The following is a 55,283-nucleotide window of genomic DNA, read 5'->3' as shown; positions in this document are numbered from 1 at the left end:
GTGCAGATCTGCGGGCCGAGCCCCTGGTGCTGACCGTGCCGCCGATCGAGCGCGGCCGCTACTACTCGTTGCAGTTCGTCGATGGCTACACCTACAACTTCGCCTACGTGGGCAGCCGCACCACCGGCAACGGCGGCGGCAAGTACCTGCTGGCGGGGCCGGGCTGGACCGGTGACAAGCCCGCGGGCATCGACGAAGTGATCCGGTCGGACACCGATTTCGCGCTGGTCATCTACCGCACCCAGTTGTTCAACCCCGCCGACATCACCAATGTCAAGAAGATCCAGGACGGCTACACCGTCGAGCCGCTTTCGGCGCTGCTGGGGCAGGCCGCGGCGACCGCCGCGCCGGTCGATTTCTACCCTCCGCTGTCACCGGGGGATCAAAAGACCTCGCCGGACTTCTTCAAGGTGCTCAACTTCGTCTTGAAGTACGTCCCGGTGCTGCCCGACGAGACCCAGCTGCGCGAGAAGTTCGCCACCATCGGCATCGGCCCCGACCGCGACTTCGACCCCGACGCCATGAGCTCCGAAACCGTGCAGGCGATCAAGGACGGGATGGCCGATGCGTGGGCTGAGTTGACCGCATTCCAGAAGGACAAGCTCGACACCGGCGCAGCGACCTCGGCTGATCTGTTCGGCACCCGCCAGGATCTGAAGAACAACTACCTGTACCGGATGGCCGGCGCGGTTCTTGGCATTTACGGCAACACCGCGGCTGAGGCGATCTACCCGGTGATAGCTACCGACTCCACCGGGGCTGCGCTAACTGGCGCGGACGGAAACCGCTACACGGTGCGGTTCGGCCCCGGGCAGCTGCCGCCGGTCCACTCGTTCTGGTCGATGACGATGTACAAGATGCCGCAAAGTCTGCTGGTGGAAAATCCGATCAACCGGTATCTGATCAACTCGCCGATGGAGCCTAGCTTGATCAAAGATCCCGACGGCGGCATCACCATCTACGTGCAGAACCAATCGCCCGGACCTGACAAGGAGGCCAACTGGCTACCCGCGCCTGGTGGCCCGTTCTCGATCATCCTGCGGCTGTACTGGCCGAAACAAGAAGCCCTTGACGGCACCTGGAAAGCACCCAAGGCCGTCAAGAGCTAGCCGATCCGAAACCCGCTGTGCCCCTGCTCAATCTGGGCAGGGGCACGGGGTCGGCCCAAGCCGCCGTCCACGACGGATCGATCGTCAACCAAATACCAAGGTCCGGATCCACCGTTAATCAGACAGTCCCCGTCAGCGGGATCGTTGTTGTGCTCGACGTAGGAGGTCGGTGACGTGGTAGTCGATGGAGTATGCCTCGCGGAGTCTGACTCCGAGTGCGACCCGGCGGCGCGAACGGTCAGCGCCTTGGCGAGTCGCGGTGTGTCGCCGGTCGCGACGGGCGTCACGGGCGATCCGCCGGTCGAGGACGCGCGCGTCGTGCTTGGTCAGGGACTGGCTCTTGCGCACGAGGAGATCGAGCTGTTGCCAACTCAGGCCGTCGAGGTCGCCGTCGGCGTCATGGGTGGCGACGACGACGCAGCCCCGCAGCAGCGGCACCGACTTCGCCGTGAAAGTGGTTGTCGCCAGGAGTAACTCGGTGGCGCGCCGGTTGGCCCGGTGCTGGCACCCGCGGGTGGCCGGGCTGAACCAGAAGTCGAACTGGCGGTCGGTGCTCGTCAAGCACTGGAGGCCTTGATCCTCGACGAGCTTGTCGATGTCGGCGGTCGTGTAGGCGCGGGTCTCATATACGGCGCCGTCGGCGCTGAAGTACAGGACTGTGTTCATGGTGTTGTTCCATTCGACTCTTTCTTCGGTGTCAGATCGCGGGGGCGCCCCCGCTGTTACTAAAGTTACCCATGTGACGATTGAGATAAACCGTCATAACGATCCGATACCGAGAACGTCGCTATCTCTTGGCGGCGGCCACCCTGGCGCGCTCGCGCATCGACGCCACCACGCCACCGTCGTTGAGGATGTCGGTGCCGGTCAGGTACCCGGCCTTGGCACTGACGCAGAACGCGAACAATTCGGCCATCTCCTCGGGCTTGCCCCAACGCGGAACCGCGGCGTCGGCCACCATCGCACCGGCGCCGGCCTGCTCTTCGAGCCTGCCCATCTCGGTGTCGACAGAGCCGGGGGAGACTGACACGATGCGCAGGCCCCGGCCGTTGAACCGCTCAGCCTGTGAACTGCTGTACCAGCGAACGAAGGTCTTGCTGAGCGCGTAGGCGAAGCCGGAACGAGCCGCTTCGGGTGCCATGTCGCAGGTCGCGAGCAGGGTCTTCGCGAAGGCGTCGGGATCGTCGAGCGCCAGCGGGAAGTGCTCGGCCGGAACGATTTCGTCCGGCAGCATGTGCGAGGCCATCGACGCCACATTGACGATCGCCGACCCTTCGCCGGCATTCTCGTAGAACGCTTCGTTGACGTTGAGCGTGCCGAGCGCGTTGGTCCGCATGACGTAGGCGGCATCGCCCATGCTGGGACTCACGCCGGCGGCGTGGATCACCGCGGTGACCGGCCCGAGCTCGGCGGCCGTGCCGAAGAGCCGGTCGACCGCCTGCCGGTCGGTCACGTCACAGTTGACGGCCGTCGCGGAGATCCCGAGGTCGGCGAGGGTGGCGACGGCGGAGTCAAGCCGGTCCTGCCGCACGTCGCACAGGACGACCGCATGATCTCGTCCGACGATCTTCGCCGTGGCCACACCCATGCCACCTGCGCCACCGGTTATCAACGCCACAGAAGTCATGGCAGGACCGTATACCGGAGGCGCCCACAGTAAGCATTACGGGTCCAGGTGGCTCGAATCAGCCGAACTCCAGCAGTGTGTAGGCGCCCCGCGCGAACCGCTTCGGCAGGGTTTCGCCGTGCGGTCGCACGGAAACTCTCACGGCATGATCAGCCCTTTCCGTGCGGTTGCGGCCGCGGCTGCGTCGGCAGCGGCCGCGCTCGCCGTACGCGACGCCTTCCAACGTAAACACGCGATACTGCGCAACTTTCCTCTCGTCGGACATGGCCGCTACCTGATCGAAGCCATCGGCCCCGAGCTACGGCAGTACATCGTCGCGGCCAACAACGAGGAGCGGCCCTTCACCCGCGACCAGCGGCGGTGGGTGTACGCCTCGGCGAAGTTGGAGAACAACTATTTCGGCTTCGGCACCGACAACGACATCGAGTACACGGCCGGATATCCGATCATCAAACACCGGACGTTCGGGCGTGCGGTTCCGCCGTCGGCTCCGAAGGCCGGGCACGAGGTGAACCTGCCGTGCGCCAAGGTGATCGGCGCCGCCAGGGGCCGGCCGAAGGCATTCCGCCCGAAGTCGGTGGTGAACATCTCGGCGATGAGTTTCGGGTCGCTGTCGGGTAACGCGGTCGAGGCCCTCAACCGGGGCGCCGCGGCGGCCGACTGCCTGCACAACACCGGCGAAGGGGGCATATCGCGCTACCACCGACACGGTGGTGAGCTGATCTTCCAGATCGGCACCGCGTATTTCGGGTGCCGTGACGCCGAGGGGCGGTTCGATCTGGACCGGCTCAAAGAGATCGTGGCGGATGCGCCGGTGCGGGCTCTGGAGATCAAGCTCAGCCAGGGGGCGAAACCCAGCCTCGGCGGGCTGTTGCCGGCAGCCAAGGTGTCGAGTGAGATCGCCGCGGCCCGCGGTGTCCCCGCCGGGCGCGACTGTGTGAGCCCGTCACGGCACGCCGAGTTCTCCGACACCGACAGCCTGCTCGACTGGGTGGAACTACTGGCCGCCGAAACGGGTTTGCCGGTCGGTATCAAATCGGCAGTCGGTGATCTCGAATTCTGGTACGAGCTCACCGATCTCATGCGGGGCACGAACCGCGGGGTGGACTTCGTGACCATCGACGGCGGTGAAGGCGGTACCGGCGCCGCACCGTTGATCTTCACCGACACCGTCTCGCTGCCGTTCCAGCTCGGCTTCGCGCGTGTGTACCGCACGTTCGCCGAGCGGGGTCTGCACGAGCAGGTCACCTTCATCGGCGGCGGCAAGCTCGGCCTCCCCGACAATGCGGTGGTGGGATTCGCGCTCGGTTGCGACATGATCAACGTCGCTCGCGAGGCGATGCTCGCGGTGGGCTGCATTCAGGCACAGAAGTGTCATACCGACACGTGTCCTACCGGAGTCGCGACCCAGAACGCGTGGCTGGCCCGTGGCCTGGTACCGGACGAGAAGGCCGTGCGCGTCGCGAATTACATCAAGACGCTGCGGCGCGACCTGGTCAAGGTGGCCGAGGCGTGCGGTGTCGAGCATCCCGGCCTGATCGGGGCCGACTCGGTCGAAATCCTCGACGGCCGAACTGGTTCGACACCGTTGTACGAGGTCTACGGCTACACGCCGGACATGGGTCTGCCGTCAGCGGCCGACCGGCAGGAAATCGCGCGGTTGATGACGGCGCGCGAGCCGCAGGGCGGCTCGGCCGAACCCTCCCCGTCAGCCGTCGGCTGACATTCACCGGCAAGAGTTGTTGCGGGTGGATGCGAGTCGGGTACACCGCAAAGGTGAACTGAACCCGAATCGCAAAGGACGGCAATTTGTTTCGCAAGACGAACGAGCCTCGGCGGCGTTGCGGCTGGAGCGTGGCGCGGCGCACCGCACTCAAGCTGCCGCTGGCTGCGACGGCGACAGCGGCTCTGATCGAGGCACCCCGCGCGGGTGCCGAGCCGGGTCGATGGCCGGCCGAGCGGGCCAATCGCTGGTATCGGGCGCAGGGCTGGCTGGTCGGCTCCAACTACATCGCCGCCAACGCCGTCAACCAGCTCGAGATGTTTCAATCCGCCACGTATGACCCGCAACGCATCGACGGCGAGTTGCGTCTCGCCAGGCTCATGGGTTTCAACACCGTCCGGGTTTTCCTCCACGATCAGCTGTGGGCGCAGGACCGCTCGGGCTTTCAAGACCGGCTCGCGCAGTTCGTCGCCATCGCCGCCAGTCGAGGTATCAAACCACTGCTAGTGCTGTTCGATTCCTGCTGGGACCCATTGCCCAAGCCCGGCCGACAGCGCAGGCCGAGACCGGGTGTGCACAACTCCGGGTGGGTGCAGAGCCCGGGCGCCGAGCATCTCGACGGTCGCAGCCACACCGGACTACGTGACTACGTCGTCGGTGTGATGAGCCAGTTCCGCAACGACGACCGGATTCTGGGTTGGGACCTGTGGAACGAACCCGACAACCCCGCGCGCGTCTACCGTGCCGTCGAACTCAAGAACAAGCAGGAACTGGTCGCAGATCTGTTGCCCCAGGTGTTCCGGTGGGCCCGGACTGTCGACCCGGTGCAGCCGCTCACGAGCGGCGTGTGGCACGGGGAATGGCGGGATCCGCAGCGCCGCAGTGCTATTGCCAAAATCCAGTTGGACAACTCCGACGTGGTCACCTTCCACAGTTACGCCAAGCCGCCGGATTTCGAGAGGCGGATCGCCGAACTTGCGTCGCTCGGGCGGCCCGTCCTGTGCACCGAATACCTGGCCAGGGGCCTGGGCAGCACGATCGAAGGCATCTTGCCGATCGCCAAGCGACACAACGTCGGTGCGTACAGCTGGGGCCTGGTGGCCGGCAAGACGCAGACCTACCTACCGTGGGACTCTTGGGACCGGCCATACCCCGCCCCGCCCAAAGTGTGGTTCCACGACCTCTTCCACGCCGACGGCAGGCCCTATCGGGACCATGAGATTCAGACGGTGCGGGAACTGACCGGCCGTGAGCTTCTGCGGTGAGTCGTTTCGTTAGATTGGTTTGTGGGCTGTGCCCGCGCTGTGGAAGGAGTGCCGAAAGTGCCGGTCGGGATGCGAACCGTGGCTGCTGTCTCCGCATTCGCCGCCCTCACCGTCGCGGCCGCTCCGACGGCCGCCACCGAACCTCAGAGCCCGCTGGTCCCGTTGGTCGACGCGGCGGCCCAACGTCTGCAAACCGCGGACCAGGTGGCCGCCTACAAATTCAAGACGGGCGGTCCGATCGACGATCCCGCACGCGAGCAGCAAGTCATCGATTCCGTGACCGCGATGGCGCGGTCAGATCACATCGATCCCGCCTATGTCGGTGCGGTCTTCCGCAATCAGATCGATGCGACGGTGTCGGTCGAGCACACCCGGTTCGCGCAATGGAAGCTCGACCCTGGTGCGGCGCCCGCCACGGCGCCGGAGTTGGCCGATACGAGGAAAACGATCGACCGCCTGAATCAGGTCATGGTCCACGAGATGGCCGCCCAGTGGGACGTGCTGGGGTCACCGGCGTGTGAAGCCGACGTGGACAGCGCCATACGAAGTGTGGTGACCGCGCGGGCGCTGGACGCGGTCTATCAACCCGCGTTGGCCTACGCCACGCGCTCGTATTGCCGCTGACGGCGCACACGACGCGGCCGCATATGGTCGAGCGGTGACGATCACCTATGACGACGCGTTGCGGGCGCGCATCCGTACCCACCTGGACGGCCACGACCGCCGCGTCGTAACCGATCCCACCAAGCGGCATGCGGCGGTCGCGGTGGTACTGGTCGATTCGGACCTCGGCGAAGACCGGGTCGATCCCGCACCGGTCGACGATTGGATCGCGGGCCGCCCCATGCCGGAGCCCGGTCTGGACGGCCGCATGGTCGACGTGTCCGGTGGTGCGGCGTTCCTGCTGTGCCGTAGGGCGTCGCGGCTCAACTCGCACGCCGCGCAGTGGGCGCTGCCCGGTGGCCGGTTGGATCCAGGCGAAACCGCCGTCGACGCCGCGCTGCGCGAACTGGACGAGGAGTTGGGTGTCCGTCTTCCCGACTCGACGGTGCTGGGCCTGCTCGACGACTACCCGACCAGGTCGGGCTATGTCATCACGCCGGTGGTGGTCTGGGGCGGTGGCCGCCTCGAGCTGAGTCCGTCACCCGACGAAGTCGTCGCGGCCTACCGCGTCGGGCTCCATCAACTGCAGCGCGACGATTCGCCCAGGTTCATCGACATCCCCGAAAGCACGCGCCCGGTCGTGCAGATCCCGCTCGGCAACGACCTCATCCACGCACCGACGGGCGCGGTGCTGCTGCAGGTGCGGTGGCTGTGTCTGGAGGGCCGCAACGATGCGGTCGGTGACCTGGAGCAACCGGTCTTCGCCTGGAAGTAGTGGTAGGCCTACTGGCTGACTACTGGTTTTCAAGGGTTCGTTCTACGGGCGGAACCGCGAGTCTGGGTTTCACAAACATCGACTCGTGGAGGCTCATCGTGAAAGTTGTCCTGGCTCGTACCGTCGGGTGTATCGGCGTTGTTCTCGCGTCGAGCCTGTTGTTCGCCGGTGTCGTGGCCGCTCACGGACCGGACGAGGCCGGGGTGGTGCAGGTGGCGTTCGACCAACCCGTCACCAACATCCCCGGCAAATCCCTCGTAGCGCTGGAGGTCTCATACGGGCCGGGCGCGAAAGACCTGTCGCACCGGCACGCGGATTCGGCGTTCATCATGGCCTATGTCCTGTCCGGCGCGATCCGCAGCCAGGTCGCCGGGCAGCCGCCGCGGGTGTTCAAGGCCGGCGAGACGTGGCAAGAGGTTCCGGGGGACCACCACGTCGTCTCCGAGAACGCCAGTGCCACCGAACCGGCCCGGCTTCTCGCGGTATTCGTCGTCGACAGCAGCCAGTCACAGGCTCTCACCACGTTCGACGCCGATTCCGGGAATCGGTGAGCGGTGGGCTCAATCCATCCGGCCCGCGTCGACCACCCGCAGAATCGGCGTGCCTTCCTCATCTGAGGCTTCGAGATCGACTTCGACGTCGAAGCCCCAGTCGTGGTCGCCCGCGGGGTCGTCGAGAATCTGGCGTATCCGCCACCGGCCGGGCTCGCGGTCGATGATGAGGAGCGCGGGGCCGCGGGCGTCGGCTCCGGTGCCGACGTCGGAGTGCTCGTCGAAGTAGGCGTCGCCGGCCTGTTCCCACCGTTCGGCCGTCCACCCGGAGTCGGTGTCGAGTTCGCCGAGCTCGTGCCAGCGCCTCCGGGCGAACAGTTCGACGCGCCGGAACAGTGCATTGCGCACCATCGCGGTGAACGCGCGCTCGTTGCTGGTGAGCGGGCGAGTGGGGGCAGCTCGAATCTCCCCGCCGGGAATATCGACCGGCTGATCGGGGCTCGTGAGCTGTTCCCATTCGTCGAGCAGGCTCGAATCGACTTGGCGGACAAGCTCACCGAGCCACTCGACGATGTCGATGACTTCCTCGGTGCGCGCGGCGGCGGGCACGCCGGATCGCAGGGCCTTGAAGGCGTCGGACAGGTACCGCAGCACCGCTCCCTCTGAGCGGGTGAGCCCGTACGCGCTGACGAACTCCCGGAACGTCATTGCGCGCTCCCACATTTCACGCACGACAGACTTCGGGGACAGCCGCGCGTCGGCAGCCCATGGATTGGATTGCAGGTACACCTCGTAGGTGTGCTCGAGCAGTTCGGCGAGCGGTTTGGGGTAGGTGACCTCGTCGAGCAGTTCGATGCGCTCGTCGTACTCGATGCCGTCGGCCTTCATCTGCGCGACGGCCTCGCCGCGGGCCTTGTTCAGCTGTGCGGCCAAGATCTGTCGCGGGTCCTCGAGTGTCGCCTCGATGACCGACACGACGTCGAGCGCATAGGTGTCCGATGACGGGTCGAGCACGTCGACCGCGGCGAGCGCGAACGTCGAGAGTGGTTGGTAGAGAGCGAAATCGGGAGGTAGGTCCACGGTGAGCCGGTAACGCCTGCCATCGGGCTCCGGTTCGTCGAGACGCTCCAGCACACCGGCCTGCAGCAGTGACCGCGCGATGCCGACCGCGTCGCGGATGTGCTGAAGCTGGCGCTTGCGCGGCTCGTGATTGTCGGTCAGCAGGCGCCGCATCGATACGAACGGGTCACCGGGACGGTCGACCACGTCGAGGATCATCGACGTCGACACGCGCATATTGCTGGTCAGCGGCTCGGGTGCGGCCTCGATCAGACGGTTCATGGTCTGCTCGCTCCACGGCACCATGCCGGGAGGGGCCTTGCGTCGCACCAGTTTCCGGCGCTTCTTCGGATCGTCGGCGACCTTGGCGAACTGCTTGAGATTCTCCACCTCGTGCTCGGGCGCCTGAACGACGACCGTGCCCGCGGTGTCGTAACCGGCGCGCCCGGCCCGGCCGGCGATCTGGTGGAACTCGCGGGCGTTGAGCAGCCGCGTGCGGGTGCCGTCGTACTTCGACAGCGCCGAGAACACGACCGTGCGGATGGGCACATTGATGCCGACGCCGAGGGTGTCGGTGCCGCAGATGACCTTGAGCAGACCGGCCTGGGCCAGCTGTTCGACCAGCCGCCGGTACTTGGGCAGCATGCCGGCGTGGTGGACGCCGATGCCGTGCCGGACGATTCGTGACAGCGCCGAGCCGAAGGACGTGGAAAATCGGAAGCTGCCGATGTGGTCGCGGATCGCGGCCTTTTCCTCCTTGGTGCACACATTGATGCTCATGAGCGCCTGCGCGCGTTCCAATGCCGAGGCCTGGGTGAAGTGCACGACGTAGATCGGCGCCTGCTTGGTGTCGAGCAGGTCGGCGATCGTCTCGTGCATCGCCGTCGTCGCGTAGTTGTAGAAGAGCGGAACCGGGCGTTGTGCGCCCGCCACGTGCGCGGTCGGCCGTCCCGTGCGGCGGGTGAGGTCCGCGCGCAGGTACGTGACGTCGCCGAGCGTGGCCGACATCAACAGGAACTGCGCCTTCCGCAGTTCCAGCAGCGGCACCTGCCAGGCCCACCCGCGATCCGGGTCGCCGTAGAAGTGGAACTCGTCCATCACCACGAGGCCGATCTCGGCGTTCTCACCTTCGCGCAGCGAGATGTTGGCCAGCACCTCGGCGGTGCAGACGATGATCGGCGCGTCGGCGTTCACTGCGGCGTCGCCGGTGAGCATGCCGACGTTGACGGCCCCGAACACCTCGCACAGGGCGAAGAACTTTTCGCTCACCAGCGCCTTGATCGGTGCGGAGTAGTAGCTGCGGCGCCCGGTGGCCAAGGCCGCATACACCGCACCCGTGGCCACGAGCGACTTGCCCGAACCGGTGGGCGTCGCGAGGATCACGTTCGCGCCGCTGACCAGCTCGATCAGCGCTTCCTCCTGCGCGGGGTACAGCGTGGTGCCGTTGGCCTGCGCCCAGGCCGAGAACGACGCGAACAGTTCATCGGGGTCGGCCGCATTGGCCCGTAGGGCGGACAGGTCGTGGGGGTCGTCGAGGAGCGCGGGCATCGTGGACACCAGCCTGCCCGACGCGGCGTTCACCGCGTGCACCGCCATGGCCGTAATAATCAGCGGGTGCCGACACCGACTTTGACCGAGTCCGTCTTGTTGGTGATGGTCGTGCTGTTGTTCGCGGCTTTTGTCACGTTCCTGGTGCTGTTCATCGTCAGCCGGCGGCAGTTGACGAATGCCAGGCGCGAGATCGAGCGCATGCAGCTGGAGAACGACGACCGTCGCCGCCGCAAGCGTCGCGGCGTCGCGCCGTTGGCGATCAAGACGGTGTTCCAGACCGCGGACATGCTGATCAACAAGGGGCTCGGCGCCACCGTGCGCAACTCGATCGAAGATCTGGCGGGTTGGGCGCAGGTGGAACGTCCCGACCTGGCCCGGCTGACCGCCGACGGCCGGGTCGTCATCGTGTTCTCCGATATCGAGGGCTCGACGGAGTCGAACGCGGCGATGGGCGACCGGGCCTGGGTGAAGCTGCTGGACAGGCATAACCGGCTTGTCGAGAACTGCGTCGGCCAACACGGCGGCCACGTCGTCAAGACACAGGGCGACGGTTTCATGATCGCGTTCGCCGACCCGGAGAACGCGGTGCGGTTCGCCACCGCGGTGCAGCACGCGCTGGCCGAAAAACCCGAGCGCTGGCAGGGCATTCGGGTTCGGATGGGCATACACATGGGCACGTCGGTGCGGCGCGGGGACGACCTGTTCGGACTCGACGTCGCGATGGCGGCCCGGGTGGCCGATCAGGCGGACGGTGGCGAGATTCTGATCAGCGAGCCGGTCGCCGACACGGTCGCCGACCTCGACGACGTCATGCTGGCCGCACCCCGCGAGGCCGAGCTCAAGGGTCTGCCCGGCACCCACCGGTTGTTCCCGGTGATGATCGAGCAGGAGGCTTAGACGCGCGGCTTGATGTGGCGCGTCACCCACTGGGCGGCCAGCTTCACCAGGCCGGTCTTCGGGTAGCTGATGTGTGCGTCCCAGTTCCTGCCGAGTGAGCAGATGGGATCGGCCGGCGCGCACAGGTCGGCCGTGCGGGAGCCGAAGACGGGGCTCATCCGGGTCAGCGGCTGACCGATGCGCGCCGATGGATTACCGAAGACGACGATGGACGCGATGTGCGGTACGACGGCGGCCGGCAGCGGCGCGGTGTAACCGAGACCCGCGACGGGCGAGGTGGCGACGACGTCGACCACGGCCGCACCCTGCGAGTAGCCGCCGAGCACGATCTGCGTTCTCGGACATTTCGCGACGGTGCTCTGCACGCGCTTGCTCATGTCGGTGGCGCCCGCCGCGGCCTTCATGAAGTCCCACGACGCCGGGTACTTCACCGCGTAGCTGCCGACGGTGGAGCCCTTCACCATGGGTTTCAGGGTGTCGACGAAAGCCTGGCCGACAACTCCGATGCCGGCCGGTTCATCGGTGCCCCGCGCGAAGATGACCTCGATGTCGGGGCATTCTGGGGCGGCCGCCGCAACCGGGGGCACGATGAGGCCCGCCGCGGCGACAGTGCTGACCGCGGCGGCGGCCAAGCCCGCCCGGCTGCCCTTGTGCCCGCCCACAGGTCATGCCTCTCCTCGACTGGGCCCGTCCATACGGTTCCACCAATACCCAATAGTCACTTTTACCACTCTTTTAACAGCAGCGCCCAGGCATAGACGTCGTGGTGAGCGGGTATTGCCAGATCATGGTGGGCGCACGGGATTCGCTGTTCGACGAACTCCTCGACCTTGAGCGAGCGGGTTGGGACTCACTGTGCAAGGCGACCGGCGCCGAATTCTATGGCGAGCTCATGCTGCCCGACGCGGTCATGGTGCTCGCCAACGGCATGGTCATGGACCGCGACACCGTGGTCGGCGCACTCTCGGCCTCGCCGCCGTGGCGTACCTATGAGATCAGCGATGCCCGGTTGATCGCCGTCGACGACGACAACGCCGTTCTCGTCTACACCGGGACGGGATACCGCGACGGCGACGAGCCGGCGTTCGTCGGCGCGATGTCGAGCGTCTACCACCGCGCCGACGGCCGCTGGAAACTCGCCCTCTACCAACAGACCCGAATGCCGGACTGATGGCGAAATATGCCCTCAACGAGTCGGCCGTCGAGTTCGCCCGCGAGCTCATCGAATCCCGCCAGTACGTGCTCGACAGCGACTGGGGCGAGGTCCAACCGCGAGCCGACGTGCAGAACTCCTATCTCGAAAACCATGACTGGGATGCGTATGCGAACTGGCATCTGGGCTTGACCGAGGGCGCCAACGACGAGACCAAGGCTCGATATGCGTTCGCATACGGCGACTTTCGCCGCGTCCACCGGACCGGCTTGATCGCCTGCGTGTACCGAGCCTCGGAATGGCGGCACAAGGCCGTGGAACTCGCGGCCCACGACCTTCTGCAGCTCCTCGACAAAGCCGCCGGCATCGCCTAGCGGCCGATCCGTCAGATCGCTTGTTGCGTCGGCAGAATCGTGATCTCGGTGAGATTGATGTGGCGCGGGTTCGCCGCGATGAACGCGACCGTCTCCGCGACATCCGCCGGGCTCAGCACGTCGATCTCCTTGATGAGATCGGCCATCAGCCGGCTCGCGTCGGGATCGGTGACGTGGTCGGGCAGTTCGGTGTCCACCATGCCGGGTTCGATCGTGGCGACGCGCACCATCTTGCGACCGAGCTCGACTCGCAGCAGCCGGGTCAGCTGGCTGAGATACGCCTTGGTGCCCGAGTAGACCGAGAACTTCTCCAGAACCCGGGTCGCCGCGATCGACGACGTCGTGATCAGATCGGCCGCCCGGCCTGCCGCGGCGGCGTCGACGAGGTGCGGCATGAAGGCACCGATGGTGTTCATAACGCCGGTGATGTTCAGGTCGATCTGGCGCTGCCAGTCATCGATCTTCAGGTCGTCGATCGGCGATATCAGTTGAACCCCGGCGTTCGCGAACACCAGGTCCACCCGCCCGAGCTCCGCCGACACGTACTCGGCGGCGGCAGTCACGGCGTCGCGGTCGGTGACGTCGAGTGGCACGGCGAGGGCTCTCCCGCCGGCCGCGGTGATGCGCTCGACCAACGCGTCGAGATTGGATTTGCGCCGGGCCGCCACGGCGACGCCGGCACCCAGACCGGCCAGCCGCACGGCGGTCGCTTCCCCGATTCCGCTCGATGCGCCCGTCACGAAGGCGGTACGGCCGGCAAGGGCGGAGGCGGTGATGATCTTGGACATCTCGTCTTCCTCTCGTTGAGTGCTGTAGTTGGGTGCTGCAGTCGAATCAACCAGCCGGCCGCACCGAAAAGGCTGCTCAAACCTGCCCGGCTTATCGGGGGACAAAGTGGGCCACCCTTGGAGGTGCCGTGGCCGCCGAGGCCCGCAAGACTGATGTCGTGGACAGGAATCGTTCCGAGCTCGCTGACTTTCTCAGCACTCGTCGGGCCCGGCTCACTCCTGAGGACGTGGGTTTCGGTGGTGAGTTCGCCCGGCGGCGCGTGCCGGGGCTGCGACGTGAGGAGCTCGCACAGCTGGCCGGGGTGAGCGTCGACTACTACACGCGGCTGGAGCAGGGGCGCAGCCGCAGTGCGTCGGCCGACGTTCTCGACGCGCTCGCGACGGCACTGCAGCTCAACGACGCCGAGCGCGACCACCTGCACAAACTCGGCCGCCCGCAACCCGAGACGCGGCGTCATCGTTCGCGGCCTCAACACGTCCATCCCGCGACGCTGGATCTGTTGGACCGTCTGGACGGTGTGCTCTCGCCGGCGTTCATCCTCGGCAGGCGGTTGGATGTCCTCGCGCACAATCGACTGGCCGGTGCGCTGATCACCGAGTTCCGGCACCTGCCCGCGCCCCAGCGCAACCAGGCCCGGTTCGTCTTCCTGGACCCGCACGCGCGCGAGCTCTACACGGACTGGCGCCAGGTCGCCATGGACACCGTCGCGATGTTGCGCCACGACGCCGGCCGCTACCCGGACGACCCCAGGCTGTCGGCGCTCGTCGGTGAGCTGTCGATACATTCCGACGAGTTCCGCACCTGGTGGGCCCGCCACGATGTCCAGCGCCGGACCACCGGAACCAAGAGCTATCACCACCCCGTGGTCGGCGACCTCACCGTGCAATATCAGGCCCTCAATCCGAGTGGTGACGAGGACCAGGTGTTGATCGTCTACACTGCAGAACCCGATTCGGCCTCAGACACAGCGCTGCGACTGTTGGCCAATTGGCGTGAGCGCGAACATGATTCGGGCACCGACACGGTGTCCGTCCGGAAGGAGAGCCGATGACGCACACCGAGCGCGAAGAACAGGCCGTGGCAGTGGTGCGGCGCAACACCGAGGAGGTGCAGGGGAAAGGGAACTTCGAGTTGTTCGAAGAACTCTTCGCCGACGACTTCGTCGATCACACGCCGCAACCGGGGACGACACCCGACAAAGACGGCGTCCGGGTGTTGTACCGCCGCCTGCGCGAGGCTTTCCCGGACTTCCGCCCGGAGATCCACTGGCAGACGGTCGACGGTGATCTGGTGACGACCTACAAGACCTACCACGGGACGCACCACGGAGACTTCCTCGGGCTCGCGCCGACCGGGCGGCCGGTCCAATTCGAGACGGTCGACGCGATGCGGGTACGCGACGGCCGCATCGTCGAACACTGGGGAGTCGCCAATCTCTTCTCGGTGGTCGGCCAGTTGGGCGCGCGCATCGAGCAGTGATGACTGCCGTCACCGGCGAGCGTGGCTGTCCAATGCCATCGGCAGTCCGCGTTGGCGAACCCACTCGTGGTGGCGCCTGCCCAACTCCGTGACGGGCTCGGCGACGCCGTCCATGTCATCCATGAGGGCCTTCGCATACAGGGACGCGTTCATGCCGGCGCCGATGTGGGTCAACGCGAGCTGAACCCGGGGAAACATCGAAAAGTCCTCGGGCACAAGCATTCGATTGACGGGATTGTCGGCGCTGGGCGAGAACAAGGCGTGCATCAAGCGTGCCGTGGCGGCTGACGTGTAGGTGACGGGTTGAGGCATGTCCGTCATCTCGTGGAGTAACACGTCCCACCACGACCGCAGTTCGTCCAACGTGATGGGACGCCCTGTGGCGAAGAAGCCCAGTTCGGCCATCAGCCCGCGACAGTCGTCGTACCGGCCTTCGAGCGCCGCGCGGTTCATCGCGACCCACGGGTGCCGAAGCCGTTCGGGCAAGACCTTCACGCATCCGAAGTCGAGGAAGCCCACAGTGCCGTCGGCTCCGAAGCGATAGTTGCCGGGATGGGGATCGTTGTGCAGCAGATTCCCATGGCGGAAGTTCCCGTGCACGAACCGCGCGATGATCTCGGTCCACCGGTTCTTCAGCTCCTGATCGGCGTGCTGCGCTGTCTCCCAATCCATTCCGGGCAGCAGTGTCATCGTCAGTACTCGGTCGCCGGATGCCTCGGGGATGACTTCGGGGATACGGATGAACGGATGGCCGCGATAGAGAGCACCGAACCGGGTGATCATTTGTGCTTCGTGTCGATAGTCGACCTCCTCGGCGATGCGGGCTGCCGCTTCGCGTGCGAGGCTTCGGACATCCGCGGCGACTCCGGCGGCCGCGGTCGCGAACCTCATGACCGTCGCAAGCAGTTCGGTGTTGGCCAGGTCATCGCGGATTGCTTGTGCCACACCGGGGTACTGGATTTTGATTGCGACTTCTCGACCGTCCCGCAGGACAGCCCGATGAACCTGCCCGATCGACGCGGCCGCCATGGGTTCGTCGTCGAATTCGGCGAACAGGTCGACCGCGTCTCCGAGTTCGGCGCCGAGCACGTCACGTATGAGGGCAACGTCCATCGGCGGAGCGTCGGCGCGTAATCGGGTCAGCGCCTTCTGGTATGGCGAGAAGCCGCCGCTGCCGAACGCGTCGCCGTCGACCATCGACATCAGTTGGCCGACTTTCATCAGCACGCCGCGGGAATGTCCCAGCAGGTCGGTGTAGCGATCGGCGGTGCGCTCGTGGAAGCGAGCCACGGCATCGGTGTCGCCGGACCGTTGGCGGAACTCCGCGACGAAGCGGCCTCCGACGGCCCGGGCGGTGAACCCGGCCAAGGGCATCGTCCGGCGGATCCGCCCGCGCGGCACGGAATCGTCTTGCGGCATCGGGGCTCCCCACTGTCGGTATCCGCAGCCGTAAAGTAGAGTCTTGCATAAGGTAAGTGATCACTTTGGAGAGGTCAATGGCTGCATCTGCGTCGACGCGTGAACGCCTGGTCACCGAGGCGATGCGGTTGTTCAGCGACAAGGGTTTCGATGCGACGAGCGTTTCGCAGATCGAGGCCGCGGCGGGCCTGGCACCGGGATCGGGAGCCCTGTACCGCCACTTCAAGTCGAAGGACGCCCTGCTGGAAGCGGGTATCGATCGGCAGCTCGACCGCCGTCGCGCCATGCGAGACATCCGCGCGTTGTTCGCCGGGCTCGATGACCTGCGGGCCGAGCTCACGGTCCTCGGCCGTTACCTGCTCGGCGTCGTCGACGAGGAGATCGAGATGCTGCAGATCGCCGCGCGGACCCCGGCCGGGCGCTCAGCGCGCCTTGACACTGCCTACAGTGCGCTCATCGACGGGCTGAACGGCGAACTCGCCGAGTGGATCAGCGCGTGGAAACCGCAACTGCCGCAGAGCGATTGCGAGGCGCTGGCGGCGCTGGGAGTCAACGGAATCCTCGGCGTCCGCTTCATGAGCCATCTCGTACACCGGACGCGGTCCCACGTCCCGGACGACCGGTACCTCGCGGAGTGGACCGCTGTGCTCGCCGCCAGACTCGAATCCTGTTGATCGCCGGCACGTCAGGCTTCGTGGCCGGGTTCGAGATCTTTGACGTCGGTGAAGCTCACCCAGGTGTGCCGGCGCCCCGTCGCGTGCGCGGCAACAGGTTTCAGCAGATGCCCGACATGGTCGCCGAGGTCGAATCTCTCGGTGATCGCTCCCACGAACCATGCGCCTGCGGCATCGAGGATCGGGGTGCCTGCCGGACCTTCGTGCCAGCGGCAGCGTTCGAACTTGTCGACCGTATCGCCGGTTTGGGTGCCGAACCAGCGGGCGAGGTCGATCTCGTTACGTGACACCAGGTGTACGCCCAGGTGTGTCGCATCCTGCGCGATCGAGAACGTGTGGTTCTTGCGCGACAGACCGACAAGGAACATCGGCGGATTGATACTCGACTGCGTGGCGAACCCCACGAGGCAGCCGCCCAACCTGTCCCCGGCCCTGGCGGTGACGACGAACATCGGGTAGTCGAGCAGACCTACGAGATCCTCGAACGCTGCCACGCGGTCATCAGACATCGCATCGACCCCTCAATCGCATGACAGCAGTATGCCCGTGCCAGGTGTTTGGGGAACGGCCGCCGGGGTAGCCACACCGCAACATCGGCGATGGGAGTCTTGCTGTGAAAGCTGTTACCTGGCATGGGCGCCGCGATGTGCGGGTGGATACCGTGCCGGATCCCGAGATCCAGGAACCCACGGACGCCATCATCGAGGTGACGTCGACCAACATCTGCGGATCCGATCTGCACCTGTACGAGGTGCTGGGGGCCTTCATGCACGAGGGCGACATCCTGGGCCACGAACCGATGGGCATCGTGCGCGAGGTGGGTTCCGAAGTCGACGGGCTCGCCGTCGGTGACCGTGTGGTGATCCCGTTTCAGATCTCGTGTGGGCACTGCTTCATGTGCGACCAGCAGCTCTACACGCAGTGCGAGACGACGCAGGTGCGCGACCAGGGCATGGGGGCCGCACTGTTCGGCTATTCCGAGCTGTACGGTCAGGTCCCCGGCGGACAGGCCCAGTACCTGCGCGTGCCGCAGGCCCAGTTCACCCACATCAAGGTCCCCGAAGGGCCGCCGGACTCCCGGTTCGTCTACTTGTCGGACGTCTTGCCGACGGCGTGGCAGGCCGTCGCGTACGCCGAGATCCCGAAGGGCGGTTCGGTGACGGTCCTGGGGCTGGGGGCCATCGGTGACATGTCGGCCCGGATCGCCCAGCACCTCGGCTACGACGTCATCGCAGCCGATCTGGTGCCGGAACGCTTGGAACGGGCGAAGTCTCGCGGGATTCGTACCGTCGATCTGCGCTCGCTCGGCGTTCCGCTGGGCGACGTGATCCGCGACATGACCGAGGGGCGGGGAACCGACTCGGTGATCGACGCCGTCGGCATGGAGGCGCACGGTTCACCCGTCGCGTCGATGATGCACAAGGTGACCGCGTTGCTACCTGACGCGATCGCGAAACCCATGATGCAGAAGGCGGGGGTCGACCGGCTCGATGCGCTCTACTCGGCGATCGACATCGTGCGCCGCGGCGGCACCGTGTCGTTGATCGGTGTCTACGGCGGCATGGCGGACCCGATGCCGATGATGACGTTGTTCGACAAGCAGATCCAGCTGCGGATGGGCCAGGCCAATGTCAAGAAGTGGGCCGACGACATCATGCCGCTGCTCACCGACGACGATCCGCTCGGCGTCGACACATTCGCCACACACGTCCTGAGCCTCGACAAAGCCCCGCACGCCTACGAGATCTTCCAGAAGAAGGCGGACGGCGCGGTCAAGATCATGCTCAAGCCCTAATTCTGGTGGCGAAATAAGCTGATGAACATCCGACCCGCAGAGGAAGTGCATGTTCATCGTCGTTCTCGCCACGATTCTCGGGCTGATGCACTTCTACATCTGGGTCCGCGTCATCAAGAACACGACGTCGCCGGGTCGCGCGCGGTGGCTGCTCACCACGATCCTTCTCGCGCTCACCGTGCTGTTGTTCGCGACGCTGATCCTGCCGCGGGTCATCGGGCTGACCGAGTCGGCGTGGTTCGCGTGGCCCGGCTATGTCTGGTTCGCCCTGGCGGTCTACCTCTTCCTCACCTTGCTCGTGTTGGAGCCGGTTCGGCTGGCGCTGCGCGGCTGGGTGCGGCGCGCCCCTGAACCACCCGCCGTCGAGGACCCAGAGCCGGGCGTCAACCGACGGCTGTTCCTGGCCCGTGCGAGCGCCGTGGCCGCGGGTGTGGCGTCGGCCGGTTTGGTCGGGGCAGGCATGGCCAGCGCGCTCGGGCCGCCGGATCTGTTGCGTGTGCCGGTGCGGCTACGCCGACTCGATCCGGCGTTCAACGGGTTTCGGATCGCCGTGGTGTCGGACATTCACCTCGGCCCGTTGGCGGGGCGTGCGCACACCGAGCGGATCGTCGAGATGATCAACGAGACCGCGCCCGACCTCGTCGCGATCGTGGGCGACCTCGTGGACGGCACGGTCGAGGAACTCGGGGCGGCCGCAGAACCGTTGCGGGATCTGGTTTCTCGTGACGGAACCTTCTTCGTGACGGGCAATCACGAGTACTTCGTCGACGACACGACCGCATGGCTTCGCGAGTTGGACCGGCTGGGTATCCACACGTTGCGCAACGAGAACACGCTGATTCGGCGCGGGAGTGCCGGGTTCGATCTGGTCGGAGTCAATGACGTCGCCGGTGAGTCCATCGCCGAGCCCCCGGACTTCGACCGCGCGCTGGTCGGTACGGATCGGGCGCGGCCGACGGTGCTCCTCGCGCACCAGCCGGTCCAGGTGGCCGAGGCGGCCGACCGCGGGGTGGACCTGCAGCTGTCGGGACACACGCACGGCGGGCAGATGTGGCCGTTCCACTATGTGGTGCAGGCCGTGCAACCGTCGCTCGCCGGGTTGTCCAATTTCGGCGACACGCAGCTGTACGTCTCTCGCGGCGCGGGTTTCTGGGGTCCGCCCGTGCGCGTCGGCGCGCCACCCGACATCAGTGTGCTGACCCTGCAGACCGACTGATGCGGTGAACTGAGCTCGGGGCAGCGTCGTTCCACTACGGACTGTTGACCACGGATTTCCAAGGGTCCGGTCCGGCCGCACAACGGCCAGTCTTGGTTCGACGGACACGAAAGGTAAACCCCGATGTCGAAGATACTGCTGCAGACCACGATTGCGGAGAATCCCAACGACTGGGATGTCAGCCGGTTCTCGCTGCTGGCCGAGGAGCTGAGGGCGGCCGGGCATCAGGTGGTCGCGCGCAACCGCGTCGACAACACCGACGACCTGGTGCTCAGCCACATCGACAAACTGGGATTCGATCAGCTGTGGCTCATGTGCGTCGACGTCGGCGACGGTCTGACCGCCACCGAGGCGGCCGCGATCCTCCAATTCCGGGAGAACGGCGGCGGAGTTCTCACCGCCCGCGATCACCAAGATCTGGGATGTTGCCTGAACTGCCTCGGATCGCTCGGCGTCGTCAACGAGTTCCACGACAAGAGCATCGACCCGGCGACGATGTGCGACGACCCGGACAACCCGGACATCTCGTGGCCCAACTATCACTCCGGCGCGAACGGCGACTACCAGCCGGTGCTGACCGACGGTCCGGTGCACGAACTTCTGCGCACGGACAAGACCGCGAGCGGGCGGATCGAGTGGTTTCCGGCGCACCCGCACGAGGGGCTGGTGTCACCGACCGGTTCGTTCACGTCGGTCCTGGCGCAAGGACGCAGCAAGGCGACCGGACGGCGTTTCAATCTCGCCGTGCTGCTCGACGGCGAAGTCACCGCGGCCGGTCGCCCGATGGGCCGCGCCCTCGCCGAATCGACGTTCCACCACTTCGCCGATTACAACTGGGACACCGATCGCGGCGCGCCGTCCTTCGTCACCGAACTGCCGGGCACGCAGATCAAGGAGGACCCCTATCCGCTGGCGGTCTTCAAGGACTACGTGCGCAACGTCGCCACCTGGCTGCGGCCCGGTGCACCGCACATCCCGCTGATGTCGTCGGAGGCGTTGTCGCAGGCGTAAACGCCACCTCGTGCATGACATTGGCAAAGCCTGGGTACATACGGCAGGGGAGGAGTCGTATCGGAAGGACCCATGACAGCACCGCGATTGCAGTTTGACCAGCGTGACGTGGCCGAAGCCCAGCACATCGTCGGCGCGGTCGCGTCGGCGTTCTCGGCCAAGGTCGTGGGGCAGAACCATCTGCGGGAATCGATGCTCGTGGCGCTGCTCGCCGGCGGTCATCTGCTGGTCGAAAGCGTCCCGGGATTGGCCAAGACGACGGCCGCGCGGGTCGTGGCCGAATCCATCGACGGCAGCTTCCGCCGCATCCAGTGCACACCCGACCTGTTGCCGAGCGACATCATCGGCACGCAGATCTACGAGGCCGCCACCAACTCGTTCGCCACGCAACTCGGCCCGGTGCACGCCAACATCGTGCTGCTCGACGAGATCAACCGCTCGAGCGCCAAGACACAGAGCGCGATGCTCGAGGCGATGGAGGAACGCCAGACCACGATCGCGGGCGTCGAATATCCGATTCCCGAACCGTTCCTGGTGATGGCGACGCAGAACCCGGTCGATCAGGAAGGCACGTATCCGCTGTCGGAGGCCCAGACCGACCGGTTCATGCTCAAGGAACTCGTGCACTACCCGTCGACCGACGACGAGGTCGAGATCATCGAGCGGATGGACGCCGGACTGTACGACCGGGCGCACCGCGCCGCACCCGTCGTCAGCATCGACGATGTGCGCCGCGTCCAGGACATCGTCCGGTCCGTACACCTCGACCGTGCGTTGATCGAATACGCGAGCCGTCTGGTGGGCGTCACGAGGGAACCCGACAAGCACCTGCCCGCCAACCTCGCCCGGCTCATCGAATACGGGGCCAGCCCGCGCGCCACGATCGCGTTCTGCCGAACCGCCCGGGCGCTGGCGGTGCTGCGGGGCCGCGGTCACGTGGTGCCCGATGACATTGCCCGGCTTGCCCATCGCGTTTTGCGGCATCGCTTGATCCTGGGCTTCGAGGCCGCCAGCGCAAGGGTCACCCCCGACGTCGTCGTCGACGCGGTGCTGCGCGCGGTTCCCGTCCCGTGAGGTCGGTGGGACCACTGTGGGCAAGCATCTCGACTCTGCCAAGGCGTATTTCGGCCGCGACGCCGGCGGCCTGCTCGAAGGCGGCCGCTACGCGCTGATCCACACGCGCAGCCTCGAATTCGACGAACTACGTCCCTACGTCCCCGGAGACGACGTCCGCGACATCGACTGGAAGGCGTCGGCGCGCTCGGGCCACACTCTGATCAAACGGTTCGTCTCCGAGAAACACCACAAAATCCTCGTGGTGGCCGACGCGGGACGGAACACGTCGGCGCTGGCGCCGTCGGGTGAGCCGAAAAGGGATGTCGCAGAGAACATCATCGGTGCGATCGGTCTCATCACCCTGCCCCGTTCCGACGAGATCGGCATGGTGCTGGGCGACCGTCGCGGCTGTGTCGACATCCGGCTGCGTCGCGGCGAGACCCACATCGAGAGCATGCTGCACCGGTTCCACCACCACGCGACGACTAAACCCGGCCCGAGCGACATCCTCGTGCAACTGGAGTGGGTGGCCCGCCACTACCGGCACCCGCTGCTCGTGTTCGTCGTGTCCGACGAACCCGAGGTCAGCGATCGGCTGGCCGATGTCCTGCGCTCCCTGAGCGCGCGCCACGACGTGTTGTGGACCATGGTCGCCGACGCGTCCGCGGTGGCAGGCACCGATGACGACGGACGCGCGTTCGATGTCGCCGACGGCAGCTTCGTGCTCGACAAACTGGACAAGCACGTGATCGACGCGTATCAACGTGCTGAAGAGGCGCGGCGGGAACAGCTTTCGGAGTTCCTGACGACGCATCGCGTCCCGCACGCCCAGATCGGCAGCAGCCAGCGGATCCGGGCGGCCCTGACCGCGATGACGGGGGTGTACGCGCGTGCCGGATGACTTGTTGCGGTACGTGATCGGCCCGTCCCCGTACTCGTCGTCCTGGTGGTGGCTCGCCGGGGCGCTGATCGTGGTGCTGATCGTTTGGTACACAGCGGTGTTCGTCCTGACATCCTTGAATCAGCGCCTGCGTGATCTGCCGATCCTCGGGGCCGCCCGCGAGGAATTGATCAAGCGCCGTGCCACGCGTGCCGTCCGGTCGATCGGAAACCGTTATCGTGCGGGCGATCTGGCTGCTGGACCTGCCGGGGCTGCGCTGAGCCGTGAGTTACGGACGTTCCTGCACGCGACGACGGGGATTCGCGCGCAGTACATGCAGGTCGACGACATCGCGGCGAGCACGCTCGCCCCGGCCGCGCCGATCCTGTCGGAGTTGACCGACGTGCAATTCAACGATCGTTCGACGGTCGACGTCGGCGTGGCAAGCGAATCCGCCGAGGAGCTGATCCGCGCATGGAGCTGATCTGGTGGATCGTGGTCATCGTCGGTTGCGTTGCGCTGGCCGGCTGCGTGGTTCACGCGCTCCTGTGGCCGCACCGCGTCGACCGTCAACGGCTGTGTCCGCTGGCCAACACCCGGCGCCTGACACGATTGCCGGAATACCTACGCGCCGTGCGTGTGCGCACGATCACCGCCTGCGTGTCGATCGCGTTGCTCGTCACGGCGTTCGCGGCAGCCGTTCTCGTCACAGCCCGCCCGATGGGCCTGCCGTCGACCACGCAGACCAGCGAAGCCCTTGCGCCCGAGGACATCATGGTGTGTGTCGGCGCGCCGGTATCCGAACCCGCGGTCGCGGCGACGATGCGGTACTTCGCCCAGCGGGTCACCTCATTCGGCACCGAGCGGATCGGGCTCACCTCGGCAAATCGGCGGGTCATTCCACTGACCCGCGATTACCAGTACGCCGCAGGCCAATTCGGCGCATACGCGCAGCCGGTCGAACAGCAGGACGGTGAGCCCTTCGTCGCGCCGGTGTCCTACGTCGACTACGCCGAGAACGTCGAAGACGTCCTTGCACTGTGCCTGACCGGTTTCCCGACGTTCGACGAGAAGACCCCGCAGCGCCGGTCGCTGATCTATGTCGGCCCGCAATCGCTTCCGGGGCCGGGCGGAGCGCAGTTGTTCACCGACGAACGCGTCCGCGAGATGGCCGCCGCCGCGGGAGTCCAGGTCAACGTGCTCGCCACCGACACCGGTGGGGGACCACTCGACGAGCTCGCCCGCAGCACCGGCGGACGGTCCTTTGAGGCCGGTGCGGCGGTCGATGGGCAGCTCGACGACATCAGAGACCACCCGCCGAGTGCGGCGTCGAGGGGGGACAACGCCACCCGGTCCATCGAAACACCCGATGTCGGCCTCGTCGTGGCTCTGCTGGCAGTGGTCGCCCTGTCGCTGTGGCCGGTGGTGGTGCGCCGGTGACCCTGCAACCCGTACTCCCTCCGCTGCTGCTCGCGGCGGTGGCGGTGCTCGTGGTCGTCGCCCGAGTTGTGATGCTGCGTCGGCGACCCGACACCGAACGCACCCGCACGGTGATGTGGCGCTGGGCGGGGATGACCGCGGCCGGACTGTTGCTGCTGCTGGCCGCGGCCCGTCCGACGATCGGCAGCGATGACCAGGCGGCAGCCCGGGCTGCCGGTGACCGGGAGCCGAATGTCTTTGTGGTACTGGACCGGTCGGCTGACATGTCGGTGCGCGACGTCGACGGGCGAACGCGCATGGCGGCCGCGCACGACGACATCGCCGCGCTGATCGACCGCTACCCCGACGCGCGGTTCTCGGTTCTCGGATTCACGTCACGGCCCTCGGTGGATTGGCCACTGTCCGCCGACACCTGGAGTCTTCGGCCGCTGCTCGCTGCGATGACGCCGGAGGCCGCGCCCGACGAACTCACGAATGTCGGTGCGGCGGGCACCGTGCTGCGCTATCAGCTCATCAGCGCCAGGCAGCAGTTCCCGCGCGCACAGAACCTCGTGTTCTACCTCGGCGCCGGCGCGGTGGGATCCGAAGCGCCACAACGCCGATTCGAGCTGCAGGAGAATGCAGTCGACGGTGGCGCGGTGCTGAACTACGGCCGTACCGAGGTCGCCGCGTTACGTGGCGTCGCCGACCAGATCGGGGTGCCGTACGTGTTGCGCAGCGACACCGCGCCGCTCGCCGAGGTGCTTCCGGACGACGAGGGCACGACCCGGGCGGCCGATGCGACGACGGTGGCCGCGCGCCTGGAGCTCTACTGGATCTTCGCCGGCCTGGCCGCGATCCTCATCCTGATCGAGCTGTACCTGACGTTGCGCGAGTTTCGCCGCATCCGGCCCGTCGACGTAGGGGCGCTGCCATGACCCTGCGCCGCAAGCTGTTGGTGTTCTCCGCACCCGTCGCGCTGCTACTCGTCATCGCCGTGCTCAAGCTCGTGTCGGTCGGTGTCGCGGGCCAGTCCGCCGTCTCGAACTTCGCCGATCGCGACGCCGGGGCGATGGCCGGTGATGTGGCCGTGCTGCGGGTGCTGAATATCGTCGAGCCCGCCAGGGCGTACTACGCCGACGGTGCCCGCGCGGTTCTGGAGAACCGGCTGGAGGACGCCGACCGGCAGTTCTCGGAAGCGCTGGCCCGTACCGACCTTTCGCAATCCTGTCCGGTCCGGGTGAATCTCGTGCTCGTCCGCGAAACGCTCGGGGACCGTGCGGCAGGCGTCTTCGACAGTGAGTCCGCGGCCGCCCGCTACCTCGCCGCCAAGGCCGTCGTCGAACAGGCTCCGGACGGGTGCTTCGCCGGCAACAACGACCCCGACCCGCAGCGGCAGGCTGTGCGCGCCGACGCGCTCGCCCGGCTCGACCGCAAGATCGAGGCGGTGCGTGCGATACCTCCGCCGCCCCCGCCACCACCGCCTGCCGCAACCCCCGTCGCGCCGCCGCCCACGTCGGGTGGGGGAGCGCCGGACCAGTCGGAAAACCGGCTCGACCCCGAAACTGGTGATCCGCTGGAACGGCTGCAGGAGATCCTTCGCGACGCGGCCGCGTAACCGGCATTCGGTCGCCGGGATACTGTCGAGCCGGAAGCGGGTCGACGAGAAGGAACGGACATGGCGGTGGCGGACGGGCTGTCGGCGCGGGAGACCAAGCGCCTGCAGACACGGGAGCGTCTCATGGGCGCAGCGATCGCAGAATTCAAACGGGCCGGCATGGCCGATGCCGATGTAGGCGCGATCGTGGCCGCCGCCGGGGTCGCCCATGGCACGTTCTTCTTCCACTTCCCGACCAAGGAGCACGTGCTGCTCGAACTCGAACAGCGCGAAGAGGAGCGCATCGCCAAGCAGTTCGCGCAGTATCTGCGCAAGCCGCACGATCTGGCCTCGGCGCTGCGTGAGTCGATGCGCCTGGTGATCAACCTCGAACGCCGGCTCGGCGACTTGTTGTTCAAAGATTTTCTGGCGCTGCACTTTTCCCAGACCCGGCCCGCCGAGGACGGTCGGGACCACCCGATCATCGTCGGGGTCGCCCGCGAGATCGGGCTCGCTCAGGAACGCGGCGAGGTGGCCGCGGACGTCAACGCGATGAACAGTGCGGTTTTCTTCCTGCTCGGGTTCTACGCGCTGCTGGTCACCACCAACGACTGGCCGACGCGTGATGCGCTGCTCGACGACTACGTGCGCCGGACGCTGCGCAGCCTCGAGCCCTAGCCGCGAACGGCCGAGCGGTGTTCGAGAACCGACAGGGTGTGCTCGGCCCAGCGAATGTTCTCCTGCTCGAACGAGATTCCGCGCAACAACGTCAGGTACGGCCCCACCCGCGCGCTGTCGCGCAGGTATTCGGCTTCCGTGCGGCCGCCGAGCATCCGGTCCCGCATGCGCTCATAGCGGGCGAGTTTCTCGGTGGCCCAACGCAGTTGATCGGCGACCAACTCCCCGACGACGGCGGCGTCCCCCGCGTCGACGGCGTTGACCTTGATGAGCAGCTCGTCGCGGATCGTCGAGGGCTTGGGCGGCCTTGCGGTGAAGGCGCGGATTGCATCATGGCCGGCCTCGGTCAACGAGTACATCCGCTTGTTGGGCCTGCGCTCCTGCTGCACGATGCGCGACCGGATGAGGCCGTCGGCGGCCAAGCGGTCCAGTTCGCGATAGAGCTGTTGCGGCGTCGCGGTCCAGAAGTTGGCCACCGACGCGTCGAAGCTCTTGGCCAGGTCGTATCCGGAGGATTCACCTTCCAACAGGGCGGCCAGGACCGCGTCGCGTAACGCCACGCGCGCAGCGTACACCGAAGTGAATAGTCAACAAAGTGATTAATCGCATATGGACTTCGAACCCGGCGCGACCTAGCGTCAGCGGCACCTACTCAACAAAGTGACTATGCGAGGTGCCGGATGCATCCTTTCCGCCAGGCCGTCGAGGCTCGCGACGAGGCCGCGATCGCCGCGTTGCTGGCCGACGACGTCGTGTTCACCAGCCCGGTGGCGTTCAAGCCCTACGTCGGCAAGCCCATCACCGCAGCGATTCTGCGCGGCGTCATGCGAGTGTTCGAGGACTTCCAGTACCTCCGGGAGATCGGCGATGCGAACAGCCGCGACCACGCACTGGTCTTCGAGACCACGGTGGCGGGCAAGCGGATCACCGGATGCGACTTCATCCACACCGATGACGACGGTCTGATCGACGACTTCATGGTCATGGTGCGGCCGCTGTCGGGTGCGCAGGCCCTGGCCGAGGCGATGGGTGCGCAGTTCGAGCGCATCCAGCAGGAAGCGCTCGAGGGGCGATGAGCATGCGGATCGGCTTGGGCATCAACTATGCGGGCGGTTTCAAGGAAGTGGCCGCCGAGGTCGCCGACCTGGAGCGGGCCGGCCTCGACATCGTCTTCGTGCCGGAGGCGTACTCGTTCGACGCCGTGAGCGCACTCGGCTATCTGGCGGCCAGCACCGAACGCGTGCAGTTGGCGTCGGGAATCCTGCAGCTCTACACGCGCACTCCCACTCTGACCGCGATGACGGCCGCGGGCCTCGACTACGTCTCCGACGGCCGGTTCACCCTGGGGCTCGGGGCGTCCGGCCCGCAGGTCATCGAGGGCTTCCACGGCGTGCCATATGACGCGCCGATCGCCCGGACGCGCGAAGTGGTGGACATCTGCCGTCAGGTGTGGCGGCGCGAACGCCTGCAATACGAGGGCAAGCACTACACGATCCCGCTGCCCGCAGACCAGGGGACGGGGCTCGGGAAACCGCTCAAGCTCATCAACAAGCCGGTGCGCGAACGCATCCCGGTGCTGCTTGCGGCACTCGGCCCCAAGAACGTCGAACTCGCGGCCGAGATCGCCGAAGGCTGGCAGCCCATCTTCTACCTGCCCGAGAAGGCGAACGACGTGTGGGGTGACGCGCTGAAAGCGGGCCGGGCCAAACGAGATCCGGCATTGGGCGATCTCGACGTATACGCCGGCCCGGTGCTCGCGATCGGCGACGACGTGGAGCCGCTGCGCGAGTTCGTCAAACCGCATCTCGCGCTCTACATCGGCGGCATGGGCGCCAAGGGCAAGAACTTCTATCACGCGCTGGCCACGAGTTACGGCTACGGCGCCCAGGCCGACCGGATCCAGGAGCTGTATCTGGCCGGCGACAAGGAGGCCGCCGCCAAGGCCGTGCCCGATGAGCTCGTGCGCGACGTCTCCTTGATCGGCAGCGCGGGATTCGTCAAGGAACGGCTGGCCGCCTTCCGCGAATCCGGCGTCACGACGCTCAACGTCGTGCCGATCGGCGCGACACCGGCCGACCGGGTCAAGCTCATCGAGCAGCTGCGCAATCTGTTGTAGATCCCGGTATGTATCGGGCGGCTAACGATTCGGTAGTGCCTCGGCGCTGACGCCCCCGTCAACAGCAAAGCCGTGGTTCAGTGGAAACCGATGTTGGATTCGAAGTTCTCACTGCGACTTTCGGCCGTCGCCGCGGCGACGGGTCTCGCCCTGCTGGTTGCCGGGATACCCACGGCCGTTGCCGCGCCCGCCAGCGACGGCCAGGGCTACATCGATTCCACGGCGCGCTGCGAGAGTGCGGACGCGACGGTGCTCTTCGGCAGCACCGAGCAGTCGCGCGTCGCGATCTGCACGGTGTCGGGTGGCGACTACGAGTACCGCGGTGTCCGCGTGCGCGACGGCGCGCGGCTCGTCATCCCGGCAACCCGCTCCGACGACGGTTCGTTCCTCGCCGAGAACGCCGGCATCGAGTACCTCGTCACGGCGAAGTCGCTGGTCCTGAGCGCGGGTGAGCGGGTGATCCGCGAGGAACCGATGGTCGACTTCCATGGGCCGGGCGCATCGGCCTCCGAGGAGACCACCACTCCGTCGACACCGCTGCCGCCGCCGTTGCCTGCCGAAGTGGGTGGCAGCGGAGAGAGCTGAGCTGGCACATGTGCGGCGAGCACATGAAAATGATAATCATTAGTGACATGCCCGCTCGCTCGCTCACACTGCTGTCTGCCGACCTCGATCAGCTCCTCGCCGAGCTCGGCGCCGGAACGCTTCTGTTGACCGTTCCGGTGCTCGACGACGCCATCCAGGTCGGCATCGGCGGGGACTATCCGACGGGCACGATCGCCGTCACGACAACTGCCTGCGGAGTGCGGATCCGCCACCTCGACGGCAGGCCCATGCAGGTGCACATCGTGCGCGATTGGCAGGACGCGGACGCACCCGGCATTCGCAGCACGCTTTTCGGTGAACCGGTGCACGAGCTCGCGCTCGAGCGGCACGGTCGGTCGTGGGTGATCGGCACCGGGGTGCCGGTCGGCCGGGCCGAGGACCTCGCGACGTTCGTCAACACGGTCGCGAGATTCGCCGTGGCCAAGCAGCGCACGACCGGTCAGGTGGTCGCGGCGTAGGTCTGCAGGTACTGGGTCAGCGCACGTTCGCCCTCGGCGAGTACGGCGCGGTCGCCGGCCGGGCCCGCCCGATAGGCGAGCTCGAGCACGCGGTCACCCATCTCGACGGCCACGGTGGTGACCAGCGGATCGGTGCCGGGACGCAGCAGCCCCCACTGCAGCAGCGCGCCGTGCAGGGCGTCGGCGAACTCGGCGCGGCGCAGCCGCGGATCGGCGAGCAGACCCCGGGCGAGGCTCGTGTAATGCAGTGTGACCAGATGCGGGTGAGCCCGCAGATGCTCGTAGTGGAACTCGAAGATCCCGTGGATCACCTCGCCCAGGCTGCGCGGGTTGAGCGCGGCGAGAACCGCGGCACCGTCGGCGTCGCGGCGGTCGAGATGGTCGAGCACGATCTCCTGCAGGATCGCGTCCCGGTTCGGGAAGAACTGGTACACCGTGGCGACCGGCACATCGGCACGCTCGGCGATGGCGCGGGTCGTGACGGCGTCAGCGCCATCAGCCTCCAGTAGTTCCATCGCCGCGGCCCGAATCCGTTCGACGCGCCGTTTGCTGCGTTCCTGTACCGGCTGTCGACGACGCAATGGGCTGCGGGTGACCACCTATGCATCGTTCCATACGGCTATCATGAACACTATTCATGTTAATGTTCCGTTCTGAACGCTCGGGTTCCCCGCGCAACATCGCGCCCGGCGACCATCCCGACGATGCGCCGCTCATGGACCTCATCAAACGCGGCCAGGCCGAGGGCGTGTTCTCCTCCGAGCTCAGTGCCACCTGGATCGAGCACACGCTGTTCGCCTTGGTGCTCAAGGGATGTCAGGATGCCGCCGCCGGCGAGCTGGCGCGCCACGTCGTCGCGCCGACCATCATCCGCACGTTCGAACACGGTGTGCGCGCCTGAGCGATCGGTATCGTCGAATCCTGTGTCCATCCTCTCCAAGCCAGTGATCGCCGACGCATGGGCGCGGCTGTTTTCCGCCACCGTCAACCCGGCACCCAAGCCGGGTGTCCGATTCCCCGAAATCCCCGGGCGCACAACGTCGGCCGTCATCGCGACCCGTCACGGTGACGTCACGGCCACGATCTATCACCCGGATCCGGGTGAGACGAAACCCGGCGTGTACGTCAACGTGCACGGCGGCGGCTTCGTCGTCGGCCATCCCGAACAGGACGACCCGTGGTGTCGCTACCTTGCCGCGCATGCCAATGTCGTTGTGGTGAACCCCGATTACGTGCTGGCGCCCCGTCGCCGGTTCCCGGCCCCGGTCGAGCAGATCTACGACGTGGTCTGCTGGGCGGCAGCGCCCGAGCGGGACTGGGACGGCAGCCGGTTGTGTGTCGGTGGGCAGAGCGCCGGCGGCAGCTTGTCGGCCGCCGCATCGCGGCTCGCGATGGAGAACGGCGGCCCGGCGATCAGCCTGCAGGTATTGCACTACCCGCCGCTGGACCTGGTGACCGCAACCAAGGACAAACATTCCGCCTTGGGCGCCAAGGCCGTACTCAAACCGTGGATGGGCGAAGTCTTCGACACCGCCTACATACCCGACCCGGCCCAGCGCCGCGACCGCCTCGCCTCACCCGCGTGGGGAACCAACGCCGATGACATCGAGGGCATCGCGCCCGCACTGATCGTCACCGCTGAATACGACCGGTTGCGCGACGAGGCCCGGCGGTATGCCGAGAAGCTGGAGGCCGCAGGCGCTTTGGCCGAGTACCACGAGGTCCGCGGGGTCGACCACGGCTACAACATCATGAGCGACAACGCCGACGTCACCCGCCGCATGTACGACCTCATGGCCGGGCACGTGCGCCGGGCCGTCGGCTCAGTGACCCAGTGACGCGTGCAGATCGAGCGTCGCGGCGACGGCGTTGGCGGCTTCGGCGCCCTTCTTGACGAAGTGCTCGGTGAAATAGCCGACATGCTCGTCGTGCTCGTGGAAGTGGTGCGGCGTCAGCACCACGGAGAACACCGGCACGTCGGTGTCGAGTTGCACCCGCATCAACCCGTCGATCACCGCGGTGGCCACGAACTCGTGCCGGTAAATGCCGCCGTCGACGACGAGGGCTGACGCGACGACGGCACGGTAGCGTCCGGTGTTGGCGAGACGCTTTGCCGTGAGCGGGATTTCGAATGCCCCGGGGACTTCGAAGAACTCCAGCGCGTCCTCGGCGAAGCCCAGGGTGCGGATTTGATCGGTGAAACCCTCGCGGGCGCGGTCGACTATGTTGCGGTGCCAAGTGGCCTGTACGAACGCGATCTGGGTGGCTGCGTCAGACATGTAGCGAAGTTATCGCACGGGCCGCGTATCCGATGACGGCGGCGTGACGCGAATCTCCCCGGGTAAACCTTGCGGCATCGGCGAACATATTTAGGCTTGCCTTACCTAATTACGTGAGGCGGTTATGAGGCATATTCGAGTAGCGGTTATCGGTGCAGGTCCGGCGGGCATCTACGCCGCAGACATCCTGACCAAGGAGTACGAGCACGCCCGCGTCGACGTGTTCGACCGTCTGCCCGCACCGTACGGACTGGTCCGCTACGGCGTCGCCCCGGACCACCCGCGCATCAAGGAGATCATCAAGGCGCTGCGCCGAGTGCTCTCCCGCGACGAGATTCGCTTCATCGGCAACGTCCACTACGGCACCGACATCCGGCTGGCAGACCTGCGCCGCCACTATGACGCGGTGATCTTCTCCACGGGCGCCCGCGGAGACCGCGCGCTCGACATCCCCGGCATCGAACTGCCCGGCAGCTACGGCGCCGCCGACTTCGTCTCCTGGTATGACGGTCACCCCGACGTGCCGCGGACCTGGCCGCTCACCGCGAAGAACGTGGCGGTGCTCGGTGCGGGCAATGTCGCACTCGACATCGCCAGGATGCTGGCCAAGCCGGCCGACGAACAGCTCACCACCGAGATCCCCGGCAACGTCTATCAGGGCCTTGCGGCCAACGCGGCCACCGATGTGCACGTGTTCGCGCGCCGCGGTCCGGCTCAGATCAAGTTCAGCCCCATGGAATTCCGCGAGCTCTCCCACTCGCCGAGCGTCGACGTGATCGTGCACCCCGAGGGCTTCGAGATCGACGAGGCCAGCCAGCAGGCGATCAACACGAGCAAGTCGACCAAGCTCGTCGTGGACACCATGATGAAGTACCTGGAGCGGGAACCCACGGGCGCACCGCACCGTATCCACATCCATTTGTGCCAGGCGCCGGTCGCGGTGCTCGGCACCGACCGGGTCGAGGGGCTGCGCACCGAACGAACCGAGCTCAAGGGTGACGGAAACGTCCGCGGCACAGGCGAATTCACCGACTGGCCGGTGGAGGCGGTGTACCGGGCGGTGGGGTACCTGTCCTCGCACCTGGCCGAACTGCCGTTCGACCACCATGCCGGTGTGGTGCCGCACGACGCGGGCCGCGTGATCGACATCGACGGTGGGCTTGTCGACGCGACCTACGTCACCGGTTGGATCAAACGCGGTCCGATCGGGCTCATCGGCCACACCAAGTCCGACGCCGCCGAGACCGTCAACAGTCTGCTGACCGACCTGCCGGGCCTGCGGGTACCCGAGGTGGGTGACCCCGACGCGATTTTGTCGCACCTGTCCGACAACGGTGTCGACTACACGACGTGGGCGGAGTGGGAACGGCTCGACTCACACGAGATGTCGTTGGGCGAGGTGCAGGGCCGCGAACGCGTGAAGGTGGTCGCCAGGGAAGAGATGATCCAGGCCGGCCGCGATGCGCTGGTGCGCGACTAACGCTCGCCGAGATAGGCGTCGGCCCAGGCGCCGATGATGCGGCCGGCCCGGTGCGCCTGCCCGGGCCCGGTGAGCAGATGCTCGGAGCCCTCCAGCGACACGAAGCTGCGGGGGTGGCGCGCGGTGCGGAAGATCGCGCTCGCGTTCTCGATGCCGACGGTGTTGTCGGTCGGCGAGTGCAGGATCAGCAGCGGCATCTTCAAGGCCTTGATCTTGTCGTGGAGATGCGCGGCGCGGACATCCTCGACGAACGCCCGTTTGAGCGTCAGGGTGCGCCCGCCGACCATCCACTGGCCGCTGCCCTCGGCGAACACCTGCTCAAGGCACGCGTCGTACTGGTGCTCGACGTGCACCGGGTCGATCGGCGCGCCCACGGTCACGACGGCCCGCACACCGGGGGCCTGCCGGGCCGCGGCCAAGACCGCGGCGCCGCCGAACGAGTGCCCGATCAGGATGTCGGCGGGCGTGCCGCGCTCGGTCATGAACTTGCAGGCCTCGATGATGTCGTCGACCTTGTGGGTGAACGAGCCGTCGCCCCAGTCGCCCTCCGACTCCCCGAGGCCCAGCGCGTCGAACCGCAACATCCCGATACCGTCACTGGCCAATTGCTTGCAGATGCGCGACGCCGCCGGCGAGTTCTTGCCCAGCGTGAAACCGTGCGAGAACACGCCCCAGCCCCGCACCGGGCCCTCGGGCAGGTCGATCGACCCCGCCAGCATCGGGCCGGTGGAGCTGGGGAAGGAGACACGTTCAGCCATGGGGGAGGTTTACCACGGCTGCTATCCGGACGTGGCTGACCGCACTGCCAGGGTGGGTCCGTAGGGTGGATTGGTCCGGCGGATGGTGGGCGCAGGCCCAACGGGCAATGTCGCCCGCACCGCCGTGTTGGTACGTCATGAGATGTGGAGCAAGCAGGTGCCCCTGAACACCATCGCGCTGGAACTCGTGCCACCGACCCTGGAACGGGGCGCACAGTACGCCGTCGACGAAGCCCACAAGGTTCTCGCACTGTCCGCCGAGGCGGGCATCGAGGGCCGGATCCGCTACGTGATGATCCCCGGGATGATCGACGAGGACGACGACCGTCCGATCGAGATGAAGCCGAGGATGGACGTCCTCGACTACTGGTCGATCCTCAAACCCGAAATGCCCGGCCTGCGGGGGCTGTGCACCCAGGTGACGTCCTTCCTGGATGAGACGGCACTGCGGCAGCGGCTGACCGCCCTCAGCGGCGCGGGCTTCGACGGCATCGCGTTCGTCGGCGTGCCGCGGACGATGAAGGACGGCGAGGGCGAAGGCGTCGCACCCACCGACGCGCTGTCGATCTACGAGGACTTGGTACCCAACCGCGGTGCGATCCTGATTCCCACGCGCGACGGCGAACAGGGCCGGTTTAACTTCAAGTGCGACCAGGGCGCCACGTACGGCATGACGCAGCTGCTGTACTCCGACGCGATCGTGGGCTTTCTGACGGAATTCGCCAAGACCACCGACCACCGCCCCGAGATCCTGCTGTCCTTCGGATTCGTCCCGAAGATGGAGTCGAAGGTCGGGCTCATCAACTGGCTCATCCAGGACCCGGGCAACGAGGCCGTCGCCGCCGAGCAGGAATTCGTCACCCGGCTGGCCGAACTCGAACCGGGCGAGAAGCGCAAGCTGATGCTCGACCTGTACAAGCGCGTGATCGACGGCGTCGCCGGTTTGGGCTTCCCGCTGAGCATCCACTTCGAGGCGGCCTACGGCGTGTCCAAGCCCGCGTTCGACACATTCGCCGAGATGCTGGAGTACTGGTCGCCCGACCGGAGCTAGACGCGATTGCGCACCAGCATGGTCGCCGGCACCGTCGCGAGGATGAAGAACGCCGCCGCCACCGCGACGTAGAGATACACGCCGGTCGCCGTGCTCACCGGAGCGCCTGCGGCAGAAATACCGGGAATTTGCGTGGCTTTGAGCACTTCGCCGCCGGCCACGTTGAAGACCACCGAGCCGAGGGCGAGCACGACCGACACCAGGCCCGCGACCGTGCCCTGCCGTTCGGGCGGTTCGGCGCCGACCGCCAGGTTGTAGCCGGAAGCGCCGATCGCGCCAGCGGCGATACCCAGCATGGCGCCGCACACGATCGCGAGCGGGAGCACTGACACGCCCGCCACCATCGCCGAGGTCGCCACTGCCCCAATGACAATGCCGCCGAGCAACGGCAGCGCGGGGCCCGTCCGCCCGGCGATCCACCCGGCGCCCACCCCGCCGACGACAATGCCGAGATTTGGTGTGGCGAGCAGTATCGCGATCGTCTCGCCATCGCCGAGGCCGTATCCCAGGCCAAGGTCGCCGGGCACCTGGGCGATGATCGCCGTCAGCTGGAGCATGCTCCGGAAGGCGCCCGCCGCGAGGCCCAAGGCCAAGAGCGTCAACAGAATCGGTCGGCTGAGAGATCCGATGTCGATGACGGGTTCGTCGACCCGCAGCGCGAGATACGTCCAACCCACCAGCGCGGCAAGGCCGGCCACGAGAAGCGTGAGCAAGGCACTCGACAACCAGCCGTAATCCCGTCCGAGGGTGATGTAGGCGAGCACCGCGCCGAGCCCGCCGCCAAGCAGGAAGGCGCCGATCACGTCGATCCGGCCGGTACCGCGGACCGGAGACTCGGGGATCAGGGTGCGCACGCACAGCGCGGAAACCGCGGCGAGCAGCGCTGCGGCGACGAACACGCTCCGGTAGCCGAACGAGTCGATGATCGGTTTCATCAGGAACGGTTCGAGGATTCCGACGAGCGACGAGCCGGACGTCAGGAGTCCGACCACCGCCATCGCCACTGCGGGGCTGCAGATTTGGCGGGTGAGTGCCACCGTGAGGAAGACTGCGGCGAACGCGGCGCCCTGGAGAAAACGTCCCGCCAGGAAAATCCAGACATTCGGCGCAACAAGGCAGACGAGCGCTCCAACGCACGCGAGAAGCAGTGTGGCGACGAGTATCCGGCGTTTGCCGAAGATGTCAGAAGTCTTCGCGAGCAACGGCGACCAGATGGCTCCGGCCAGCATCGCGCTGGCATTCAGCCACGCGGCCTGATCGGTGTCGAAGTGGTCGAGCAATTGGGGCAGCACCATCATCGGCGAGCCGATGACGACATCGGCCAGGACGTTGGCCAGGGTCAGCACGGCCGCCCAGAGGACGAGGCGCGTGCTCCAGCGATGCTCTTGGGTGTGGATGGCGGTTTCCAGGGTGTCTTTCACTACGCACTCGTCTGGTCGGAGGGGGAAGATTAAAAGCGACAGTCAGTCGCTTTAGGTACGGTACTTTGCGGCGCCTTGCATGGCAATGGCGCGCCTGGCGAGAATCGGCACCCGGGCAGGAGGTGAGCGGTGATGGACGACGGGACTGGTGACCGGCCGCCCACGCGGCGCCCCGGCGGACGCAATGCGCGTGTGAGAGCGCAGATTCTCGCCGCGACGGCAGAGCTCGTCGCGCGTGACGGCATCGCGGGCTTCCGCTACGAGGAGGTCGCCGAGGCCGCCGGCGTGCACAAGGCCAGCGTTTATCGCAACTGGCCCGACCGCGAGGAATTGGTGGTCGAAGCCCTGCTGCGTTATGCCGAAGATCTCGCGTCGGTCGCCGATACCGGCGACATCCACCGGGATCTGGTCGACTTTCTGGTGGCGCTGGCCGGGGGTCTCGAAACGCCGTTCGGCCGGACGCTCGAACAGGTCATCCAGCCCGCGCGCGAACGCTCCACGGTTCAGGTCCTGTCCAGAATTCTCGACGAACGCGTTGCCGCGATGCGTCAACGCGTCGACACCGCCGTCGACCGCGGCGAACTGCCACCGGTCGACAGCGCGTTCCTCGGCGAGATGATCTCCGGCCCAGTGCATCTCATCGTCAACCGCGGACTGCGCCCATTCACCCGCGCGGACGCCGAGCGCATCGTCGACGTCGTGCTCGCCGGCATCCGGGCGACTGTTCGCCCATCGCCGCGGTAAGCCTTAAGCCGCGACCACTTGCACCGACGTGAAGCGTCGACGCGTGATGGTGTACGGCGGTATCGAGCATCTACGCTATTTCGGCTGACCGATCGTGAACTCGAATTCCGCGACGCCCGCGACGCCGCCGGACACCACGTCGCCGGGCTGCATCGCGCCAACGCCTGCGGGCGTCCCGCTGAAGATCAGGTCGCCGGGCGCGAGGTCCACGGCCGCCGAGATGGCGCTGATGACCTCGGGCACCGACCAGATCAGGTCCTTGAGGTCACCCTGCTGCTTGAGGTCACCGTTGACGCGCAGCCAGATCTCGCCGCTGTCGGGGTGGCCGACGGCGGCGACCGGATGGATCGGGGTGCACGGCGCCGACGCGTCGAAACCCTTCGACCAGTCCCATGGCCGGCTGAGCTTCTTGGCCTCGTCCTGCAGATCCCGACGGGTCAGGTCGACGCCGACGCCATAACCCCAGACCAGGTTCAGCGCATCGGCCGGTGCGACGTCGCGCCCACCCGCTCCGAGCGCAACGACGAGCTCGATCTCATGGTGAAACGACGAAGTCAGCGACGGGTAGGGCACGGTGCCCGCGGCGTCGATCACGGCGTCGGCCGGCTTCATGAAGAAGAACGGCGGCTCACGGTCGGGGTCTTTGCCCATTTCCCGGGCGTGGGCGGCGTAGTTGCGGCCGACGCAGAACACCCGCCGGATCGGGAACCGCTCCGGGCCGGTGCTCACGGGCAGTGACGCCTGCGGTGGTGGAGCTATCACGAACTCGGTCACGGTGACCATCTTGCCGGTCCCGTGCTCGGCGAAAAATCGGGTTGCTGCGGTCGCCTATCCTGGTTCCAGTGTCGGACCGTCAAGAGCTGCGTGAGCTGCGTGCGCGTCTCGATGGCCTGACCTTCCGAGACGCGTCGCGGCTCGGTCGCCGGCTGAGGAATCTTCGCGACGGCAACCTCGACAAGATCGCCGAGCAGATCGCCGAGGCCGAGGCTCTCGTCCTCACCCGGCAGGCGGCCGTCCCGAAGATCACCTATCCGGACCTGCCGGTCAGCGAGCGCCGCGACGATCTGGCGAAGGCCATCTCCGAGAACCAGGTCGTGGTCGTCGCAGGCGCAACCGGATCCGGCAAGACGACGCAGCTGCCCAAGATCTGTCTCGAGCTCGGCCGGGGCATCCGCGGCACGATCGGCCACACACAGCCCCGCCGGCTCGCGGCCCGTACGGTCGCACAACGCATCGCCGACGAGCTCGGCACGCCGCTCGGGGAGGCCGTGGGCTACACGGTCCGGTTCACCGATCAGGCCAGCGACGCCACGCTCGTCAAGCTCATGACCGACGGCATCCTGCTCGCCGAGATCCAGCGCGACCGGCGCCTGCTGCGCTACGACACGTTGATCCTCGATGAGGCCCACGAGCGCAGCCTCAACATCGACTTCCTCCTCGGCTATCTACGCGAGTTGCTGCCGCGGCGCCCCGACCTCAAGGTGATCGTCACTTCGGCAACTATTGAGCCAGAACGATTCTCGGCCCACTTCAACGACGCACCGATCGTCGAGGTGTCCGGCCGGACCTATCCGGTCGAGATCCGGTATCGGCCCCTGGAAGTTCCGGTTGCCGTTGACGACACCGAGGACCCGGACGACCCCGACCACGAAATCGTCCGCACGGAGCCACGCGATCAGACCGAGGCGATCGTCGACGCGGTCCGCGAGCTGGAGGCCGAGCCGCCGGGCGATGTGCTGGTGTTCCTGTCCGGCGAACGTGAAATCCGTGACACCGCAGAGGCTCTCAAAGATCTGCGGAACACCGAGATATTGCCGCTGTACGCCCGGCTGCCCACCGCCGAGCAGCAGCGTGTGTTCCAGCCGAGCCGCACCGGCAGGCGGGTTGTGCTGGCGACCAACGTCGCCGAAACCTCACTGACCGTCCCGGGTATCCGATATGTCGTCGACCCGGGGACCGCTCGCATCTCGCGCTACAGCCGCCGCACCAAGGTGCAGCGGCTACCGATCGAACCGATTTCACAAGCGTCGGCGGCGCAACGGGCGGGCCGGTCGGGACGTACCGCGCCGGGCGTGTGCATCCGGTTGTACTCAGAGGAAGACTTCGAATCCCGCCCGCGCTATACCGATCCGGAGATCCTGCGCACGAATCTCGCCGCGGTCATATTGCAGATGGCCGCACTGCAGCTCGGTGACATCGCCGACTTCCCGTTCCTGGATCCGCCGGACGCACGCAGTATCCGTGACGGCGTTCAGCTGCTGCAGGAGCTCGGTGCGTTCGACGAGGCCGGTGAACTCACCGATGTGGGCCGGCGCCTGTCGCGCTTGCCGCTCGACCCGCGTATCGGACGCATGATCTTGCAGGCCGACGCCGAAGGTTGCGTGCGCGAGGTGCTCGTGTTGGCCGCCGCGCTGTCGATCCCGGACCCGCGTGAGCGGCCCACCGACCGCGAGGAGGCGGCCCGCCAGAAACATGCGAGGTTCGCCGACGAACACTCCGATTTCATCTCCTACCTGAACCTCTGGAATTACCTGCGCGAGCAGCGAAACCAGCTCTCGGGCAGCGCATTCCGGCGGATGTGCCGCGAGGAGTTCCTGCATTACCTGCGCATCAGGGAGTGGCAGGACCTCGTCGGTCAGCTGCGCAGTATCGCCCGCGATATCGGGATCCGCGAGAGTGATGAGCCCGCGGAACCAGCCAGTATCCGCGCCGCGCTCACCGCCGGGCTGCTCTCCCACGTCGGGTTACGCGAAGGCGAGACAAGGGATTACACGGGTGCCCGCAACTCCAAGTTCGTCTTGGCGCCCGGCTCGGTGCTGACCAAGAAGCCGCCACGGTGGATCGTCGTCGCCGACCTCGTCGAGACCAGCAGGCTCTTCGGCCGGATCGCCGCGCGTGTCGAGCCAGAGGCCATCGAGCGGGTGGCCGGCCATCTGGTGCAGCGCACCTACAGCGAACCGCACTGGGACGCCAAACGCGGTGCGGTGATGGCCTTCGAGCGAGTGACGCTCTACGGGTTGCCGCTCGTGCCGCGCCGCCGGGTCGGGTACGCACAGGTCGACCCCGTGGTGTCGCGTGAGCTGTTCATCCGTCACGCGCTTGTCGAGGGTGATTGGCAGACGCGCCACCACTTCTTCCGCGACAACGCAAGACTGCGGGAAGAACTCGAAGAGATCGAAGAGCGCGCCCGGCGGCGCGACCTGTTGGTCGACGACGACGAGATCTACGCGCTGTACGACGCGCGAATTCCGGCCGACATCGTGTCGGCCCGCCACTTCGACGGCTGGTGGCGCAAGCAGCGCCACAAGACCCCGGATCTGTTGACCTTCACCCGCGACGATCTGCTGCGCACCGACGACGCCGCCGAGCATCCAGACACCTGGCAGACCGGCGATCTCGAACTGCCGCTCACGTATCGCTTCGAGCCGGGAGCCGAAGATGACGGGGTGACCGTGCACGTCCCGGTGGGCGTGCTGGCCCGGCTCGGCGGCGAGGGCTTCGCGTGGCAGGTCCCGGCAATGCGCGAAGAACTGGTCACCGCGCTGATCAAATCGTTGCCGAAAGATCTGCGGCGCAACTTCGTACCCGCGCCGGACACCGCGCGGGCGATCCTGCCCGACCTCGATCCGTCGGCCGGATCCCTCTTGGACGAGGTGCAGCGCGAACTCCGCAGGCGCAGCGGCATTCTCGTGCCGATCGACGCATTCGATCTGACCAAGATCCCGAACCATCTGCGGTTGACGTTCGCCGTCGAATCCACTGACGGCAAAGAGGTGGCCCGCGGTAAGGACATCGACGTGCTGCGTGAGCAGTTGGCGGTCCCCGTCGCGCAGGCTGTCGCCGACGCACTGGGTGGTGACCTGGAACGTACGGGCCTCAAGGCGTGGCCCGACGACCTCGACGAGTTGCCCCGCACCGTGGAGAACGTCAGCGGCGGGCACACCGTGCGCGGTTACCCGGCATTCGTCGACACCGGGAAAGCCGTTGACGTCAAGGTGTTTGCCAGCCAGGCCGAACAGGCGGCGGCGATGGGCCCCGGGCTGCGCCGGCTGCTGCGGCTGGCGGCGCCGTCGCCGGTCAAGGCCATCGAACGGGGACTCAGCACGCGCGCCAGGCTGTCGCTCAACGCGAACCCCGATGGGACGCTCGCCGCACTGCTCGACGACTGTGCCGATGCTGCCGCCGATGTGCTGATCCGCAAACCCGTATGGACGAAGGCGGAGTTCAGAGGACTGGTCGAGCGAGCCGCGAAAGAACTCGGGCCCACCACGCAGGCCGCGGTGAGCCGCGTCGAGAAGGTGCTGGCCGCCGCGCACGAGGTCGGTATGGCGCTGCCCGACAAACCGCCGACCGCGCAGGCCGACGCGGTCGCCGATGTCCGTTCGCAATTGGACCGGCTGCTGCCCAACGGTTTTGTGACGATTGCCGGTGTCGCCCGGTTGGCTGACCTCGTCCGGTACGTCACGGCGGCCGCTCGGCGGCTCGAACGGTTGCCGCACGCGATCGCGGCCGACCGTGAGCGGATGGCCCGTGTGCACGCCGTCGAGGATGCCTACGACGATCTGGTGCGTGCGCTGTCGCCGGCGCGGGCCGAAGCCGCCGACGTCCGCGAGATCGCTTGGCAGATCGAGGAGTTGCGCGTCAGCCTGTGGGCCCAGCAGCTCGGCACCCCACGGCCGGTGAGCGAACAGCGGATCTACAAGGCCATCGACGCGGTCACCCGTTAACGGATCGTGTGCTCGATGCGGCCGACGCCGTCGAGGGTCAACGCGAGCGTGTCACCGGGCCGCAGCCAATGCCCGGTCTCCATGCCACTGCCGCCAGGCAGGGTTCCGGTGCCGAAAAGCTCGCCCGGATAGAGCGGTTCGCTGCGGGACGCATGCGCGAGCACGTCGCCGAGGCTGTGTTGCATGCCGGCGCTGTGCACGGTGCTGACCACAGAACCGTTGAGCGAGACCGACCCGGCGAGGGAGTCGATCCGCGGCAGGATTTCGTCGGCAGTGACCGCGGTGTCCGACATCGAACTGGCGAAGTGTTTCGACTTCTGCGGCCCGAAACCGCTGAGCATCTCGGGGCGCTGGACGTCGCGCGCGCTGAAGTCGTTGAGCACCACGAAAGCGCCGATCGCGGCGGACGCTTCTGCTGCGGTGGCGTTGAACAGCGGTGCGGCCAAGACGAAGCCGATCTCGAGTTCGAAGTCCAGCGCCTGCGAATAGTCGGGCACCGGCACCGCAGTTCCGGTCGGCACGAACGTTTGGGCGTTGGACATGTAGTAGATGGGCTGCCGATAGAACAACGGTTTCGGTTTGAACTGCGGCACCGGCCGGCCCGTGACCCGCTCGACCGCAGACGTCAACCGGAACAGCCCGGGATGGAACCGCCGGATCAGCCCGCGCGCGGCGTCGATGTTGTGCTGCTCGTACAGCATGAAGTCGCGAAACGACAGGGGTTGGAACGGCAGCAGATACTCACTGTGCTCCAGTTGACGGTCCGCGGTCTTGACCTGCCAGCCATCGTCGAACACCTGGCCTCCCAGCGGGGTGACATCGTCACCTCGCACCCAGTTACCCTCGGAATCAAGGGTTTCCACCTGCAGACCGGTCGACGTACGGACGCGGCGCAGCTTCACTCGTGACCTCCTGGTTGGCGGCGGAGAAAGTTCGAGAGGTAGCCGGCCACCACGTCGGGTTGCTCAAGCCAGGGCCAGTGCCCGGCGCCGGGAACCGCATGGATCTCGCAGTGCCGGAAGATCCGCCGATAGTCGTCGGTCTGCTCGAACGGTACATAGTGGTCGTCGGCGCCCCACACGATCAGGACGTTCCTGTCGAAGTCTGCCAGCCGATCGACATACGGGGCAATCGCATCGGGACCGGTGGACCGGTACAGCTTGAGCACCGCGTCAGGCGTACCCGGGGCGAACATGTGCTCGGCGATCGCGGCCACCGCATCCGGCGGTAAGCCGGGATCGCGAGAAGCCAATACCTTGCGAAGTATGGCCGGATTGCCCACGCGGGTGAGCATCTCGGCCAGCACCGGGGTGCGCCACAGCTTGGCGGCGAAGTGGTCGATCACCACGGGAGCGTTGATCAGCGTGATGCTGGCGACCGAGTCGAGGTGATCGACCGCCCATGCCAGCGCCCACGGTCCGCCGAAGTCGTGCGCGACGAGATGTGCTCGCCGCACACCGAGTTGGCGCAGCAGCCCATCGAGATGGGCAGCGTAGGCCGCGACGGTGTAGGGCCATTGCGCAGGCTTGTCGGCTGCGCCGAAACCGGGCATCTCCGGCGCTATGACACAGGCGAGTTCGGAGATCGGCTCCAGCAGCGCATCCCAGCGCGCCCCCGCGTTGTTGCCGTGCACGAACACGACGGTTTCCGGACTGCCCGCGCCGCCGACGAGAACCGGCGACCGCACTCCCTCCACGGCCAGCGTGCGGTGTTCAGGAGCGTTGTCCATCAGCGGATACTACGGTCGCACCCCGTCCGCCGGACGCTTTCAACCGATCAGCTCGTGCCGGTTGCGATGTGCGGCACCCGATCCGCTTCGGCCCCGTCGAGCACCAGTTCGGCAACCCGTGACCGGTGGGCCTCGGCGCTGCCCAGCAGCGCGGCGTCCGCGGTGGCCCTCTTCAGGTACAGATGCGCTTGATGTTCCCATGTGAACCCGATGCCGCCGTGCACCTGGATGGTGTCGGCCGCGACCTTGGCGAACGCCGCCGAGGCCGTCGCCTGGGCGATGCTCGCCGCGAGCGCCGGGTCGCCTCAGGCGGCGCTCTCCGCGCGTGCGTCCGTCAAAGCGTCGCTCCACCAGAGCAATTCGGACACCAGCAGATCCAGCTTGGCGTCGAGCGACGAGAACAGCGACGGGTCGTAGCTCGGTGCGGTCATGGCGGGCACCAGTACGTCGGGGAGGATGTGCACGGCAGGGCGGACAGGGGCCATGCCGAGTTCGATCGAGACGGTCCGTAACTGTTCGACAACGCGGGCCCCGCCCACGTTGCCCCACCCGACGAACGCGACGGGCTTGCGGTCCCACTCCACGTACAGGTGGTCGACGGCGTTCTTGAAGACGCCGGTGTAGCCATGGTTGTACTCGCCGGTGAGCACGACGAACGCGTCGGCCGCATCGATCCGCCTGCCGAACGCGGCGACGGCCTCGGTCGCGTATTGCCGCGGGGTATAGAGCGGGGCGGGCCCGTCGAAGCTCGGCAGGTCGTGATCGCGCATGTCGACGACGTCGACCTCGACGCCCGGGCGGCGCAGGTGTTCGACAACCCACGCGGCCGGCCGGTCGGCGAAGCGGTCCTGGCGCGTGCTGGTGAGGATGACCGCGATTCTGGCCATGGGAAAGCCCTTTCAGAAGTGGGGAATGGTCCCCGGTTAGTTGGACGCTAATCTTAACGGGGAACCGTCCCCGGTTTATTTCCGCAGGAGGATTCGATGCGCATCGACGCCGCGCGTAACCGGTCGACGGTGCTCGACGCCGCCGAGCGGGTCTTCGCCGAGCAGGGCCTCGACGCCTCGCTCAACGAGATCGCGCGCCGGGCCGGTATCGGCAACGCGACGCTGTACCGGCACTTCCCCTCGCGCGGGATGCTCGTCGACGAGCTGTTCGAGCGGCAGATGGAGCAGTACGTGGCGACGGCCGAGCGAGCCGCGGCGGCCGACGATCCGGGAACCGCCTTCCGTGAGTGTGTGACGGCGACGTGTGAGTTGCAGGCGGCCAACCGCGCGCTGGCCGATCTGCTGGTGTCGACGCAGCCGGTGTCGCCGGCCGTCGACGCGCTCCGCCGGCGTCAGCACGGGGCGATCGTCCACGTCGTGGAACGGGCGGTGGCTGCCGGCGAGGTGCGCGAAGACCTGCGCCCCGCCGATGTCGCGCTCCTCTTGATCGCGAACGCGGGACTGATCCGGCGCACCGTCGACGACGCACCCGGTGCGTCAGCGCGGTTGGTCGCGCTGTGGCTCGACGGCGCGGCGGGTTCCGGGACCGCTCCGCCGGCTCCCGCCGAAGCAGAGATCAGCCGCGCGTTGCCGCGGTAGCCTCACCGATCGTGGACCGCAAGCGCGTGGTGATCGCCGGATTGGGAGACACCGGCGTGCTCACCGCGATCCGGTTGGCCCGCCGCTTCGATGTCGTGGGGATCTCGGTGAACCCCGGGCTGGTCAGCGGTCAGGAGCTGGGCGTGCGGCTCGCCCGTCCGGATGACTGGGCGCGTGACTACTGGATCGGGTTCGACCGGTTCCGCGCACTCGACGGCGTCGGCACGGTGCACGGCACGTTGACCGGATCCGACCTGGCCGCCCGCACCGTCAGCGTCGAGGACGCACACGGCAATCCGCGGTCCGAACATTACGACGCCCTCGTCATCGCGACCGGCGTGACGAACGGCTTCTGGAGACAACCCGTCCTGCAAACGGCTGCCGACGTCGAGGAGGGGCTGCGGGCCGCGCACGACCGGCTGGGCGCGTCGCGGTCGGTGGCGGTGATCGGCGGCGGCGCGGCGGCCGTGAGCAGTGCGGCGAACCTCGCCATCCGGTGGCCGGGGACCAGGGTCGGGTTGTACTACCCGGGTGAAAGCCTTCTGCCGCAGCATCATCGGCGAGTTCGGCAACGGATCGAGAGCCGGTTGTGCGCCGCGGGCGTGACGTTGCATCCCGGCCATCGGGCGGTCGTGCCCGACGGGTTCGACTGCGACGCCATCACCGCCGACCCGGTGTATTGGAGCACCGGGCAGCCACCGCTGCGGTCTGACGCGGTGCTGTGGGCGATCGGCCGCGTCCGCCCCAACACGGGCTGGCTGCCGACGAATGTCCTCGATGACCGTGGCTTTGTCCGGGTGACGCCCGAGTTGCAGGTCCCAGGAGCGCCCGGGGTGTTCGCGATCGGCGACGTCGCGGCCACCGATCCACTGCGGTCCTCGGCCCGCAACCGGGCTGACGGGCTTGTGGCGGGCAACGTCGCCGCCTACTTCACCGGCGGCCGGATGCGGGCGTACCGTCCGCCGGCGACCCGCTGGGGTTCGGTGCTCGGCGTGCAGCCGAACGGGCTGGAAGTGTTCACGCCCAATGGGTTTGCCTTCCGGTTCCCGGCCTGGTCGATCGACCGGATCTTGCAACCGTGGATCGTGCGGCGCGGGATCTACCGGGGCGTGCGTGATCAGTACATGGTGACCAAGGGCTGATCGGCCGGCACCACGTAGGTGGACAGCATGAGCGTGCGAACCGTGCCGACGTTGTGCGCGTTGTGCATCACGCCTGCCGGGATGAGAAACGGATCGCCGGAATGGAGGTGCTGGGTCGGTCGGTCGTCGAAGACCATGTCGACGTCGCCCTGCACGATGTAGCCGATCTCCGGCCCCGGATGGCTGTGGCGCCCGGACTCCTTACCGACCGGGATCTCGACCCGCGTTTGAACGATTTCGAAACCCGGTGTGGGAGCGGGCAACCGCTGCAGTTCGGTCCGTGTCACGCCCGCGGTGGGGCCGTCGGATCCGTTGTCGGCGTGCGCGACCGGTGCCGCGAACACGGCAGTGGTCGCAAGCGTCAGTGCGGCGAGTTTGAGCGAGGTGCGGGTCATGACTCCACCTCAGCCGCGGCAGGCGATCAAGTCCAACGATCATCATCGATGGATTCCATCTCTGATCGCGATGACTATGCCTCCGCGGCGGCGAGCAGCGTGTCAGCAAGCCGTGCGGTCGCCGGCGTCAACTGCTCGGCCGGCGGCGACGCCAGGTACACCTGCCAGATCACCGGGTCGGCGAGGTCGATCGACTTGAGCTCCGCGAATCGCCGCGCCTCGGAGACCGGCATGAACGAGGTGCCCAGGCCGTTGCCGACGAGATCGGCGATGGCCGCGAAACCGGCGGGCACCTCGTACTGGGTGTGGGCCTCGGCGCCCGCGGCGCGGAATGCGTCGTCCATCAACCGCCGCAGTCCGAACTCGGACGGCAGACCCACGAGGTCCTCGGCGGCGAGTTCAGCGAACCCGACGCGTTTCTTGCGGGCGTAGGCGTGGTCGTCGCGGCATACGAAGACCATGTTCTCTTCGAACAACAGCCGCATGTCGAGTTGTGGCGGGAACCGGTTGGGCACCGAGACAAGGGCGAGATCCAGCGAGCCCTCGATGAGTGCGGTCAGGTAGGCCGATGCGCCGGACTGGCTGAGGTGCAGACGGATTCGGACGAACGGATGGGCGCGATGGAAATCGCCGAGGGCCCGGGCGACGCTGATGGGGCCGAATGAGATCAGTGAGCCGAACTCGACCGTGCCCGACAGTGCGCCGCGATACTCACCGATCGACTCGGTGGCCGCGCGGGCGGCACGCATGACGTCGTAGGAGTGCGTGAGGAACCGCTCGCCGGCCGCGGTGAGCTTGATCTGCTGGCGGGATCGGTCGAACAGTTCGACGCCGAGTTCGCGCTCGAGCTTTGCGATCGACGTCGAGAGCGCCGACTGCACCACATGGGCGCGATGTGCGGCACGCGTGAAACTCATCTCGCCCGCCACGGCGATGAAGTGCTCGATCTGGCGTAACTCCACGCCATCAAACTATCGCTGATCTAGATCGAAGTCATCAATGATGATCGTTTGACGTGATGGAGTCCGCCGGGTGGGATGAGCTCATGAGCGGTTTCAGCAGACGACAGTTCGGCCTCATGGCGACGGTGGCCGCCGGCGCGGCGACCCTGGCGGCCTGTACGACACAGAGCGAGACGCCCGCCGGCACTGAGGCGCCGCCGGCACCGACGCATACGTTGAACCCGGTCAAGCAGATCACCGCAGGCGACCTCAGCGTCGGTTACACCGAGGCGGGCCCTGCCGACGGCGCACCGGTCATCCTGCTGCACGGCTGGCCCTACGACATCCACAGTTATGCAGACGTCTCGGCCAAGCTCGCCGATCAGGGTTTCCGGGTCATCGTGCCCTTCGCGCGGGGGTTCGGGTCGACCCGCTTCCTCTCGGACACCACTGCGCGTAACGGCCAGCAGGCCGCACTGGCCAACGACGTCATCGCGTTCATGGATGCGCTGAACATCCCCAAGGCAATCCTCGGTGGTTACGACTGGGGTGGCCGCACGGCCAATGTCGTTGCCGCGCTGTGGCCGCAGCGAGTGACCGGGCTCGTCGCGGTGAGCGGATACATCATCGTCAACCTGGCCGCCAACCTGCAGCCGCTCGCGCCGGAGGCCGAACTCGGCTGGTGGTACCAGTACTACTTCGCAACCCCGCGCGGCGAACTCGGGTACCGGCAGAACACCAAGGAGTTCAACCGCCTCATCTGGACCAGGGCTTCACCGCTGTGGAAATTCACCGATGCCACATACGATCTCAGCGCCGCTTCGTTCGACAATCCCGACCACGTCGACATCGTCGTGCACAACTACCGATGGCGTCAGAGCCTGGCGCCCGGCGAAAGCCGTTTCGACGCAGACGAAAAGCGGCTGGCCGGCAAGCCGCCGGTCACCGTGCCGACCATCACGATCGGCAGCGACTTCGACGGCGCCGCCAAAGATGGTGCCGGCTACCGCAAGCTCTACACCGGCCCCTACGAGCACCGTGTCCTCGACGGCATCGGGCACAACGTACCGCAGGAAGCGCCCGACCAATTCTCAAGCGCTGTGGTCGATGTCAGGGCGCTGGGTTCGCGATGACGTCAGCGCGGCAGGACGGCCGGCAGCGCCTGCGCGGGTAGCACCGCGGGCTGTGTGGCCACGCCGGGCACGGGCGCGACGGGCGCGGGTACGGCAGGCGCCGGTGCCGCGGGCGCAGCCGGGACCGCCGGGGTGACGCCCACGCCGAGCACCCGCAGCATGTCGGCCTTCATGGCCTGCAGCTGTGCACCCCAGTAGTTCCAGTTGTGCGTGCCGTTGGGCGGGAAGTTGAACACCGCGTTGCGGCCACCGGCGGCGACGTACTTCTGCTGGAACTCCTTGTTGCTGTTGACGGTGATGTTCTCCAGGAACTGCGCGCTGTAGAGCTGGCCGAAGTCGCCCGCCACGTCGAGGTCGCCCGGCGTGCCGTTGCCGCAGTACACCCAGACCGCGGTGTTGTTGGCAACCAGCCGATTGATGTTGACCGTCGGATCGTTGCGCCGCCAGGCCGGGTCGTTGGAAGTGCCCCACATGTCGGTGGCGTTGTAGCCGCCCGCGTCCTTCATGGCGAAGCCGATCATGGTGGGCCACAGGCCCTGTGACGGGTTGAGGAAGCCCGACAGCGCTCCGGCGAAGATGAACTGGTACGGGTGCCAGATCGCGAGGTTGAGTGCCGCACCACCCGACATCGACAGCCCGACGACGGCGTTGCCGGTCGGCGCGACACCGCGATTGGCGGCCAGCCACGCCGGCAGTTCCTGGGTCAGGAAGGTTTCCCACTTGTAGGTCGTGACGCCAGCGCTGCCCGCCGCGGGCCGATACCAGTCGGTGTAGAAGCTGGACTGGCCGCCGACGGGCATCACGACCGAGATCCCCGATTCGTAGTACCACTCGAATGCGGCGGTGTTGATGTCCCAGCCGTTGGCGTCGTCCTGGGCGCGCAGGCCGTCGAGCAGGTACAGCGCGTGCGGCCCACCACCCTGGAACGTGACCTTGATGTCGCGACCCATCGCCGCGGAGGGGATCTGCAGGTACTCGACCGGCAATCCCTCCCGCGAGTACGCCGCGGCGCCGGGTAGCGGTCCGGCCACGCTCAGCGCGGGCAGCATCAGCGCGGCCGCCGCAATGGCCGCCACGCGGCGTGACAATCGTCCGAGGGCCCTCCGATTCACACCGGCACGCTAACAACGCCGCCAGCGCAACCTCTGGGGCCGCGCCTGCCGTAACCCCTCTGTTATCAAGGCGATTCAGTTCTGATGCCGTTTGTTCCGGTCCGCCGCCACTCGCGTGGCGATATGCCATGTGTCCTGCGGAACTGTCGGCTGAAGTAACCCGCGTCGACCATGCCCACGTGCCTGGCCACCTCGGCGACCGGCAGGTCGGTTCCGGCGAGCAACTCACGTGCGCGGCTCATCCGGCGCTCGACGATCCACTCACCGACGGTGCGCCCGGTGCGCTTGCGCACGAGCGTCGTGAGATGACCGGCTGTCATCCCGACGGCATCGGCGACATCGCGCAGTGACAGCGGCTGCGCCAGTTGACGGTCGATCACCGTGAACACCTCGGCGAGCAGCGGTTCGCCGCTGCGCCGCAAATCGCCAACCACATCGTCCGCCAACCGGGCGAGATCGATCAGCAATATGGTCAGGTAGGCGAGGGTGGCTTGCCGGTAGGCCTCGCGGCGTCCGGCGAGTTCCGCCTCGATGGCGCAGAACATGTTGTCCCACAAGGCCCGTCGATCAACAGGGACATCCAGTTGCAGTAGCCCACCGGCCAGGCCATGGATGAACGGGAACAACAGCGGATGCGCCTGCCACGCCGGCCACGGCGAGCTCGCGTCATGTCCGAGCGCCGCGGGATCGAAGTACACCCCGACGCCATCGGATTCGGCCGTCATCGGTCCGGGGTCGACCACCTCTCCTGCGGCGACCACATACGCGACACCCTCGTCGTGGACGTACCAGAGCACCGGGAAGTCGTGGATGTGCGGGCCGTGCTCGACCAGATCCCCGCGGCGGCCGCGGGCCACCGACACCGGAGGCGCTTCGCGGTCCGTCCAGTAGCGGTAGACGGGGATGCCGTCGCGGTGACGTACCAGGCGGGCCGGATCAGGCATGCGCAAAAGATAATCCCGATAATGCCGATCATCACCCCACTACGGGTATATCCGCACTTGGATGATGGGTGCCATGACCGAATATCATCCGCATTTCGTCGGAAACCGGCACGACTATCTGCCCGCCGCCGGTCACGACTTGTTGCTCCCGGCCTACGATCTGTTGACTCGGGTATTGGGCATGGGCCGCGTCTACGCCACGCTGGTCGACGACGCCGATCTGCAGCCCGGGCAACGGGTCGTCGAAATTGGTTGCGGCACCGGGAATCTCACCACGCGGGCGAAACGCTCTTCTCCGGGCAGCGAGTTCACCGCCACCGACCCAGACCCGCGCGCGCTGCGACGCGCCCGGCGAAAAGCGAAGGGATTAACCGGTATTCGATTCGAGCGGGCCTATGCGCAGCAGCTGCCGTTCGGTGATGGTGAGTTCGACCGGGCACTGTCGTCGATGATGCTGCACCATCTCGACGATACGACGAAGGCGGCGGCGGCCGCCGAACTCCTTCGCGTTCTCAAGCCCGGCGGGCTGTTACATATCGTCGACGTGCGTGGCGATGCCATACCGCGCGTGTTGGAAGCGGCCGGATTCGATTGCACCACAACCAGAGCCGAACGCCATCGGGTGATCGGTCAGATCACGTACTATCGCGCGACCCGTCCGCACTGAACGCAACCGGGTCAGCCAGCGGGATGAGCAGGCTGGACGGCGAATCTCCGCCCTGGCTGACCTGGTAAAGCCCGCCGGCGAGCGCTGCACGTGCCGGTTTGGTGGGAACCAGGTGCGGAAAGTCGTAGGTCGTCAGGGTCAATCGCAGCCGATGTCCGGGTTCGATCAGCGCCGCGGTGGGGAAGATGTCGAGGTCGTAGCGCGTGAGCTCGCCTGGGACGACCGGTTGTGCTGCGGCACGGGTGCTCAGATGCTGCGGGCGCAGCACCGTTCCGTCCGGGAGGTACCACGTCGCCTCCGGGTCGAGCGCGCGGTGTGAACCCAGCAGCGCACCCTGTGTCACCGGCCTGCTGACGCCCTCGGGCGAGACGTCGTCCAGATATGCCACCCAGAGTGTCTCGGCGGTGTTCGCGGTGGCGAACAGCGTCAAGGTGATCGGCCCCGCGATCAGTTGCGCTGTGCGGTATTCCGGTGTCGTGTAGGTCAGAGCCTCGCGCTGCATCCGGCTGTGGTCGAGGTCGTAGCGGATCTGCCTGCCGGTCTGGGACACCATGAAACTGCCCATGCCTAGGCTCCACTGCTCCAGGCTGCGCCCCGAAATCGGCCCGCGTGCGGTGTAGCGCAGCGGCGCCTCGCTGCGTCCGTCGGCGGCCTCGGTGAGCAAGCCGCCGCCTTCGGCCAAGTACAAGCGCGTGGGTGTGGCCTCGGGGAAGGGATATTCGCGCGTGTGGAACCAGTGCGAGTTGCCGATCGGCTGGAATCGCAGCGGGGGCCCGCTCACCGCGGCGTCGTCGGCGTCCTTGAGCCAGCGGTCGAACCACCGCAATTGGATCGCGTGCAGGTGCAGCCCGTCGAGATCCGATACGTGGTACCAGGGACCCATCATCAGCTGGACCTTGTCCGACACCGGCTGACCCGGCTCCATCGGGGCGTTCGGCGGCCGGCCCGCGTACGCGTTCTGCAGCGCGGTGTAGTTCAGCGGCGCACCGCGCTGAAACGCGTCGTGCCATCCGCCGACCAGGAACACCGCGATGTCGTTCTCGACGATCTTGGGCAACACGTCACTCGCGCGCATGGTGTCCCAGAACGGGCCGTCGAACGCGGTGTCCCCGCCCTGCGCCGCGTCGGCCGTCATCGTGCGGAAGTACGTCCGCTGGTCGCGACCACGCTGCCGCACCGCGGCAAGCCCACCGGCGCGAGGGCGATCATGGCTGCCGCGCTTGGCGAACTCGAGCGCCGGATTGACGACGTTGAGCAACGAGTACACGGCGCCGTATGCCCGGACCGTGCGCATGTGCGGCACGCCGCCCATCGTCACCACGTCGCGGTAGAAGTCGTTGGCGGCCATGACCGGGAAGATCGCTTTGAGGGGGGAATCCGGGCCGACCGCAGCCGCGGTGAGGAGTTGGTTGATCGCGAGGTAGGAGATCCCGAACATGCCGACGCGGCCGTTCGAGTTCGGCAGCTTGGCCGCCCAGTTGACCAGGTCGACCCCGTCGGTGACCTGCTCGACGCCCAGCATCTCGAACGATCCGCCCGATACGCCGGTGCCGCGAACATCGGCCATCACCTCGATATAGCCGCGCCGGATGAGGTAGCGGGTGGCACCGCCGCCGATCTGCGCCGCGGGTGGCGGGGCCTTCTTCCCGTACGGGGTGATCGACAGCAGCACCGGGAACGGGCCGACAGCAGGCCGGCCGGTCTCGGGATCGGTGGGGTAGTGGACATCGGCCCGCAGGACAGTTCCGTCGGACGTGGGAACCGCGACATTGTGGTGTACGCCGACGCCGTAGCGCGCGGGCCCCGGTGTCCACTCCGGTTCGAGCGGCGACGGGCTTCGCTTCCGCGTGCGCGTAGCCGCCCAGCCGACGATGGCCTTCTCACGCCATGCCTGCAATCTGTTCGCCATCGGTCCCCCTTGACTGGTGTCGACAAGGTAGACGGTAAGGCGTGGCGTCGTGGCTATCGCATGGTGGCCAGGTTGTGCCAGAGATTGCGCAGGCTGTCGGTGCCGCCGAACAACGTCGTGAAGTGGGTCGAGTCGATGAGGAGGATGTCACCGGCTCGCTGGCCAGTGGATGGCATCCAGATCAGCGCGTTGAATTCGGTGTTGCCCGATGCCGTGAACGGATGCGGACGGTTGGGGTCGATGCGCTGGCGGCCCAGGACTCGCAGTTGGTCGGTTTCGGGCGCGGTCAGCTCGTAGTGCGGCAGGTGTGGGTGGAAGTTGAACGTGGCGACGTTGTCGAGGAGGCGAAGGCTGTCGAGGTCGCGGACCGCGGTGAGTGGTGCGATTTCCTTCGTGCCATTCACCACGGCAGGCCGAAGGCCCCACGTGTTGTGCACGGGCACGCCCAACGCGTGCATGAGTGAGCGGGTGTACTGGCCGAAGCGTTGCTGACGCGGGACGAGCCGGTCGCCGTGGTGTTCGTACTCGACCTGGCGCTGCGCGTAGTCGTCGGTGAAGCCCACATCGTGATGGGGCGCCAGGAGCAGGCAGGTGCCTTCGCGCTTGAGCCATTCGGTGATTGCCGCGATCTCGTCGGGTGTGGCCTCCTGTTGGGACAGGAGATGATCGAGCCCGAACACCATCAGCGTGTCGGTGTCGGCCAGGATGCGGTCGTCGATCGGAAGTTTGTACCCGGCCTGATCGATGCGCTGGAACACCGCGACGGGATGGCCCGTGGCCTCCTCGGCCAGGTCCTGGAAGGACAACGTGGACCGGTGAAACAGCTCGAGGGTTCCGGCGATGCCCTGCAGGAAATTGGCCGCGTCGTACTCCGGTGTCTCGTACGCGGGCCACGCGACGTTGCGTACCTCGGTCATGGTGGAGAACCGGTTGTACACTTCGGCCGGATCACGTTGGGATTCCCAGGGATAGCTCCAGGTCCAGTAGATGCTGATCCGCCGCCCGCCGGTGTGTGCCCTGGACGCATGGCTCTGGTTGTACGTGCGAGCTCGCATGATGTCCTTCTAGCTGTCGAGCGCAGCGAGGTAGCGCAGGCCGTTGATGCCGGGCAGGAAGAAGTACGCCCCGCCGCGCAACGTCGTGAAAGCCGGAATTCCCTTGTGCACTTTGCGGATCGGGCGCTTCGGAACGGTGAAATCGAGCGTGCCGTCCTGGGTGCCGCAGATCGGGTCGTGTTCGTTGCCGAGTTCGTGGAAGGTCTTGTCGTTGATCCAGACGTTCTGCGCGAACTCGAACTGCCGAATCAGGTCGGCGCAGATGATGAACGCGGCGATGCCACGGTCGACGCCGTCGTCGGGTGCGTCGTCGGGCAGTGCGCGGCCGTAAGTGGCACCGCGCCGGATCATCCGACGGCGGTTCATGTAGTGGGCGGTGTCGCGCGGATT

At 66.9% G+C, this 55,283-nt stretch carries 59 protein-coding genes and 1 pseudogene (2 of these 60 running past the window's edge); 36 read left to right on the top strand and 24 right to left on the bottom strand.

The window, feature by feature from the left end:
• Positions 1–1,109: the 3' portion of a DUF1254 domain-containing protein gene (locus AWC31_RS13725; RefSeq protein ID WP_085144827.1), read on the top strand. Its footprint begins 274 nt before the window's first position; the window shows 1,109 of its 1,383 coding nt (coding positions 275–1,383); its start codon lies off the left edge, out of view; the stop codon is at positions 1,107–1,109.
• A 132-nt stretch (positions 1,110–1,241) separates the two neighbouring features.
• Here the strand turns inward: AWC31_RS13725 and AWC31_RS13720 are convergent, their stop codons facing one another.
• Positions 1,242–1,775 (bottom strand): hypothetical protein, encoded by a 534-nt coding sequence (locus AWC31_RS13720; RefSeq protein ID WP_234816845.1) that lies wholly within the window; start codon positions 1,773–1,775, stop codon positions 1,242–1,244.
• Positions 1,776–1,896: 121 nt separating this feature from the next.
• Positions 1,897–2,736 carry an SDR family oxidoreductase gene (locus AWC31_RS13715; RefSeq protein ID WP_085144730.1) on the bottom strand — a complete coding sequence of 280 codons (840 nt, stop codon included), beginning with the start codon at positions 2,734–2,736 and terminating at the stop codon, positions 1,897–1,899.
• Between the two features lie 145 nt (positions 2,737–2,881).
• Here AWC31_RS13715 and AWC31_RS13710 point away from each other — a divergent pair, with 145 nt between their 5' ends.
• The 5 genes from AWC31_RS13710 to AWC31_RS13690 all read left to right on the top strand — a co-directional run bounded on the left by AWC31_RS13710 (position 2,882) and on the right by AWC31_RS13690 (position 7,653).
• Positions 2,882–4,459, top strand: a complete 1,578-nt coding sequence (locus AWC31_RS13710; RefSeq protein ID WP_085144729.1) for an FMN-binding glutamate synthase family protein — start codon at positions 2,882–2,884, stop codon at positions 4,457–4,459.
• 131 nt (positions 4,460–4,590) lie between these two features.
• A complete protein-coding gene (locus AWC31_RS13705) occupies positions 4,591–5,724 on the top strand; it encodes a cellulase family glycosylhydrolase (protein ID WP_085144728.1) in 1,134 nt (377 codons plus the stop codon).
• 69 nt (positions 5,725–5,793) lie between these two features.
• Positions 5,794–6,348: a chorismate mutase gene (locus AWC31_RS13700; RefSeq protein WP_085144826.1), complete on the top strand. Its 555-nt coding sequence runs from the start codon at positions 5,794–5,796 to the stop codon at positions 6,346–6,348.
• 34 nt (positions 6,349–6,382) lie between these two features.
• Positions 6,383–7,102, top strand: coding sequence for an NUDIX hydrolase (locus tag AWC31_RS13695; RefSeq protein ID WP_085144727.1), 720 nt, complete (start codon positions 6,383–6,385; stop codon positions 7,100–7,102).
• A 98-nt stretch (positions 7,103–7,200) separates the two neighbouring features.
• Entirely contained in the window at positions 7,201–7,653 is a 453-nt protein-coding gene (locus AWC31_RS13690) for a cupin domain-containing protein (protein WP_374213914.1), read from the top strand.
• Positions 7,654–7,662: 9 nt separating this feature from the next.
• Here the strand turns inward: AWC31_RS13690 and AWC31_RS13685 are convergent, their stop codons facing one another.
• Entirely contained in the window at positions 7,663–10,248 is a 2,586-nt protein-coding gene (locus AWC31_RS13685; RefSeq protein WP_085144726.1) for a DEAD/DEAH box helicase, read from the bottom strand.
• Positions 10,249–10,305: 57 nt separating this feature from the next.
• On the opposite strand from AWC31_RS13685, the gene AWC31_RS13680 reads away from it, so the two are divergent.
• Positions 10,306–11,100, top strand: coding sequence for an adenylate/guanylate cyclase domain-containing protein (locus AWC31_RS13680; RefSeq protein ID WP_085144824.1), 795 nt, complete (start codon positions 10,306–10,308; stop codon positions 11,098–11,100).
• Here AWC31_RS13680 and AWC31_RS13675 read toward each other — a convergent pair.
• Complete coding sequence (locus tag AWC31_RS13675; RefSeq protein WP_085144725.1) at positions 11,097–11,762, bottom strand: cutinase family protein; 666 nt, start codon at positions 11,760–11,762, stop codon at positions 11,097–11,099. The two genes, AWC31_RS13680 and AWC31_RS13675, sit on opposite strands and share 4 nt — an antisense overlap.
• 125 nt (positions 11,763–11,887) lie before the next feature.
• On the opposite strand from AWC31_RS13675, the gene AWC31_RS13670 reads away from it, so the two are divergent.
• Together AWC31_RS13670 and AWC31_RS13665 are read left to right on the top strand one after the other, a co-directional pair.
• Positions 11,888–12,271, top strand: a complete 384-nt coding sequence (locus AWC31_RS13670; RefSeq protein ID WP_085144823.1) for a nuclear transport factor 2 family protein — start codon at positions 11,888–11,890, stop codon at positions 12,269–12,271.
• Complete coding sequence (locus AWC31_RS13665; protein WP_085144724.1) at positions 12,271–12,627, top strand: hypothetical protein; 357 nt, start codon at positions 12,271–12,273, stop codon at positions 12,625–12,627. The genes AWC31_RS13670 and AWC31_RS13665 overlap by 1 nt, the downstream gene beginning before the upstream one ends.
• An 11-nt stretch (positions 12,628–12,638) precedes the next feature.
• On the opposite strand, the gene AWC31_RS13660 is transcribed toward AWC31_RS13665, so the two are convergent.
• On the bottom strand, positions 12,639–13,415 hold the full coding sequence (locus AWC31_RS13660; RefSeq protein WP_085144723.1) for an SDR family oxidoreductase: 777 nt from the start codon (positions 13,413–13,415) through the stop codon (positions 12,639–12,641).
• A 158-nt stretch (positions 13,416–13,573) separates the two neighbouring features.
• On the opposite strand from AWC31_RS13660, the gene AWC31_RS13655 reads away from it, so the two are divergent.
• Together AWC31_RS13655 and AWC31_RS13650 are read left to right on the top strand one after the other, a co-directional pair.
• Positions 13,574–14,467 carry a helix-turn-helix transcriptional regulator gene (locus AWC31_RS13655; RefSeq protein WP_085144822.1) on the top strand — a complete coding sequence of 298 codons (894 nt, stop codon included), beginning with the start codon at positions 13,574–13,576 and terminating at the stop codon, positions 14,465–14,467.
• A complete protein-coding gene (locus AWC31_RS13650) occupies positions 14,464–14,895 on the top strand; it encodes an ester cyclase (RefSeq protein ID WP_085144722.1) in 432 nt (143 codons plus the stop codon). Before AWC31_RS13655 ends, AWC31_RS13650 begins: the two co-directional genes overlap by 4 nt.
• 9 nt (positions 14,896–14,904) lie before the next feature.
• On the opposite strand, the gene AWC31_RS13645 is transcribed toward AWC31_RS13650, so the two are convergent.
• Positions 14,905–16,314 (bottom strand): ABC1 kinase family protein, encoded by a 1,410-nt coding sequence (locus AWC31_RS13645; RefSeq protein ID WP_110775060.1) that lies wholly within the window; start codon positions 16,312–16,314, stop codon positions 14,905–14,907.
• A gap of 77 nt (positions 16,315–16,391) precedes the next feature.
• Here AWC31_RS13645 and AWC31_RS13640 point away from each other — a divergent pair, with 77 nt between their 5' ends.
• Entirely contained in the window at positions 16,392–16,988 is a 597-nt protein-coding gene (locus tag AWC31_RS13640; protein ID WP_085144721.1) for a TetR/AcrR family transcriptional regulator, read from the top strand.
• An 11-nt stretch (positions 16,989–16,999) separates the two neighbouring features.
• Here AWC31_RS13640 and AWC31_RS13635 read toward each other — a convergent pair whose 3' ends face one another.
• Positions 17,000–17,497, bottom strand: a complete 498-nt coding sequence (locus AWC31_RS13635; protein ID WP_085144720.1) for a flavin reductase family protein — start codon at positions 17,495–17,497, stop codon at positions 17,000–17,002.
• Positions 17,498–17,601: 104 nt separating this feature from the next.
• Between AWC31_RS13635 and AWC31_RS13630 the strand changes: the two genes are divergently transcribed.
• The 10 genes from AWC31_RS13630 (at position 17,602) to AWC31_RS13585 (ending at position 26,640) form a co-directional block, all read left to right on the top strand.
• Entirely contained in the window at positions 17,602–18,783 is a 1,182-nt protein-coding gene (locus AWC31_RS13630) for a zinc-dependent alcohol dehydrogenase (protein ID WP_085144719.1), read from the top strand.
• Between the two features lie 49 nt (positions 18,784–18,832).
• On the top strand, positions 18,833–19,999 hold the full coding sequence (locus AWC31_RS13625; protein ID WP_085144718.1) for a metallophosphoesterase: 1,167 nt from the start codon (positions 18,833–18,835) through the stop codon (positions 19,997–19,999).
• Positions 20,000–20,122: 123 nt separating this feature from the next.
• Entirely contained in the window at positions 20,123–21,010 is an 888-nt protein-coding gene (locus tag AWC31_RS13620) for a hypothetical protein (protein ID WP_085144717.1), read from the top strand.
• A 72-nt stretch (positions 21,011–21,082) separates the two neighbouring features.
• Positions 21,083–22,084 carry an AAA family ATPase gene (locus AWC31_RS13615; RefSeq protein WP_085144716.1) on the top strand — a complete coding sequence of 334 codons (1,002 nt, stop codon included), beginning with the start codon at positions 21,083–21,085 and terminating at the stop codon, positions 22,082–22,084.
• A gap of 16 nt (positions 22,085–22,100) precedes the next feature.
• The gene (locus tag AWC31_RS13610) at positions 22,101–22,967 is read left to right on the top strand and encodes a DUF58 domain-containing protein (protein ID WP_085144715.1); all 867 of its coding nucleotides are present in this window, start codon (positions 22,101–22,103) and stop codon (positions 22,965–22,967) included.
• Positions 22,957–23,430 (top strand): hypothetical protein, encoded by a 474-nt coding sequence (locus AWC31_RS13605; RefSeq protein WP_085144714.1) that lies wholly within the window; start codon positions 22,957–22,959, stop codon positions 23,428–23,430. The genes AWC31_RS13610 and AWC31_RS13605 overlap by 11 nt, the downstream gene beginning before the upstream one ends.
• Positions 23,421–24,386, top strand: coding sequence for a hypothetical protein (locus AWC31_RS13600; RefSeq protein ID WP_085144713.1), 966 nt, complete (start codon positions 23,421–23,423; stop codon positions 24,384–24,386). Before AWC31_RS13605 ends, AWC31_RS13600 begins: the two co-directional genes overlap by 10 nt.
• Entirely contained in the window at positions 24,383–25,303 is a 921-nt protein-coding gene (locus tag AWC31_RS13595; RefSeq protein WP_085144820.1) for a vWA domain-containing protein, read from the top strand. Before AWC31_RS13600 ends, AWC31_RS13595 begins: the two co-directional genes overlap by 4 nt.
• Complete coding sequence (locus tag AWC31_RS13590; RefSeq protein WP_110775059.1) at positions 25,300–25,983, top strand: hypothetical protein; 684 nt, start codon at positions 25,300–25,302, stop codon at positions 25,981–25,983. The genes AWC31_RS13595 and AWC31_RS13590 overlap by 4 nt, the downstream gene beginning before the upstream one ends.
• A 60-nt stretch (positions 25,984–26,043) precedes the next feature.
• Positions 26,044–26,640: a TetR family transcriptional regulator gene (locus AWC31_RS13585; RefSeq protein WP_067853678.1), complete on the top strand. Its 597-nt coding sequence runs from the start codon at positions 26,044–26,046 to the stop codon at positions 26,638–26,640.
• On the opposite strand, the gene AWC31_RS13580 is transcribed toward AWC31_RS13585, so the two are convergent.
• Positions 26,637–27,200 (bottom strand): PadR family transcriptional regulator, encoded by a 564-nt coding sequence (locus tag AWC31_RS13580; RefSeq protein ID WP_085144712.1) that lies wholly within the window; start codon positions 27,198–27,200, stop codon positions 26,637–26,639. The two genes, AWC31_RS13585 and AWC31_RS13580, sit on opposite strands and share 4 nt — an antisense overlap.
• Before the next feature lie 120 nt (positions 27,201–27,320).
• Between AWC31_RS13580 and AWC31_RS13575 the strand changes: the two genes are divergently transcribed.
• The 4 genes from AWC31_RS13575 to AWC31_RS13560 all read left to right on the top strand — a co-directional run bounded on the left by AWC31_RS13575 (position 27,321) and on the right by AWC31_RS13560 (position 29,820).
• A complete protein-coding gene (locus AWC31_RS13575; RefSeq protein ID WP_085144711.1) occupies positions 27,321–27,716 on the top strand; it encodes a nuclear transport factor 2 family protein in 396 nt (131 codons plus the stop codon).
• Between the two features lie 2 nt (positions 27,717–27,718).
• Positions 27,719–28,756 (top strand): LLM class F420-dependent oxidoreductase, encoded by a 1,038-nt coding sequence (locus tag AWC31_RS13570; RefSeq protein ID WP_085144818.1) that lies wholly within the window; start codon positions 27,719–27,721, stop codon positions 28,754–28,756.
• Between the two features lie 90 nt (positions 28,757–28,846).
• The gene (locus tag AWC31_RS13565; RefSeq protein WP_067853909.1) at positions 28,847–29,341 is read left to right on the top strand and encodes a hypothetical protein; all 495 of its coding nucleotides are present in this window, start codon (positions 28,847–28,849) and stop codon (positions 29,339–29,341) included.
• Between the two features lie 47 nt (positions 29,342–29,388).
• Positions 29,389–29,820, top strand: coding sequence for a hypothetical protein (locus AWC31_RS13560; protein WP_085144710.1), 432 nt, complete (start codon positions 29,389–29,391; stop codon positions 29,818–29,820).
• Here AWC31_RS13560 and AWC31_RS13555 read toward each other — a convergent pair.
• A complete protein-coding gene (locus tag AWC31_RS13555; RefSeq protein WP_085144709.1) occupies positions 29,802–30,419 on the bottom strand; it encodes a TetR/AcrR family transcriptional regulator in 618 nt (205 codons plus the stop codon). The genes AWC31_RS13560 and AWC31_RS13555 overlap by 19 nt on opposite strands.
• Positions 30,420–30,463: 44 nt before the next feature.
• Here AWC31_RS13555 and AWC31_RS13550 point away from each other — a divergent pair, with 44 nt between their 5' ends.
• A complete protein-coding gene (locus tag AWC31_RS13550) occupies positions 30,464–30,721 on the top strand; it encodes a hypothetical protein (RefSeq protein ID WP_207626347.1) in 258 nt (85 codons plus the stop codon).
• Between the two features lie 46 nt (positions 30,722–30,767).
• Positions 30,768–31,658, top strand: coding sequence for an alpha/beta hydrolase (locus AWC31_RS13545; RefSeq protein ID WP_374213921.1), 891 nt, complete (start codon positions 30,768–30,770; stop codon positions 31,656–31,658).
• Here AWC31_RS13545 and AWC31_RS13540 read toward each other — a convergent pair.
• Positions 31,644–32,099: a 6,7-dimethyl-8-ribityllumazine synthase gene (locus tag AWC31_RS13540; protein WP_067853695.1), complete on the bottom strand. Its 456-nt coding sequence runs from the start codon at positions 32,097–32,099 to the stop codon at positions 31,644–31,646. The two genes, AWC31_RS13545 and AWC31_RS13540, sit on opposite strands and share 15 nt — an antisense overlap.
• Before the next feature lie 124 nt (positions 32,100–32,223).
• Between AWC31_RS13540 and AWC31_RS13535 the strand changes: the two genes are divergently transcribed.
• Complete coding sequence (locus AWC31_RS13535) at positions 32,224–33,579, top strand: FAD-dependent oxidoreductase (protein ID WP_085144708.1); 1,356 nt, start codon at positions 32,224–32,226, stop codon at positions 33,577–33,579.
• On the opposite strand, the gene AWC31_RS13530 is transcribed toward AWC31_RS13535, so the two are convergent.
• Positions 33,576–34,337, bottom strand: coding sequence for an alpha/beta hydrolase family protein (locus tag AWC31_RS13530; protein WP_067853701.1), 762 nt, complete (start codon positions 34,335–34,337; stop codon positions 33,576–33,578). The two genes, AWC31_RS13535 and AWC31_RS13530, sit on opposite strands and share 4 nt — an antisense overlap.
• Before the next feature lie 142 nt (positions 34,338–34,479).
• Here AWC31_RS13530 and AWC31_RS13525 point away from each other — a divergent pair, with 142 nt between their 5' ends.
• Positions 34,480–35,388: a mycobacterial-type methylenetetrahydrofolate reductase gene (locus tag AWC31_RS13525; RefSeq protein ID WP_110775083.1), complete on the top strand. Its 909-nt coding sequence runs from the start codon at positions 34,480–34,482 to the stop codon at positions 35,386–35,388.
• Here AWC31_RS13525 and AWC31_RS13520 read toward each other — a convergent pair.
• Positions 35,385–36,809 (bottom strand): MFS transporter, encoded by a 1,425-nt coding sequence (locus AWC31_RS13520; RefSeq protein ID WP_085144707.1) that lies wholly within the window; start codon positions 36,807–36,809, stop codon positions 35,385–35,387. The genes AWC31_RS13525 and AWC31_RS13520 overlap by 4 nt on opposite strands.
• Before the next feature lie 132 nt (positions 36,810–36,941).
• Here AWC31_RS13520 and AWC31_RS13515 point away from each other — a divergent pair, with 132 nt between their 5' ends.
• Positions 36,942–37,553, top strand: a complete 612-nt coding sequence (locus AWC31_RS13515) for a TetR/AcrR family transcriptional regulator (protein ID WP_085144706.1) — start codon at positions 36,942–36,944, stop codon at positions 37,551–37,553.
• Between the two features lie 75 nt (positions 37,554–37,628).
• Here the strand turns inward: AWC31_RS13515 and AWC31_RS13510 are convergent, their stop codons facing one another.
• A complete protein-coding gene (locus tag AWC31_RS13510; protein WP_085144817.1) occupies positions 37,629–38,327 on the bottom strand; it encodes a fumarylacetoacetate hydrolase family protein in 699 nt (232 codons plus the stop codon).
• 68 nt (positions 38,328–38,395) lie between these two features.
• Between AWC31_RS13510 and hrpA the strand changes: the two genes are divergently transcribed.
• On the top strand, positions 38,396–42,280 hold the full coding sequence (gene hrpA, locus AWC31_RS13505) for an ATP-dependent RNA helicase HrpA (protein ID WP_085144705.1): 3,885 nt from the start codon (positions 38,396–38,398) through the stop codon (positions 42,278–42,280).
• Here the strand turns inward: hrpA and AWC31_RS13500 are convergent.
• From AWC31_RS13500 to AWC31_RS13485, 4 genes and pseudogenes are all read right to left on the bottom strand, one after another.
• Entirely contained in the window at positions 42,277–43,182 is a 906-nt protein-coding gene (locus tag AWC31_RS13500) for a fumarylacetoacetate hydrolase family protein (RefSeq protein ID WP_085144704.1), read from the bottom strand. The genes hrpA and AWC31_RS13500 overlap by 4 nt on opposite strands.
• Positions 43,179–44,009 (bottom strand): alpha/beta fold hydrolase, encoded by an 831-nt coding sequence (locus AWC31_RS13495; RefSeq protein WP_085144703.1) that lies wholly within the window; start codon positions 44,007–44,009, stop codon positions 43,179–43,181. The genes AWC31_RS13500 and AWC31_RS13495 overlap by 4 nt, the downstream gene beginning before the upstream one ends.
• Before the next feature lie 47 nt (positions 44,010–44,056).
• A pseudogene (locus AWC31_RS13490) lies at positions 44,057–44,311 on the bottom strand (acyl-CoA dehydrogenase family protein); the annotation flags it as partial.
• Positions 44,312–44,314: 3 nt separating this feature from the next.
• Complete coding sequence (locus AWC31_RS13485; protein WP_085144702.1) at positions 44,315–44,896, bottom strand: NADPH-dependent FMN reductase; 582 nt, start codon at positions 44,894–44,896, stop codon at positions 44,315–44,317.
• Positions 44,897–44,992: 96 nt separating this feature from the next.
• Here AWC31_RS13485 and AWC31_RS13480 point away from each other — a divergent pair, with 96 nt between their 5' ends.
• Together AWC31_RS13480 and AWC31_RS13475 are read left to right on the top strand one after the other, a co-directional pair.
• A complete protein-coding gene (locus tag AWC31_RS13480; protein ID WP_085144701.1) occupies positions 44,993–45,595 on the top strand; it encodes a TetR/AcrR family transcriptional regulator in 603 nt (200 codons plus the stop codon).
• 11 nt (positions 45,596–45,606) lie between these two features.
• Positions 45,607–46,737 (top strand): FAD-dependent oxidoreductase, encoded by a 1,131-nt coding sequence (locus AWC31_RS13475; RefSeq protein ID WP_085144700.1) that lies wholly within the window; start codon positions 45,607–45,609, stop codon positions 46,735–46,737.
• Here the strand turns inward: AWC31_RS13475 and AWC31_RS13470 are convergent.
• Positions 46,713–47,132, bottom strand: coding sequence for a cupin domain-containing protein (locus tag AWC31_RS13470; protein ID WP_085144699.1), 420 nt, complete (start codon positions 47,130–47,132; stop codon positions 46,713–46,715). The genes AWC31_RS13475 and AWC31_RS13470 overlap by 25 nt on opposite strands.
• Positions 47,133–47,206: 74 nt before the next feature.
• Positions 47,207–48,094, bottom strand: a complete 888-nt coding sequence (locus AWC31_RS13465) for a LysR substrate-binding domain-containing protein (RefSeq protein ID WP_085144698.1) — start codon at positions 48,092–48,094, stop codon at positions 47,207–47,209.
• A gap of 83 nt (positions 48,095–48,177) precedes the next feature.
• Between AWC31_RS13465 and AWC31_RS13460 the strand changes: the two genes are divergently transcribed.
• Entirely contained in the window at positions 48,178–49,206 is a 1,029-nt protein-coding gene (locus tag AWC31_RS13460) for an alpha/beta fold hydrolase (protein WP_085144815.1), read from the top strand.
• Between the two features lie 2 nt (positions 49,207–49,208).
• On the opposite strand, the gene AWC31_RS13455 is transcribed toward AWC31_RS13460, so the two are convergent.
• Positions 49,209–50,255: an esterase family protein gene (locus AWC31_RS13455; protein ID WP_085144816.1), complete on the bottom strand. Its 1,047-nt coding sequence runs from the start codon at positions 50,253–50,255 to the stop codon at positions 49,209–49,211.
• 128 nt (positions 50,256–50,383) lie between these two features.
• Positions 50,384–51,262 (bottom strand): helix-turn-helix transcriptional regulator, encoded by an 879-nt coding sequence (locus AWC31_RS13450; protein ID WP_085144697.1) that lies wholly within the window; start codon positions 51,260–51,262, stop codon positions 50,384–50,386.
• 73 nt (positions 51,263–51,335) lie between these two features.
• On the opposite strand from AWC31_RS13450, the gene AWC31_RS13445 reads away from it, so the two are divergent.
• The gene (locus AWC31_RS13445) at positions 51,336–51,929 is read left to right on the top strand and encodes a class I SAM-dependent methyltransferase (RefSeq protein ID WP_085144814.1); all 594 of its coding nucleotides are present in this window, start codon (positions 51,336–51,338) and stop codon (positions 51,927–51,929) included.
• On the opposite strand, the gene AWC31_RS13440 is transcribed toward AWC31_RS13445, so the two are convergent.
• The 3 genes in view from AWC31_RS13440 to AWC31_RS13430 are tightly spaced (at most 53 nt apart) and all read right to left on the bottom strand, a layout consistent with a single transcriptional unit that may run on beyond the window.
• Positions 51,898–53,838: a CocE/NonD family hydrolase gene (locus AWC31_RS13440; protein ID WP_085144696.1), complete on the bottom strand. Its 1,941-nt coding sequence runs from the start codon at positions 53,836–53,838 to the stop codon at positions 51,898–51,900. The two genes, AWC31_RS13445 and AWC31_RS13440, sit on opposite strands and share 32 nt — an antisense overlap.
• A 53-nt stretch (positions 53,839–53,891) precedes the next feature.
• Complete coding sequence (locus AWC31_RS13435; RefSeq protein ID WP_085144695.1) at positions 53,892–54,893, bottom strand: hypothetical protein; 1,002 nt, start codon at positions 54,891–54,893, stop codon at positions 53,892–53,894.
• Between the two features lie 9 nt (positions 54,894–54,902).
• A protein-coding gene (locus AWC31_RS13430) for a Dyp-type peroxidase (RefSeq protein ID WP_085144694.1) crosses the window boundary here: on the bottom strand, positions 54,903–55,283 show its final stretch. Its footprint extends 939 nt past the window's final position; only the last 381 of its 1,320 coding nucleotides appear in the window; the start codon falls outside the window, past its right edge; the stop codon is at positions 54,903–54,905.

Origin of the sequence: Mycolicibacterium wolinskyi (assembly GCF_002101965.1) — a bacterium.
Lineage (GTDB): Bacteria > Actinomycetota > Actinomycetes > Mycobacteriales > Mycobacteriaceae > Mycobacterium > Mycobacterium wolinskyi.
The sequence above is the reverse complement of the archived record's forward strand: the minus strand, read 5'-3'. Positions and strand labels throughout refer to the sequence as shown.

Bases quoted from the DNA above. Each gene is read 5' to 3' on its own strand.
- AWC31_RS13720 (WP_234816845.1), bottom strand. From the start codon at position 1,775: ATGAACACAGTCCTGTACTTCAGCGCCGACGGCGCCGTATATGAGACC.
- AWC31_RS13715 (WP_085144730.1), bottom strand. From the start codon at position 2,736: ATGACTTCTGTGGCGTTGATAACCGGTGGCGCAGGTGGCATGGGTGTG.
- AWC31_RS13710 (WP_085144729.1), top strand. From the start codon at position 2,882: ATGATCAGCCCTTTCCGTGCGGTTGCGGCCGCGGCTGCGTCGGCAGCG.
- AWC31_RS13700 (WP_085144826.1), top strand. From the start codon at position 5,794: ATGCGAACCGTGGCTGCTGTCTCCGCATTCGCCGCCCTCACCGTCGCG.
- AWC31_RS13685 (WP_085144726.1), bottom strand. From the start codon at position 10,248: ATGGCGGTGCACGCGGTGAACGCCGCGTCGGGCAGGCTGGTGTCCACG.
- AWC31_RS13680 (WP_085144824.1), top strand. From the start codon at position 10,306: ATGGTCGTGCTGTTGTTCGCGGCTTTTGTCACGTTCCTGGTGCTGTTC.
- AWC31_RS13670 (WP_085144823.1), top strand. From the start codon at position 11,888: ATGGTGGGCGCACGGGATTCGCTGTTCGACGAACTCCTCGACCTTGAG.
- AWC31_RS13665 (WP_085144724.1), top strand. From the start codon at position 12,271: ATGGCGAAATATGCCCTCAACGAGTCGGCCGTCGAGTTCGCCCGCGAG.
- AWC31_RS13660 (WP_085144723.1), bottom strand. From the start codon at position 13,415: ATGTCCAAGATCATCACCGCCTCCGCCCTTGCCGGCCGTACCGCCTTC.
- AWC31_RS13650 (WP_085144722.1), top strand. From the start codon at position 14,464: ATGACGCACACCGAGCGCGAAGAACAGGCCGTGGCAGTGGTGCGGCGC.
- AWC31_RS13645 (WP_110775060.1), bottom strand. From the start codon at position 16,314: ATGCCGCAAGACGATTCCGTGCCGCGCGGGCGGATCCGCCGGACGATG.
- AWC31_RS13640 (WP_085144721.1), top strand. From the start codon at position 16,392: ATGGCTGCATCTGCGTCGACGCGTGAACGCCTGGTCACCGAGGCGATG.
- AWC31_RS13635 (WP_085144720.1), bottom strand. From the start codon at position 17,497: ATGTCTGATGACCGCGTGGCAGCGTTCGAGGATCTCGTAGGTCTGCTC.
- AWC31_RS13625 (WP_085144718.1), top strand. From the start codon at position 18,833: ATGTTCATCGTCGTTCTCGCCACGATTCTCGGGCTGATGCACTTCTAC.
- AWC31_RS13620 (WP_085144717.1), top strand. From the start codon at position 20,123: ATGTCGAAGATACTGCTGCAGACCACGATTGCGGAGAATCCCAACGAC.
- AWC31_RS13615 (WP_085144716.1), top strand. From the start codon at position 21,083: ATGACAGCACCGCGATTGCAGTTTGACCAGCGTGACGTGGCCGAAGCC.
- AWC31_RS13600 (WP_085144713.1), top strand. From the start codon at position 23,421: ATGGAGCTGATCTGGTGGATCGTGGTCATCGTCGGTTGCGTTGCGCTG.
- AWC31_RS13590 (WP_110775059.1), top strand. From the start codon at position 25,300: ATGACCCTGCGCCGCAAGCTGTTGGTGTTCTCCGCACCCGTCGCGCTG.
- AWC31_RS13585 (WP_067853678.1), top strand. From the start codon at position 26,044: ATGGCGGTGGCGGACGGGCTGTCGGCGCGGGAGACCAAGCGCCTGCAG.
- AWC31_RS13575 (WP_085144711.1), top strand. From the start codon at position 27,321: ATGCATCCTTTCCGCCAGGCCGTCGAGGCTCGCGACGAGGCCGCGATC.
- AWC31_RS13570 (WP_085144818.1), top strand. From the start codon at position 27,719: ATGCGGATCGGCTTGGGCATCAACTATGCGGGCGGTTTCAAGGAAGTG.
- AWC31_RS13565 (WP_067853909.1), top strand. From the start codon at position 28,847: ATGTTGGATTCGAAGTTCTCACTGCGACTTTCGGCCGTCGCCGCGGCG.
- AWC31_RS13560 (WP_085144710.1), top strand. From the start codon at position 29,389: ATGCCCGCTCGCTCGCTCACACTGCTGTCTGCCGACCTCGATCAGCTC.
- AWC31_RS13550 (WP_207626347.1), top strand. From the start codon at position 30,464: ATGTTCCGTTCTGAACGCTCGGGTTCCCCGCGCAACATCGCGCCCGGC.
- AWC31_RS13540 (WP_067853695.1), bottom strand. From the start codon at position 32,099: ATGTCTGACGCAGCCACCCAGATCGCGTTCGTACAGGCCACTTGGCAC.
- AWC31_RS13535 (WP_085144708.1), top strand. From the start codon at position 32,224: ATGAGGCATATTCGAGTAGCGGTTATCGGTGCAGGTCCGGCGGGCATC.
- AWC31_RS13530 (WP_067853701.1), bottom strand. From the start codon at position 34,337: ATGGCTGAACGTGTCTCCTTCCCCAGCTCCACCGGCCCGATGCTGGCG.
- AWC31_RS13525 (WP_110775083.1), top strand. From the start codon at position 34,480: ATGTGGAGCAAGCAGGTGCCCCTGAACACCATCGCGCTGGAACTCGTG.
- AWC31_RS13515 (WP_085144706.1), top strand. From the start codon at position 36,942: ATGGACGACGGGACTGGTGACCGGCCGCCCACGCGGCGCCCCGGCGGA.
- AWC31_RS13495 (WP_085144703.1), bottom strand. From the start codon at position 44,009: ATGGACAACGCTCCTGAACACCGCACGCTGGCCGTGGAGGGAGTGCGG.
- AWC31_RS13485 (WP_085144702.1), bottom strand. From the start codon at position 44,896: ATGGCCAGAATCGCGGTCATCCTCACCAGCACGCGCCAGGACCGCTTC.
- AWC31_RS13480 (WP_085144701.1), top strand. From the start codon at position 44,993: ATGCGCATCGACGCCGCGCGTAACCGGTCGACGGTGCTCGACGCCGCC.
- AWC31_RS13470 (WP_085144699.1), bottom strand. From the start codon at position 47,132: ATGACCCGCACCTCGCTCAAACTCGCCGCACTGACGCTTGCGACCACT.
- AWC31_RS13460 (WP_085144815.1), top strand. From the start codon at position 48,178: ATGAGCGGTTTCAGCAGACGACAGTTCGGCCTCATGGCGACGGTGGCC.
- AWC31_RS13455 (WP_085144816.1), bottom strand. From the start codon at position 50,255: ATGCTGCCCGCGCTGAGCGTGGCCGGACCGCTACCCGGCGCCGCGGCG.
- AWC31_RS13450 (WP_085144697.1), bottom strand. From the start codon at position 51,262: ATGCCTGATCCGGCCCGCCTGGTACGTCACCGCGACGGCATCCCCGTC.
- AWC31_RS13445 (WP_085144814.1), top strand. From the start codon at position 51,336: ATGACCGAATATCATCCGCATTTCGTCGGAAACCGGCACGACTATCTG.
- AWC31_RS13440 (WP_085144696.1), bottom strand. From the start codon at position 53,838: ATGGCGAACAGATTGCAGGCATGGCGTGAGAAGGCCATCGTCGGCTGG.
- AWC31_RS13435 (WP_085144695.1), bottom strand. From the start codon at position 54,893: ATGCGAGCTCGCACGTACAACCAGAGCCATGCGTCCAGGGCACACACC.